The 56,706-nt window shown below is 71.2% G+C and carries 53 protein-coding genes (2 of these 53 running past the window's edge); 34 read left to right on the forward strand and 19 right to left on the reverse strand.

Annotation, left to right across the window (positions count from 1 at the left end):
- From CLV71_RS21530 to sbnA, 7 genes are all read left to right on the forward strand, one after another.
- Positions 1-2,845: the 3' portion of a non-ribosomal peptide synthetase gene (locus CLV71_RS21530; RefSeq protein ID WP_133904603.1), read on the forward strand. The gene continues 3,794 nt to the left of window position 1, outside the view; the window shows 2,845 of its 6,639 coding nt (coding positions 3,795-6,639); its start codon lies beyond the left edge, outside the window; it ends in the stop codon at positions 2,843-2,845.
- Positions 2,842-6,750, forward strand: a complete 3,909-nt coding sequence (locus CLV71_RS21535) for a non-ribosomal peptide synthetase (RefSeq protein ID WP_133904604.1) — start codon at positions 2,842-2,844, stop codon at positions 6,748-6,750. Before CLV71_RS21530 ends, CLV71_RS21535 begins: the two co-directional genes overlap by 4 nt.
- Positions 6,751-6,821: 71 nt before the next feature.
- Positions 6,822-7,310 (forward strand): cobalamin B12-binding domain-containing protein, encoded by a 489-nt coding sequence (locus tag CLV71_RS21540; RefSeq protein WP_208297660.1) that lies wholly within the window; start codon positions 6,822-6,824, stop codon positions 7,308-7,310.
- Positions 7,307-8,578, forward strand: coding sequence for a methylaspartate mutase (locus CLV71_RS21545; RefSeq protein WP_133904605.1), 1,272 nt, complete (start codon positions 7,307-7,309; stop codon positions 8,576-8,578). Before CLV71_RS21540 ends, CLV71_RS21545 begins: the two co-directional genes overlap by 4 nt.
- Positions 8,575-9,585, forward strand: a complete 1,011-nt coding sequence (locus CLV71_RS21550; protein WP_133904606.1) for an asparagine synthetase A — start codon at positions 8,575-8,577, stop codon at positions 9,583-9,585. The genes CLV71_RS21545 and CLV71_RS21550 overlap by 4 nt, the downstream gene beginning before the upstream one ends.
- Positions 9,582-10,832 (forward strand): glutamate synthase-related protein, encoded by a 1,251-nt coding sequence (locus CLV71_RS21555; RefSeq protein WP_133904607.1) that lies wholly within the window; start codon positions 9,582-9,584, stop codon positions 10,830-10,832. Before CLV71_RS21550 ends, CLV71_RS21555 begins: the two co-directional genes overlap by 4 nt.
- Positions 10,829-11,812, forward strand: coding sequence for a 2,3-diaminopropionate biosynthesis protein SbnA (sbnA, locus tag CLV71_RS21560; RefSeq protein ID WP_133904608.1), 984 nt, complete (start codon positions 10,829-10,831; stop codon positions 11,810-11,812). The genes CLV71_RS21555 and sbnA overlap by 4 nt, the downstream gene beginning before the upstream one ends.
- A 50-nt stretch (positions 11,813-11,862) precedes the next feature.
- Here sbnA and CLV71_RS21565 read toward each other — a convergent pair whose 3' ends face one another.
- Together CLV71_RS21565 and CLV71_RS21570 are read right to left on the reverse strand one after the other, a co-directional pair.
- Positions 11,863-12,867: a helix-turn-helix domain-containing protein gene (locus tag CLV71_RS21565; RefSeq protein WP_208297661.1), complete on the reverse strand. Its 1,005-nt coding sequence runs from the start codon at positions 12,865-12,867 to the stop codon at positions 11,863-11,865.
- Positions 12,851-14,158: an MFS transporter gene (locus CLV71_RS21570; RefSeq protein ID WP_133904609.1), complete on the reverse strand. Its 1,308-nt coding sequence runs from the start codon at positions 14,156-14,158 to the stop codon at positions 12,851-12,853. Before CLV71_RS21570 ends, CLV71_RS21565 begins: the two co-directional genes overlap by 17 nt.
- Positions 14,159-14,354: 196 nt before the next feature.
- On the opposite strand from CLV71_RS21570, the gene sbnB reads away from it, so the two are divergent.
- Both sbnB and CLV71_RS21580 read left to right on the forward strand, forming a co-directional pair.
- Positions 14,355-15,356 carry a 2,3-diaminopropionate biosynthesis protein SbnB gene (sbnB, locus tag CLV71_RS21575; RefSeq protein ID WP_133904610.1) on the forward strand — a complete coding sequence of 334 codons (1,002 nt, stop codon included), beginning with the start codon at positions 14,355-14,357 and terminating at the stop codon, positions 15,354-15,356.
- 89 nt (positions 15,357-15,445) lie between these two features.
- Positions 15,446-15,796, forward strand: coding sequence for a VOC family protein (locus CLV71_RS21580; protein ID WP_133904611.1), 351 nt, complete (start codon positions 15,446-15,448; stop codon positions 15,794-15,796).
- A gap of 52 nt (positions 15,797-15,848) precedes the next feature.
- On the opposite strand, the gene CLV71_RS21585 is transcribed toward CLV71_RS21580, so the two are convergent.
- Positions 15,849-16,727 (reverse strand): helix-turn-helix transcriptional regulator, encoded by an 879-nt coding sequence (locus CLV71_RS21585; RefSeq protein WP_133904612.1) that lies wholly within the window; start codon positions 16,725-16,727, stop codon positions 15,849-15,851.
- 417 nt (positions 16,728-17,144) lie between these two features.
- Here CLV71_RS21585 and CLV71_RS21590 point away from each other — a divergent pair, with 417 nt between their 5' ends.
- From CLV71_RS21590 to CLV71_RS21600, 3 genes are all read left to right on the forward strand, one after another.
- Entirely contained in the window at positions 17,145-18,032 is an 888-nt protein-coding gene (locus tag CLV71_RS21590) for an aldo/keto reductase (RefSeq protein ID WP_133904613.1), read from the forward strand.
- A 73-nt stretch (positions 18,033-18,105) separates the two neighbouring features.
- Positions 18,106-18,681, forward strand: a complete 576-nt coding sequence (locus tag CLV71_RS21595; protein WP_243866621.1) for a flavodoxin — start codon at positions 18,106-18,108, stop codon at positions 18,679-18,681.
- An 11-nt stretch (positions 18,682-18,692) separates the two neighbouring features.
- Entirely contained in the window at positions 18,693-19,547 is an 855-nt protein-coding gene (locus CLV71_RS21600) for an oxidoreductase (protein WP_208297662.1), read from the forward strand.
- A 30-nt stretch (positions 19,548-19,577) separates the two neighbouring features.
- On the opposite strand, the gene CLV71_RS47840 is transcribed toward CLV71_RS21600, so the two are convergent.
- The 3 genes from CLV71_RS47840 to CLV71_RS21615 all read right to left on the reverse strand — a co-directional run bounded on the left by CLV71_RS47840 (position 19,578) and on the right by CLV71_RS21615 (position 21,986).
- Positions 19,578-19,751 carry a hypothetical protein gene (locus tag CLV71_RS47840; protein WP_166664193.1) on the reverse strand — a complete coding sequence of 58 codons (174 nt, stop codon included), beginning with the start codon at positions 19,749-19,751 and terminating at the stop codon, positions 19,578-19,580.
- A 64-nt stretch (positions 19,752-19,815) separates the two neighbouring features.
- Positions 19,816-21,633 carry an ATP-binding cassette domain-containing protein gene (locus CLV71_RS21610; protein WP_133904615.1) on the reverse strand — a complete coding sequence of 606 codons (1,818 nt, stop codon included), beginning with the start codon at positions 21,631-21,633 and terminating at the stop codon, positions 19,816-19,818.
- Positions 21,633-21,986, reverse strand: a complete 354-nt coding sequence (locus CLV71_RS21615) for a winged helix-turn-helix transcriptional regulator (protein ID WP_133904616.1) — start codon at positions 21,984-21,986, stop codon at positions 21,633-21,635. The genes CLV71_RS21610 and CLV71_RS21615 overlap by 1 nt, the downstream gene beginning before the upstream one ends.
- 294 nt (positions 21,987-22,280) lie before the next feature.
- Between CLV71_RS21615 and CLV71_RS21620 the strand changes: the two genes are divergently transcribed.
- From CLV71_RS21620 to CLV71_RS21645, 6 genes are all read left to right on the forward strand, one after another.
- Complete coding sequence (locus tag CLV71_RS21620) at positions 22,281-22,478, forward strand: hypothetical protein (RefSeq protein WP_133904617.1); 198 nt, start codon at positions 22,281-22,283, stop codon at positions 22,476-22,478.
- Between the two features lie 66 nt (positions 22,479-22,544).
- Positions 22,545-22,919 (forward strand): hypothetical protein, encoded by a 375-nt coding sequence (locus tag CLV71_RS21625; protein WP_133904618.1) that lies wholly within the window; start codon positions 22,545-22,547, stop codon positions 22,917-22,919.
- Entirely contained in the window at positions 22,916-24,454 is a 1,539-nt protein-coding gene (locus CLV71_RS21630; protein WP_133904619.1) for a hypothetical protein, read from the forward strand. Before CLV71_RS21625 ends, CLV71_RS21630 begins: the two co-directional genes overlap by 4 nt.
- Positions 24,451-24,675, forward strand: coding sequence for an actinodefensin-associated protein B (gene adfB, locus CLV71_RS21635; protein WP_133904620.1), 225 nt, complete (start codon positions 24,451-24,453; stop codon positions 24,673-24,675). The genes CLV71_RS21630 and adfB overlap by 4 nt, the downstream gene beginning before the upstream one ends.
- Positions 24,672-25,445, forward strand: a complete 774-nt coding sequence (locus tag CLV71_RS21640) for a hypothetical protein (RefSeq protein ID WP_133904621.1) — start codon at positions 24,672-24,674, stop codon at positions 25,443-25,445. Before adfB ends, CLV71_RS21640 begins: the two co-directional genes overlap by 4 nt.
- A complete protein-coding gene (locus CLV71_RS21645; RefSeq protein WP_133904622.1) occupies positions 25,442-27,358 on the forward strand; it encodes an alpha/beta hydrolase family protein in 1,917 nt (638 codons plus the stop codon). The genes CLV71_RS21640 and CLV71_RS21645 overlap by 4 nt, the downstream gene beginning before the upstream one ends.
- 195 nt (positions 27,359-27,553) lie before the next feature.
- Here CLV71_RS21645 and CLV71_RS21650 read toward each other — a convergent pair whose 3' ends face one another.
- On the reverse strand, positions 27,554-27,868 hold the full coding sequence (locus CLV71_RS21650) for a helix-turn-helix transcriptional regulator (protein ID WP_133904623.1): 315 nt from the start codon (positions 27,866-27,868) through the stop codon (positions 27,554-27,556).
- A gap of 654 nt (positions 27,869-28,522) precedes the next feature.
- Between CLV71_RS21650 and CLV71_RS21655 the strand changes: the two genes are divergently transcribed.
- Together CLV71_RS21655 and CLV71_RS21660 are read left to right on the forward strand one after the other, a co-directional pair.
- Positions 28,523-30,130: an NAD(P)/FAD-dependent oxidoreductase gene (locus CLV71_RS21655; RefSeq protein WP_133904624.1), complete on the forward strand. Its 1,608-nt coding sequence runs from the start codon at positions 28,523-28,525 to the stop codon at positions 30,128-30,130.
- Positions 30,127-31,458 (forward strand): hypothetical protein, encoded by a 1,332-nt coding sequence (locus CLV71_RS21660; RefSeq protein WP_133904625.1) that lies wholly within the window; start codon positions 30,127-30,129, stop codon positions 31,456-31,458. Before CLV71_RS21655 ends, CLV71_RS21660 begins: the two co-directional genes overlap by 4 nt.
- A 224-nt stretch (positions 31,459-31,682) precedes the next feature.
- Here the strand turns inward: CLV71_RS21660 and CLV71_RS50445 are convergent, their stop codons facing one another.
- A complete protein-coding gene (locus CLV71_RS50445) occupies positions 31,683-32,246 on the reverse strand; it encodes a helix-turn-helix transcriptional regulator (RefSeq protein WP_341771650.1) in 564 nt (187 codons plus the stop codon).
- Here CLV71_RS50445 and CLV71_RS49380 point away from each other — a divergent pair.
- The 4 genes from CLV71_RS49380 to CLV71_RS21680 all read left to right on the forward strand — a co-directional run bounded on the left by CLV71_RS49380 (position 32,213) and on the right by CLV71_RS21680 (position 35,410).
- Complete coding sequence (locus CLV71_RS49380; RefSeq protein WP_243866622.1) at positions 32,213-32,371, forward strand: hypothetical protein; 159 nt, start codon at positions 32,213-32,215, stop codon at positions 32,369-32,371. The genes CLV71_RS50445 and CLV71_RS49380 overlap by 34 nt on opposite strands.
- A 14-nt stretch (positions 32,372-32,385) precedes the next feature.
- Positions 32,386-33,042, forward strand: a complete 657-nt coding sequence (locus CLV71_RS21670) for a transposase domain-containing protein (protein ID WP_166664194.1) — start codon at positions 32,386-32,388, stop codon at positions 33,040-33,042.
- A 41-nt stretch (positions 33,043-33,083) separates the two neighbouring features.
- Positions 33,084-33,848 (forward strand): transposase, encoded by a 765-nt coding sequence (locus tag CLV71_RS21675; RefSeq protein WP_133904627.1) that lies wholly within the window; start codon positions 33,084-33,086, stop codon positions 33,846-33,848.
- Positions 33,849-34,024: 176 nt separating this feature from the next.
- On the forward strand, positions 34,025-35,410 hold the full coding sequence (locus CLV71_RS21680; protein ID WP_166664195.1) for an FAD-dependent oxidoreductase: 1,386 nt from the start codon (positions 34,025-34,027) through the stop codon (positions 35,408-35,410).
- A 209-nt stretch (positions 35,411-35,619) separates the two neighbouring features.
- On the opposite strand, the gene CLV71_RS21685 is transcribed toward CLV71_RS21680, so the two are convergent.
- The gene (locus tag CLV71_RS21685; protein ID WP_133904629.1) at positions 35,620-36,318 is read right to left on the reverse strand and encodes a hypothetical protein; all 699 of its coding nucleotides are present in this window, start codon (positions 36,316-36,318) and stop codon (positions 35,620-35,622) included.
- Between the two features lies 1 nt (position 36,319).
- Positions 36,320-37,207, reverse strand: a complete 888-nt coding sequence (locus tag CLV71_RS21690; protein WP_133904630.1) for a hypothetical protein — start codon at positions 37,205-37,207, stop codon at positions 36,320-36,322.
- 383 nt (positions 37,208-37,590) lie between these two features.
- Here CLV71_RS21690 and CLV71_RS21695 point away from each other — a divergent pair, with 383 nt between their 5' ends.
- Entirely contained in the window at positions 37,591-38,130 is a 540-nt protein-coding gene (locus CLV71_RS21695) for an iron chelate uptake ABC transporter family permease subunit (protein WP_133904631.1), read from the forward strand.
- A 217-nt stretch (positions 38,131-38,347) separates the two neighbouring features.
- Here CLV71_RS21695 and CLV71_RS21705 read toward each other — a convergent pair whose 3' ends face one another.
- The 4 genes from CLV71_RS21705 to CLV71_RS21720 all read right to left on the reverse strand — a co-directional run bounded on the left by CLV71_RS21705 (position 38,348) and on the right by CLV71_RS21720 (position 42,196).
- Positions 38,348-38,569 (reverse strand): hypothetical protein, encoded by a 222-nt coding sequence (locus CLV71_RS21705; protein ID WP_133904632.1) that lies wholly within the window; start codon positions 38,567-38,569, stop codon positions 38,348-38,350.
- Positions 38,566-39,345 (reverse strand): COG4280 domain-containing protein, encoded by a 780-nt coding sequence (locus tag CLV71_RS21710; RefSeq protein ID WP_133904633.1) that lies wholly within the window; start codon positions 39,343-39,345, stop codon positions 38,566-38,568. Before CLV71_RS21710 ends, CLV71_RS21705 begins: the two co-directional genes overlap by 4 nt.
- 77 nt (positions 39,346-39,422) lie before the next feature.
- Positions 39,423-40,742 carry a metallopeptidase TldD-related protein gene (locus CLV71_RS21715; protein WP_133904634.1) on the reverse strand — a complete coding sequence of 440 codons (1,320 nt, stop codon included), beginning with the start codon at positions 40,740-40,742 and terminating at the stop codon, positions 39,423-39,425.
- Positions 40,739-42,196, reverse strand: coding sequence for a TldD/PmbA family protein (locus CLV71_RS21720; RefSeq protein WP_166664196.1), 1,458 nt, complete (start codon positions 42,194-42,196; stop codon positions 40,739-40,741). Before CLV71_RS21720 ends, CLV71_RS21715 begins: the two co-directional genes overlap by 4 nt.
- Before the next feature lie 442 nt (positions 42,197-42,638).
- On the opposite strand from CLV71_RS21720, the gene CLV71_RS21725 reads away from it, so the two are divergent.
- From CLV71_RS21725 to CLV71_RS21740, 4 genes are read left to right on the forward strand one after another with little or no spacing between them, the layout of a single operon-like run.
- Entirely contained in the window at positions 42,639-43,655 is a 1,017-nt protein-coding gene (locus CLV71_RS21725) for an ABC transporter substrate-binding protein (RefSeq protein WP_133904636.1), read from the forward strand.
- Positions 43,652-44,707 (forward strand): FecCD family ABC transporter permease, encoded by a 1,056-nt coding sequence (locus CLV71_RS21730; RefSeq protein WP_133904637.1) that lies wholly within the window; start codon positions 43,652-43,654, stop codon positions 44,705-44,707. Before CLV71_RS21725 ends, CLV71_RS21730 begins: the two co-directional genes overlap by 4 nt.
- The gene (locus tag CLV71_RS21735; RefSeq protein WP_133904638.1) at positions 44,704-45,735 is read left to right on the forward strand and encodes a FecCD family ABC transporter permease; all 1,032 of its coding nucleotides are present in this window, start codon (positions 44,704-44,706) and stop codon (positions 45,733-45,735) included. The genes CLV71_RS21730 and CLV71_RS21735 overlap by 4 nt, the downstream gene beginning before the upstream one ends.
- An 11-nt stretch (positions 45,736-45,746) precedes the next feature.
- Positions 45,747-46,574, forward strand: a complete 828-nt coding sequence (locus tag CLV71_RS21740) for an ABC transporter ATP-binding protein (protein ID WP_133904639.1) — start codon at positions 45,747-45,749, stop codon at positions 46,572-46,574.
- Between the two features lie 5 nt (positions 46,575-46,579).
- Here the strand turns inward: CLV71_RS21740 and CLV71_RS21745 are convergent, their stop codons facing one another.
- The 3 genes from CLV71_RS21745 to CLV71_RS21755 all read right to left on the reverse strand — a co-directional run bounded on the left by CLV71_RS21745 (position 46,580) and on the right by CLV71_RS21755 (position 50,029).
- A complete protein-coding gene (locus CLV71_RS21745; protein ID WP_133904640.1) occupies positions 46,580-47,515 on the reverse strand; it encodes a MurR/RpiR family transcriptional regulator in 936 nt (311 codons plus the stop codon).
- Positions 47,516-47,585: 70 nt separating this feature from the next.
- Positions 47,586-49,313, reverse strand: a complete 1,728-nt coding sequence (locus CLV71_RS21750; protein ID WP_133904641.1) for an FAD-binding protein — start codon at positions 49,311-49,313, stop codon at positions 47,586-47,588.
- Entirely contained in the window at positions 49,310-50,029 is a 720-nt protein-coding gene (locus CLV71_RS21755) for a VIT1/CCC1 transporter family protein (RefSeq protein WP_133904642.1), read from the reverse strand. Before CLV71_RS21755 ends, CLV71_RS21750 begins: the two co-directional genes overlap by 4 nt.
- A gap of 71 nt (positions 50,030-50,100) precedes the next feature.
- Between CLV71_RS21755 and CLV71_RS21760 the strand changes: the two genes are divergently transcribed.
- Positions 50,101-51,156: a GDSL-type esterase/lipase family protein gene (locus CLV71_RS21760; protein ID WP_208297663.1), complete on the forward strand. Its 1,056-nt coding sequence runs from the start codon at positions 50,101-50,103 to the stop codon at positions 51,154-51,156.
- Positions 51,157-51,168: 12 nt separating this feature from the next.
- Here CLV71_RS21760 and CLV71_RS21765 read toward each other — a convergent pair whose 3' ends face one another.
- A complete protein-coding gene (locus CLV71_RS21765; RefSeq protein WP_166664197.1) occupies positions 51,169-52,044 on the reverse strand; it encodes a MurR/RpiR family transcriptional regulator in 876 nt (291 codons plus the stop codon).
- An 84-nt stretch (positions 52,045-52,128) separates the two neighbouring features.
- On the reverse strand, positions 52,129-53,049 hold the full coding sequence (locus CLV71_RS21770; protein ID WP_133904644.1) for a MurR/RpiR family transcriptional regulator: 921 nt from the start codon (positions 53,047-53,049) through the stop codon (positions 52,129-52,131).
- A 125-nt stretch (positions 53,050-53,174) separates the two neighbouring features.
- Here CLV71_RS21770 and CLV71_RS21775 point away from each other — a divergent pair, with 125 nt between their 5' ends.
- The 4 genes in view from CLV71_RS21775 to CLV71_RS21795 are tightly spaced (at most 32 nt apart) and all read left to right on the forward strand, a layout consistent with a single transcriptional unit that may run on beyond the window.
- A complete protein-coding gene (locus tag CLV71_RS21775; protein WP_133904645.1) occupies positions 53,175-54,281 on the forward strand; it encodes an isocitrate/isopropylmalate dehydrogenase family protein in 1,107 nt (368 codons plus the stop codon).
- A gap of 11 nt (positions 54,282-54,292) precedes the next feature.
- A complete protein-coding gene (locus CLV71_RS21780) occupies positions 54,293-55,663 on the forward strand; it encodes an NAD-dependent succinate-semialdehyde dehydrogenase (protein WP_133904646.1) in 1,371 nt (456 codons plus the stop codon).
- Complete coding sequence (locus tag CLV71_RS48535) at positions 55,660-56,382, forward strand: cupin domain-containing protein (RefSeq protein ID WP_208297664.1); 723 nt, start codon at positions 55,660-55,662, stop codon at positions 56,380-56,382. Before CLV71_RS21780 ends, CLV71_RS48535 begins: the two co-directional genes overlap by 4 nt.
- Before the next feature lie 32 nt (positions 56,383-56,414).
- Positions 56,415-56,706, forward strand: the 5' portion of a protein-coding gene (locus CLV71_RS21795; RefSeq protein WP_133904647.1) for a PHB depolymerase family esterase. The gene runs 545 nt beyond the window's last position; only the first 292 of its 837 coding nucleotides appear in the window; its start codon is at positions 56,415-56,417; its stop codon lies beyond the right edge, outside the window.

A 56,706-nucleotide genomic window follows, 5' to 3' on the forward strand; every position in this document is an offset into this window, starting at 1 on the left:
CGAGCTGTCCGGCGTGGCGCCGCTGCGGCTGCCCACCGACCGGCCACGCCTGGCGAACCGGTCCCCGCGGGGTGACGTCGTCGGCTTCACCGTCCCGGCGGCGACCGTCACGGCCCTGCGGGAGATCGCCACCGGGAGCCGCGCGAGCCTGTTCATGGCTCTGCTGGCCGGTTTCCAGGTGATGCTGTCGCGCTACAGCGGGCAGGACGACATCGCGGTCGGCACCCCGATCGCGGGCCGCGGGCAGGCCGAGACGGAGAACCTCATCGGCTTCTTCGTGAACAGCCTGGTGCTGCGCACGGACCTGTCCGGCGACCCGACCTACGCCGAGCTGCTCGACCGGGTGCGGGACACCGCCCTCGCCGCCTACGACCACCAGGAGCTGCCGTTCGAGCGGATCGTCGAGGAGCTGGCACCGAGGCGCGAGGTCGCCAGGAACCCGTTGTTCCAGGCCATGCTCGTGCTGCGCACCAGCGGCGAGGCCCAGGCGTGGGAGCTGCCCGGCGTGGACGTCACCCCGGTGCCGGTCGACGGCGGACTCGGCAAGTTCGACCTGAACCTGACCCTCCACGAGACCGACGACGGCGGGCTCACCGCGCAGCTCGACTACCCCGCCGACCTGTTCGACCGCGCGACGGTCGAGCGGATGGGCACCCACTTCGCGACGCTCCTCGGCCACCTCGTCACCGACCCGGCCGCGCCCCTGTCGGCCATCCCCATGCTCACGGCCGCCGAACAGGAGACGCTCACGGCGTGGGAGGTCGCCGCGGGTGCGCGGGTGCTCGACGCCGCCGGACGGCCGGTGCCCGTCGGGGTGCCCGGCGAGCTGGTCCGCGACGGGGCACGCACCGGCGACCTGGTGACGTGGTCGCCCGCCGGTGAGCCGCGGTTCGTCTGCCGGGTCGAGCACGTGGTGACGGTCCACGGCGAGCGGGTCGGGCTCAGCGACGTCGACGCCGCGCTGGCCGCCCACCCGGCGGTGACCGCCGCCGCCACCGCCGTCCACGACGGTGAGCTGGCCGGCTACGTGACCGGTACACCGGACATCGACGACCTGCGCCGGTTCCTCGGCGACCGCCTGCCCGCGGTGATGGTGCCCTCGGCGTTCGTCACCCTGCCGGATCTGCCCCGCACGAGCACCGGCACGGTCGACCGCGCCGCGCTACCCGCCCCGACGGCGGAACCCACGCACGCGGAGCCGCCGCACAGCGCCACCGAGAAGGTCATCGCCGACATCTGGCGCGAGCTGCTCGACGTGCCCGAGGTCCTGGTGACCGACAACTTCTTCGCACTCGGCGGCGACTCGATCATCAGCCTGCAGGTCATCGCGAGGGCCAGGAAGTTCGGCATCCAGCTGACCCCGAGGATGTTCTTCCAGCACCAGACCGTCGCCGCGATCGCCGCGAACGCGCGCTCCACCGGCTCCGTCCTCGCCGACCAGACCAAGATCGTCGGCGACGTGCCGCTCACCCCGATCCAGCACTGGTTCTTCGCGCTGGGCATGGCCGAACCCGCCCACTTCAACCAGGTCGAACTGCTCGAGACCGACGGTCTCGACGGCGAGGTCCTGGCACGTGCGCTGGCGGCACTGGCAGACCACCACGACGCGCTGCGCCTGCGGGTGGTCCGCGGTGACGACGGCCGGTGGCGCCAGCACCTCGCCGAGGACCCCGGCCCCGCCGTCCTGACCTGCCACGACCTCTCGGGGCTGGCGGAGGACGCCGTGTGGCCCGAGATGAAGCGGATCGCCGACGACACCCAGCGCGGCATGAACCTCCTGGACGGGCCGGTCATCCGCGCCGCCCTGTTCGACCTGGGCGGCCACGGGCAGCGGCTGCTGATCGGCGTGCACCACCTGGCGGTCGACGGCGTCTCGTGGCGCATCCTCCTGGAGGACCTGGGCACGGCCTACGGCCAGGCGGCGCGGGGCCGGTCAGTGCTGCTGCCCGCCAAGACCACGTCCGTGCGCACGTGGGCGGAGAAGCTCGTCCGCTACGCACGGTCGCCCGGCGCGCTCGCGGAGCTGGGGTACTGGACCGCGCAGGCCGCGGGCCGACCGCTGCCGAGAGACCACGACGGCGCGAACACCGAACGCTCGGCCGCCACCGTGCGCGTCGAGCTGACCGAGGACGAGACGACCGCGCTGCTGCGGGACGTGCCCCGGGCGTTCCACACGCAGATCAACGACGCGCTGCTCACGGCCGTCGGCACGGCGGTGCACGCCTGGACCGGCGACGACGCCGTCGCCATCGGCCTGGAGGGCCACGGCCGAGAGGACCTGTTCCCCGACGTCGACACCTCCCGCACGGTCGGCTGGTTCACGAGCGTCTTCCCCGTCGCCCTGACCGGCCTCGCGGAGGACGACCCGGCGATCCGGCTCAAGGACGTCAGCGAACAGCTGCGCGCGATCCCGCACCGGGGCATCGGCTACGGCGTCCTGCGCTACCTCGGTGACACGCCGACGCGCCACGCACTCACCCACCCGGCCCCCGAGGTCAACGTCAACTACCTCGGGCAGCTGGGCGCGGACGTGCCGGGCATCGGCCGCCACGCCGCCGCGGGTGAGCCGAGGGGCCGGTCGTTCAGCGACGCGGGCACCCGAAGGCACCTGCTGGACATCCTGTCGGCCGTCGAGCGCGGCCGGCTCGGGATCGACATCTCGTACTCCACCGAGATCCACGACCAGGCGACCGTCAGCCGGTTCGCCGACCACATCACCGGGAGCCTGCGCGCACTGCTCGACATCGTCACCCAGCGGAACGACGGCGCGGGCACGGCACAGGTGCCGCTCGCGGAGCTGGAGGCGGACGAGCTGGCCGCGATCATGAGGAGGTTCGGCGCATGAGCGCGAACGTGGAAGACGTCTACGGCCTGTCGCCGATGCAGTTCGGCATGCTCTTCGACTCGCTGCGCGACGGGGAGGGCATCAGCCCGTACCAGGTGCAGATGGTCGAGGAGATCACCGGCCCGCTGGACGACCTGGCCTTCCTGGACGCCTGGCAGGCCCTGGTCGACCGGCACTCCGTCCTGCGCAGCGCGTTCCTGTGGGAGGAGGTGTCCACCCCGGTCCAGGTCGTGCAGCGCACCGCCGACCTGCCACGGGAGGCGCTGGACTGGCGCGAGCACGACGCCGGGACCCAGGACACGATGCTGCGCCGGCTTCTGACCGACGACTGGCAGGAGGGTTTCGACCTGGCACGGCCGCCGCTGCTGCGGGTGCGGCTGGTCCGCACGGCCGACGAGGCACGCACGGTCGTGTGGTCGTTCCACCACCTCCTGCTCGACGGCTGGAGCATCCAGGTGCTCAAGAAGGAGCTGTTCGAGATCTACGAGGCCGCGCTGCGCGGCCGGGAACCGGGGCTCGCGCCCGCGACCCCGTACGTCCGGTACGCGACGTGGCTGCACGAGCAGCCCGCCGAGCCTGCCCGCGAGTTCTGGCGCGGGTACCTGCGCGGCATGAGCGAGCCGTCCGAGCTGCCGGTCCGGCACAGCGCACGACGCGGTGTGGACGAGCACGTGCTGGTCCTCGACCCCGAGCAGTCCCAGCGCGTGCGCGGGTTCGCCCGCGAGCAGCGGGTCACGGTCAACACGGTCGTGCAGGGGGTGTGGTCGGCACTGCTGTCGCGCTACACCGGCCGAGAGGACGTCCTCTACGGCGCCACGACGTCCGGGCGGTCCATCGAGCTGGCCGGGGTCGACGCGATGGTCGGGCTGTTCATCAACACCCTGCCCGTGCGGTCCCGTGTGGACGGCCGGGCGAGGGTCGCGGACTGGCTGCGGGACCTGCAGGTCGAGCAGATCGAGCTGCGGCAGTGGGAACACACGAGCCTCGTCGAGGTGCGGGAGTGCGCCGAGATCCCGCACAGCAAGCCGCTGTTCCAGTCGATCCTCGTGTTCGAGAACTACCCGGACCTGGCCGGTGCCGACACCCTGGCGCTGCGGACCGTCGGGTGCGTCGAGCGCACCGGGTACCCGCTCACGGTCGTCGTGTCCGCCGGCGAGGTGGTGGACGTCAGGTTCGCCTACGACCGCGCGCTGTTCGACGCGGACACGATCTCGCGGCTGGCCGGGCACTTCGCCGCACTGCTGGCCGGTTTCGTGGCCGCCCCGGACGCGGCGCTGGCGGACGTGCCGATGCTGGGCGAGGACGAGCTGTCGCGGATGGTCGTCGAGTGGAACGACACCGCGGGGGAGTTCCCGAGTGGACGGACGATCCACGGTCTGCTCGCGGAGCAGGCATCGGATCGTCCCGCGGTGATCTGCGGCGACGTGGTGCTGTCCGGTGTGGAGCTGGAGGCACGGGCCTGCCGCATGGCCCACCACCTGCGTGAGCGCGGGGTCGGGCCGGACGTGCTGGTCGCGGTGTTCCTGGACCGGTCGCCGGACCTGGTCGTCACACTGCTGGCGATCATGAAGGCCGGTGGCGCGTGGGTGCCGATGGATCCCGACTACCCGGCCGACCGCCTCGCCTACCTGGTCGAGGACACGGCCGCGCCACTGGTGGTCACGCAGCAGAGCCTCGCCGACCGCCTGCCCGCGGGAGCCGCGAAGGTCCTCGTCGACGAGGAGTGGCCCGCCATCGCGGCGCACCCCGCCACCGAGCCCGAGCCACTCGCCGGGCCGCACGACCTCGCATACGTGATCTACACGTCCGGTTCGACCGGCAAACCGAAGGGCGTGATGATCGAGCACGAGGGTGTCGTCAACTATCTCCACTGGTGCGCCCGGAACTACCCGCCTTCGGGGAAGATCGGCACGCTGCTGTACTCGCCGGTCGCGTTCGACCTGACCGTCACGGCGCTGTTCCTGCCGCTGCTGCAGGGACTGCCGATCGTGATCCCCGTGCCGCAACCGGGGGAGTCGGCGTTCAGCGCCGCCACCGAGGTGCTGCTGTCCGGTGCACACGTGAGCTTCCTCAAGCTCACGCCGTCACACGCCGAGCTGCTCGTCACCTCCGCCGAAGCCGCCGACGTCACCCTCGACGTGCGGACGATGGTCCTGGGCGGGGAAGAGCTGACGGCCGACCTCGCCCGCCGGATCCTCGCGGTGTGCGAGCAGGAAACGGTGATCTACAACGAGTACGGCGCGACCGAGTGCTCGGTCGCGAACGTCATGTCCGCCACCAGCCAGGTCGCCGACGGCGCCACCGGTGGGGTGGATGTCGGCGGCCCCATCACGAACACGACCGCCTACATCGTGGACGGGCACAACCGGCCGGTGCCGGTCGGTGTGGCGGGGGAGGCGTTGCTGGGTGGGATCTGTGTGGCCCGCGGTTACCTCAACCGGGAGGAGCTGACGGCGACACGGTTCGTGGAGCTGGACCTGGGTGACGGTCCACAAAGGCTGTACCGCACGGGTGACCTGTGTCGTTGGCTGCCCGGCGGCGAGATGGAGTTCATCGGCCGCATCGACAACCAGGTCAAGCTGCGGGGCTACCGCATCGAACTGGGCGAGATCGAGGCGACGTTCATCGACCACCCCGCCATCACGGCCGCCGCGGTCGTGGTGCGTGAGGACACCCCGGGCGTGAAACGCCTGGTCGCCTACCTCGTCGGCACGGGTATCCCCGACGTGGACGAGCTGAAGGCCCACGCGGCACGCACGCTGCCCGCCTACATGGTGCCCAACGCGTTCGTCACCCTCGGCACGCTTCCGTTGACCCCCAACGGAAAGGTCGACCGCGCCGCACTGCCCGCGCCGGCAACCGAGGTGACGCACACCCCGCCGAGCACCCCCACCGAACAGGTCGTCGCCTGCGCCTGGCAGGACCTCCTCGGCCTGCCCACGGTCGGCGTCCACGACAACTTCTTCGACCTGGGCGGCCATTCCCTGCTCGCGATCAAGCTCGTGACGCGCCTCGGCCGCGCGGGCCGACCCACGACGCTGCGGCAGGTCATGGCAAACCCGACCATCCACGAACTCGCCGCCGCCCTCGACCGGACCGGCGACGAGCACGGCGGCCTGGTGACCGAGGTACGACCGACCCGGCCCACCGACGCCGAACCGCCCACGTTGTTCTGCGTCCACCCCGGCGGCGGCCAGGTCCACTCGTACCAGAAACTCGCCGACGCGCTGCGTGGCCGCTACCGCCTCCTGGGCGTGCAGGCCGCCGGACTCGCCGAGGGAGAGCAGGCCATCGACGACGTGCGTGCCATGGCCGAGCGCTACTGGAAGGAGATCGCGAACGTCGCGCCCGTGGGGCCCTACCGGCTGCTCGGCTGGTCCGCGGGCGCGGTCATCCTCCACGAGATGGCCGCCATGCACCCCGACCAGGTCGAGGCCGCCTACCTGCTCGAGCCCGCCGTCACCGGACCCGACCGCGAGGCCCGGTTCGAGGCCCTCGTGGCGACGTTCGGCCGGGCCGAGTCGCTGTGGCGGCGCGGCCAGACCGAGACAGGCACGGCACGCGCCACCACCGAACGGGAGCTGAGATCACTCGCCGGCCCGATGAACATCCCCGTCGAGTCGGTGAACCTCGACGAATGGCTGCCGTTCACGGTGCTGCGCGCGGAATCCCGAGCCCTGGGCACCTATCGCGCGCCGGTGTCGACGGCACCGGCGACGCTGGTCGTGAGCGACGAGATCCACCGCGACGGGCAGGAACTCCTGCCCTCCGGTGACCGCGGCGAGTACCTCGCCCACTGGCACGGTCTCTACCCCGGAGGACTGCGGATCGTCGAGATGCCCGGCGGGCACTACGACATGATCGGCACCACCGGTGTGTCCACAGTGGCCAGTGCCATCGAGTGATGGCGGAAATGACCGGCGACCGGTGGTCAGAAATCCCTGCCGGGCAACCGTTCCACCGCCGCATGCTGAACATGACCAATGAGCAGGCAGAAAGGCCGGAGAAAATGGCGCACGGCTTAGTGGAGAAACGACCGAAGCCCTGTGCGGTCCTCGCGGGCACACCGTCGGACTCCCACACCTGGAACCTGCTGTTCGTCCAGCTGCTGCTGGAGGAGAACGGCTGGGACGTACACAACCTCGGCGCGTGCGTGCAGCCCACGATGCTCGTGGACGAGTCACTGCGCGCGAAACCGGACCTCGTCGTGATCAGCACGGTCAACGGGCACGGCGCCCAGGACGCCCGCCAGGTGATCGCGGCACTACGTGCCGAGCCCGCGCTGGCGCAGGTGCCGGTCTCACTCGGCGGCAAGCTGTGCGTCAGCGAGGACCGGGCCCGCGACGCGGTACCCGGCCTGCTGGCCGCCGGCTTCGACGCCGTGCTCGTCGGCGACACCGCCGTCCCCGACTTCCAGGAGCTGCTCGCCCGCGTGGCGGCAGCCCGGTACGCGAGGCGGCCATGAACACCGACGGCACCTTCCACACCTTCATGGCCAGGGCCGCGCGGGCGGGAGAGCTGGTCGTCCAGCCCCGCATGGGCTTCGGCACCGTCGGCCGGATGCGTGCCGGGCTCCTCGCCACCAGGGACGCGGGCCCACGCACCATCGGCACCCTCACCCTCGACAGCTACACCCGGATCGGCGACTTCGCCGCCGCTGCCCGCGCCATCCACGCGGGCGACGAGCTGAACGGCTACCCGATCGTGAACCTGGGCCCCCAGGTCACGAAGGAGATGCTCGACGGAGTGCGAACCCCCGCCTTCCCCGTGCAGGTGCGCCACGGCTCCGCCACACCCGGCCCGATCATCGACGCGCTCGTGGCCGCGGGCCTCGACGCCACCGAGGGCGGCCCCATCTCCTACTGCCTGCCCTACGGCCGCACCCCCGTGAACCGGTCGGTCGCGGCGTGGCGGGAGGCAACGCGGCGGTTCGCCGAGCTGGCCTCCACCGGAGCCACACCGCACCTGGAGAGCTTCGGCGGGTGCATGCTGGGCCAGCTGTGCCCGCCGTCGCTGCTGGTCGCGATCTCCGTCCTCGAGGGGATGTTCTTCGCCCAGAACGGCATCACGAGCGTCTCATTGAGCTACGCACAGCAGACGCACCCCGGCCAGGACGAGGAGGCCGTGCGCGCACTGCACGACATCGCCGCCGACCTGCTGCCGGGCATCTCCTGGCACGTCGTGATCTACGCGTACATGGGCCTCTACCCGGCCACACGCCGCGGCTCGCTGGAGCTGCTGGCCGCGGCCGCCCGGCTCGCCAGGCGCGGCGGCGCGACCCGCCTGATCGTGAAGACCCCGGCGGAGTCCAGCCAGATCCCGTCCATCGAGGACAACGTGACCGCCCTGCGCGTCGCCGCGGCCGCCGCGGCCGCCGTCACGCGCTCCGCGACCGAGCCCGAGTGCACGGGCATCGAGGCCGAGGCCCGCCAGATCATCACCAGGGTCCTCGACCTGCACGACGACATCGGCCGCGCCCTGACCGCCGCGTGCGCACTCGGCTTCCTCGACGTGCCGTACTGCCTGCACCCCGACAACGGCGGCCGGACCAGGAGCTACATCGCCGGCGACGGCCACCTGCGGTGGGCCGCGACCGGCACCCTGCCCGTCCTGGAACCAACCGGCCGGACCGGCTCGCACCGGATGACCTCCGCCGAACTGCTGCGGTCCCTGTCCTACGTCAGGAACCGCTACGACGCCACAGCCGGACGACAGAAGGAACCGCTCTCATGACCACACAACTGATCCGACCCGAGACCACCGGTTCGTCCACGGCCACCGTGGTGCCGGGCCCGCGCGAACACCTGATGTCGCCCAGGACCCAGGCCGTCCTGAGGATCCAGCAGGCACTGGTGGCAGGCGCACGCGAGCTGATGGCCACCGAGGGCGCCGTCGAGCTGTTCCAGCCGCTGATCGGCCCGGTCACCGACCCGGGCGCACGCGGCGCGAAGCAGGTCGACGTCGACTACTACGGGCACAAGTACAAGCTGATGGCGAGCGCCATCCTGTACAAGCAGGCCTCGCTCGTCGCGTTCGACAAGATCTTCCTCATCGCGCCGAACGTGCGCCTCGAGCCGCTCGAGACCAGCGCGACCCACCGCCACCTCACCGAGTTCCACCAGATCGACGTGGAGCTGGCCGGCGCGTCCCGCGAGGACGCGATCGCGCTCGTGGAACGCCTGGTGCGGCACATGGTGCGCAAGGCAGTCGAGACACAGGGCGACGCACTGCGCTCGATCGGCCGCGACACCGACGTGCTGTCGTCGTTCGTCGAGCAGCCGTTCGACGTCCTCACCCACGGCGAGGTCCTCGGCCGTCTCGGCCACGCGCACCCCGGCACGGAGATCGAGTGGGAGGCCGAGGAGCACATCTCCGGCCAGGCCTCGCGGCCGTTCTTCATCGTGGACTACCCGAAGGGCTCCCGCGGCTTCTACGACAAGGAGGACCCGGCGCGGCCCTCGACCCTGATGAGCTTCGACCTCATCGCACCCGAGTCCTGCGGTGAGATCTGCAGCGGCGGCGAGCGGGAGGCCGACTACGCGCGGATCGTCACCCGCATGCGGGAGACCGGCGAGAACCCGGCCAAGTACCGCTGGTACCTCGACGTGGTGCGCCAGGGCATCCCGGGCAGTGCCGGCTTCGGCATCGGCCTGGAGCGGCTGACCCGCTGGGTCGCGGGCCTCGACTCGGTGTGGCAGGCCAACGCCTTCCCGAAGCTGCCGGGGGTGGTGTCACCATGAACCCACTGAAGGCACACGGTTTCCCGGAAGCCGACGTGCGGCGGCGAGCACGCGAGGGTGCGGCGGCGATCTTCCCGGACCTGTCGGAGTACGGCTCCGCCGTGTTCGGGGCCGAGGGCTCCGCACCCTGCGACGGGATCGACGCGCTGCGCCTGGTGCCGCCGGTGTTCATGCCGAGGCGCCTGGAGAAGCTGATCGAGCTGGGCCGGGAACCGCTGTACGAGGACGTCTCGTTGGCAACGTCCGTCGGCGGCTTCGACTCGCCGATGCCGCTGTACCTGTCCGCGCTCGGCTCGACGAGCGTGGCCGCCGCGGGCACCGCGCTCGCGGCACAGGCGGGCAGGCTCGGCCTGCCGATGGTGATCGGCGAGAACGTGGCGCCGGTCAACGGGTTCCGCGCGGGCGGCGAGCACCGCGCGCTGCTGGCCCGCATCACCGCCTACGCCGACGCGAACACCACGGGCACCGGCGGTGTCGTGGTCCAGCAGAGCACGGAGGACGCCAACGCGGAGGTGTGGAACAACGTCTACACCGACCCCGCGGTCCGCGACCTGATGGAGTCCGGGCGGCTGGCGTTCGAGCTGAAGGTCGGCCAGGGCGCCAAACCGGGTCTCGGCGGCCTGACGATGGTGGACGAGCACACCGCGGCACGGCTGGAGGAGCAGTACGCGCTGCAGCGCATGGGCGACGGGCAGGTGCTGCGTGCGAGCAGCCCCGGCACGTTCATCGGCGAGATCCTGCGCCAGCAGGTGCACCTCATGCGCAACAACTACCCACGCGCGAAGTGCTGGGTGAAGCTGCCGCCCGCCCGCGACGTCGCCGAGGCCGCCGAGATCGCGTGGGAGGCGGGCGCCGACGCGGTGACCGTCGACGGCGCGGAGGGCGGCACCGGCTGGGCGCCGACCGTGTTCGTCGACCAGGTCGGGCTGCCGCTGTCCGAGTGCCTGCGCCGCATCGGCAGGCCCGAGGGCACGCTCCTGGCGAGCGGCCGCGTCCACGACGGTGCCCGCGCGGTGAAGGTGCTCGCACTGGGCGCACGCGCGGTCGGCATCGGCCGCGCCGCCCTGATCTCGGTCGACGAGGACCCCGAGCAGGGCCTGGTCCGGTTCGCCGAGTCGCTCGCGTGCGAGATGCGGATGCTGGTCAGCGCCCTGGGCAAGTACGCGGCGGACGAACCGGGCCCCGAGGACCTGTGGGACCCGGCCGAGGCCGTCGCCGTCCACACCGAGGGAAAGGTCCTCGCGTGATCCACGCCAACGCCATGGACGTCGTCACCGACGACGTGTTCGTCGCACTGCCGTACCTGTCCCGGCACGCCGACGTCTTCCTCAAGGTCGAGGGGCTCAACCCGGCGGGCTCGATCAAGCTGAAGACGGCGGTCGGGCTCGTCGAGGACGCCGAGCGCCGAGGTGTGCTGTCCGTCGGCGTGCCGCTCATCGAGTCGTCGTCGGGCAACCTCGGGGTCGCGCTGAGCTGCATCTGCGCGGCCAAGGGGTACGACTTCACCTGTGTGGTCGACCCCAACACCTCCGAGTCGTCCATCGCACACATGCGTGCCCTGGGCACGGAGGTCGTGGTGGTGCGCAAGCCCGACACCAACGGCGGCTACCTCAACACCCGCATCGACTACATCAGGGAGCAGCTGCGCCGCAGACCGGAGATGGTGTGGCTCAACCAGTACGCCAACCCGGCCAACCCAGCCGCCCACCACGACCGGACGGCGAGGAGCCTGCTCGACGGGTTGCAGCACATCGACCACCTCTTCGTCGGCGCGGGCTCGACCGGCACGTTCGTCGGCTGCGCCACCTACCTGCGGGAACACTCGCCCCACACCCGGATCATCGCGGTGGACTCGGTGGGCTCGGTGACGTTCGGCACCGCGTCCGGTCCCCGCCGCATCCCGGGCCTCGGCGCGAGCCGCCGCCCGGAGCTGTGCAGGCCCGCGCTCGCGCACGAGGTCGTGCACGTGGCCGAACGCGACGCGATCCGTGAATGCCGCCGCATCGCCCGCAACACGGGCCTGCTGGTCGGCGGCTCGACCGGTTCGGTCCTGGCGGCGATCACCGCCTACGAGGACCGCTTCCGCGGCGGAAGGCCCCGCGTGGCGGCCATTTCCCCGGACCTGGGCGACCGCTACCTGCGCACCGTCTACGACGACAACTGGGTGCGCGCCCACTTCGGTGAGATCGGGACCGAGGACCCCCTGGTCGCCACCGCCGAGCGGTGACGCCTCTCGCCGTGCCCCGAGTCCCCGGGGCACGGCGAGAGGCACCGGGCTCAGAGGATCTCGGCCGGGTCGATGAGGTTCCGGGTGATCGCGACAGCGCCGAGCTGGAAGCGGCTGCGGGTGCCGAGGCGTTCGGTGAGGCGGTCCGACAGGCGCCGCACGGTGCGCAGCGACACGGCCATCCGCCGGGCCGCGGACGCGTCGGTGTGGCCCTGCGCCCACAGCTTCAGCACGTGCACCTCCTGCGGCGACAACGCGTCACCCCGCCGCGCCCTCGGACCCACCCCCAGCGGCTCGGCCTCGGCCCACAACTTCGCGAACAACGTGACGTACGAGCCGACCACCGCGTCACAGCTGACGACCAGCTCACCGGCGACCCCGGTGAGGTTGTCGACCGAGACGACCGCGTGCCGCTGGTCGAAGATCCGCACGTGCGCGGGCAGCGTCGGCAGCGTGCGGATCTCCGCACCCGCCTGCGCCTCCCGTGACAGCGCGGCCATGGTCTGCCTGTCGTTGCGGGCACTGTCCAGCACGACCGAGCGCACGCTGACCCCGCGGGCGGACAGGTCCTCGTCGACAGTGCGGGGGCTCGTGGCCGGCCGCATGGACAGGCACTCCTCGACGCACCCGGCGGCCAGCTCGGCCGTGCGGGCCCGCACCGTGGGGCCGCCGACGACCCACTCGACGCCGACGGTGTCGTGCCGCCGCCCGACGCGTGCGAGCAGCCGTGCCACGGTCAGCCTGCTGTCCTCGACCTGCTGCTGGTGACGCGCCAGCTCACCCTGCTGCCGCGCCAGCAAAGCGGCCAGGCCGACCTCCGGTTCGATGGCCGTCAGGTCCTCACCCCCGTTCACCCGCGTGACCAGCCCCAGGCTCGCGAGGTGCTCCACGGCGAACCGCACGGTGACCTCGCTCTGCGCCATCAGCTCGGCGAGCGTGCCCGCGCTGATCTCGGGGTGCTCGAGCACCGTCTGGTACACGGACTCGGTGGTCGCGTCGAGCGCGAAGCCGCTCTCCGTCCCGGGTAACGCCATCAGATCAGGCAGTACGGACATGCTCGACGCCCTTCTCCTCGTTCTCGGTGCGTGCCGGCTCGCTCGTCGGCCGGTCGGTCCGGCGCATCTGCGACCACTCGGGCCGCATGCCGGGCAGGACGATCGCGGCGAGGTACAGCCCGCCGACGATCAACAGCGAGCCGGTGAGGCCCGACGTGGTGAGCAGCAGGGCCGCGAACGGCCCGCCGAACGGGATGCCGGCCCAGGCCAGCGCATTGCTGAGCGTCCGAACGCGGCCCAGGAGCCGATCCGGGATGCGCTCGTAGGTCACGGCACCGACGATCGGGTTGATGAACCCCGACCCCAGCCCGCCGACCGCGAAAACGGCGAGCACCGCCCACAGCGGCAGGCCTGCGGCCATGGCGACGAACCGAGGCACGCCGCCGACGAGAAACCCGACCATGTAGACGATGCGGCGGGGGAGCCTGCCGCCGATCGCGGCGGCGACCAGCGCGGCGAGGATCGACGTGCCCGCGAAGACACTCACGACCAACCCGACCGTCTCCGGCCCGTGCCCGGACTCGCGCGCCCACACCGGCAACAACACCGCGATGAACGCCTGGTCGAGCAGGTTCGTCACGACGACCATGCCGGTGATGGCCCGCAGCAACCCGTCCTGACGGAGGAACGCGGCACCCTCCCGCAGCTGGGCGACGTACCCGCCGACCTCGGTGGTCCTCGGCCGCTCCGGGTCGAGGTCGTCGGTGAGCGCGAACGCGACGATCACGGCGGCGAACCCGAACAGACCGGCGGCGAGCCACAGCGCCTGCGCGTTGCCGAGCACGGCGACGACGAACCCCCCCGCTGCCGGTCCCGCGACGGTGGCGGTCCGCTCGATCGCGGTCGACAGCCCGGTGCCGCGCTCGAGCGGCACGCCGGCGGCGCGCGTGGCGGAGGGGATGAAAACGGACTTGGCGGACCGTGCCGGACCCTCGGCCGCACCCGCCACGGCCATCAGCGCCATCAGCGCCCAGATGTGCAGCCCGCCGGTCGCGTGCAGCAGACCGACGACGACCATCACGCCCGTCGAGACCACGTCACCGGCGACGGCGATGCGCCGCGGCCCGATGCGGTCGATGAGCGGGCCCGCGAGTGCCTGCGCCAGCACGAACGGCGTGATCTGACAGAACGCGACCAGACCGGTCTGGGCGGCGCTCCCGGTGGAGGAGAGCACGAACCACGGCACCGCGACGAGCAGCAGACGGTTGGCGGTGAGCGAGACGAGGTCGGCGCCGAGCACGCCCACCAGCCCGCGTGCGGAGCGAGGGGGGTCGACTGCCGGGTTGTTCATGTGGTGCCTCCCTGGTCGAGCCGGTCGTTTCTGCCGGCCAGAACTGACACTGCCCGCAGGGACCGGCCGTCCCCAGGGAAGGAACCGCACGGTCGGCTGCCGGTTCTGCTGCAGGTTCTTCTCTCCCGCACGGCGGTGTGGCTCGGTCACGCTGACCGAGCCACCACATCCGGCGGCCGGAACGGAGAGGCGACAGATGTTGGTCCTGGGCAACGCGGACGTGCGGCAGGTACTGGACGGCGAGGAGGAGGCGGTGCTGGCCGCGGTGCGCGGGGCGTACGTCGAGCACGAGCGCGGGCGCACCACCGTGCCGGAGTCGTTGTTCCTGCGCTTCCCGGACACCGGCAACCGAATAATCGCGCTGCCCTCCTATCTCGGCGGTGCCAAGCCGGTCGCGGGCATGAAGTGGATAGCGTCGTTCCCCGACAACGTCGCCGAGGGCATGGAACGCGCGTCGGCGGTGGTGGTGCTGAACTCCACGGCCACGGGCAGGCCGCTGTGCGTGATGGAAGGCTCGGTGATCTCCGCCAGACGAACGGCCGCGAGCGCGGCACTGGCCTCGGCGACCCTGCCGGGCGCCACCGCGGTGACGGCGGTGACGGTAGTCGGCTGCGGCGTGATCAACACCGAGATCCTGCGGTTCCTCAGGTCGGTGCACCCGTCGCTGAGCGCGGTGACGATCGTCGACCTGTCCGCGAAACGGGCGGCGGCATTCGCGCACCGGTGCGAGTCGGAGCTGGGCCTGTCGACGTCGGTGGCACGAGACCTGGACACCGCACTGGCGGCGAACCACCTGGTCAGCATCGCGACCACGGCGAGCACCCCCTACACGGACCTGACCGCGGCCCGCCCCGGCACGCTGGTACTACACGTGTCACTACGTGACGTGACAGTGGAAGGCGTACGCACCGCGGTGAACGTGGTGGACGACCGCGACCACGCCTGCCGGGCGGCGACGTCGGTACACCTGACGGAACAGGCGGTGGGACACCGCGACTTCATCGAGTCGACGATCGGAGAACTGTTGCTGAAGGGCGAGGCGCACCAGCGCAGTACCGAGCGGGTGACGCTGTTCAGCCCGTTCGGGCTGGGTGCCCTGGACCTGGCCGTGGCAGAGTTCGTACACGGCCGGGCCCGTGCCCATGGCCTGGGCACCGACCTCCCGGACTTCCTCCCGGAGCAGACCCTCTCGGCGTGAGGTGTGGACCAGGCCGCGCATGTGGTGCCGTAACGAGGATCCACACCGGACACCCGCCGGTCAGCCGGATCGTGGATTAGCGTGGCGTGATGGACACGCCCAGCTTCGTGCACGCCCGGGTCAACGTGACCGATCTTCGCGCGGCGATCACGTGGTACGAGTCGCTGTTCGGCGTACCCGCACAAGGCCACTGGCCGCCGCACGCGCCGACCTACGCTCACTTCACCCTCGGTGCCGCGCAGTTCGCGCTGGGCCGCTACGACCCGGTACCGGCCGCAGGCGCACGGTTCAACTTCGAAGTCGACGACGTCGATGCCTGGTGGGCCCGACTGGGACCATCAGCCGACGTCGTCGAACCGCTCCACGACACCGCGTACGACACACGCAGGTTCACTATCCGCGACCCCGACGGCAACGAACTCGGCTTCGTCAACACCTAGGGCCGCACGTCGACGCCAACCTCGCAGACTACCCCGTCCGGAGGACGGTCCGTCAGCTCTTCGTTTCGGCTGAGGTACGTCCCTGCGTCGCGGCCCAGGTGGCGAGCAGTTCGAGGCCGTCGCCGGACGAGGTGCCGGGTTCGGCGGAGTAGGTGAGGACCGTGAGGCCGCCCCCGCCCACCGGCTCGAGTCCTTCGAACGCGAGTTCGAGTTCGCCGACGGCGGGGTGACGGAAGCGCTTGGTGCCGTGGCGGTGGACGTAGACGTCCTGCGCGGCCCACCAGCCGCGGAAGGGCTCGCTGCGCATGGACAGCTCGCCGATGAGGTTCATGAGCTGCTGGTCGTCTGGGTTCTGGGCGGACGCGATGCGCAGCGCGGCGGCAGCAGCGCGGGCGACCTGCGCCCAGTCCAGGTAGAACGCCTGGGCGTGCGGGTTCAGGAAGGTGAACCTCATGGAGTTGACCGGCAGTTCCACGTCCGCGGTGATCATGGGGGAGTAGAGAGCCATGCCGAGCGGGTTCGCGGCGAGGATGTCGAAGCGGTGGTTGCGCAGGAACGCGGGGACTCCGGTCATCGAGTCCAGCACCCGGCGGATCGCCGGCCGGATCTCCGGTGGCTTGTTCCGGCTGGCGCGGGCGCGAGCCGGCGCGGGGCCGGCGGCGCGGGCCAGATGGTGCAGGTGCGCGGTCTCGGTATCGTCGAGCCGCAGTGCGCGGGCGACGGCCTCCAGGACGCTGTCGGAGGCACCGGCGAGGTTGCCGCGTTCGAGGCGGGTGTAGTACTCGACGCTGACGCCTGCGAGGGCGGCGACCTCGCCGCGGCGCAGGCCTGCGACCCGGCGGTTGCCGTACGCGGGGAGCCCGACCTGTTCGGGGCCGACCCTCTCCCTGCGTGAGCTGAGGAACGCACGGACCTCGTCGCGGTTGTCCATACACCCAGGCTAGACATCACGCTCCGCGGGAGAGGGTCCCTGTTGTTACCCCCTTCGAGTGGTGACAGCCCACCAACCGGCGGGTATCCCCTGGAGTAGTGGTCACCCGACTCGCGCCCGACTACAACGCACCCGACCAGCACCACCGGTCATGGAGCAGGGCGACCACGAATGGGCGGGTGACCCCACCGATGGCGTGGACAAGGAGCCGACCGCGTGCATGAGCAGCTTCTCGCCATCCAGGGCCGGTGGCGCGAACCCGTGACGGGAGACCCTGGCAGTACCCCTCACAGCAGAGCCTCCCCGCACTCGCGGCGTCGATGTTGACTGACCTCCGACGGGGTATGCCCTTGGCGAGAGCGCACAGCCGCCGCGGCTCCGCTCCGCACCTCCCCAACCGAGAAGGAGCACGTGCTGATGTCCACCGTCCCGAACCTGACGCTCAACAACGGCGTCGAGATGCCCGCCATCGGTCTCGGTGTCTTCCAGACCCCGCCCGAGGAGACCCGCGCGGCCGTCGAGGCGGCCCTGTCGACGGGTTACCGGCACATCGACACCGCCGCCGCGTACGGCAACGAGCGTGAGGTCGGCGAGGCCATCGCCAGGTCCGGTGTGGACCGTGTCGAGGTGTTCGTCGAGACCAAGATCTGGATCAGTGACTACGGGTATGAGGAGACGCTGCACGGGTTCGAGAAGAGCGCTGGCAAGCTCGGTGTGGACCAGATCGACCTGTTGATCCTGCACCAGGCGCTGCCGTCGACCTTCGACAGGACCCTCGAGGCCTACCGCGCGCTCGAGACGCTGTTGGCCGACGGCAAGGTCCGCGCCATCGGCGTCAGCAACTTCATGGTCGACCACCTCACCGGGCTCCTCGAGAAGACGACGGTGGTGCCCGCGGTGAACCAGATCGAGGTGCACCCGTACTTCGCCCAGCGCGAGGTGCAGGAGTTCGGCGCCCAGCACGGCATCCTGTCCCAGGCGTGGTCGCCGATCGGCGGCATCACCTTCTACCGTGACGGCGAGCACACGAGTACCCTGCAGGACCCGGCGATCGGGGAGATCGCGGCGGCGCACGGCAAGAGCCCCGCACAGGTGATGCTGCGCTGGCACCTGCAGCAGGGCCGCTCGGTGATCCCGAAGTCCACCAAGCCGGCACGCATCGCCGAGAACTTCGACGTCTTCGACTTCGACCTCGGCACCGAGCAGCTCGCCGCGATCGACGCCCTGGACACCGGCAAACGCGGCGGTCCCGAGCCGACCGCCATCACGCTCGAGTCCTTCGGCCGGCCCATCCCCGAGGCATGACCACGTGAACCGGCGCGGATTTCTCCGTGGCGGGGCCGCGGCGGCCGTAGGAGCCCTGGGAGGTGCCTGGCTGGTGGGCTGTGCGAGCCCGGCGGAATCGGCGGCACGACCCGCCGATCCGGCGGACGGGCGTGTCCTGGTGGCGTACTTCTCGCGTGCCGGTGAGAACTACCACCACGGCGGCCGCAGGTTCCTGGATGTCGGCAACACCGAGGTCCTGGTGAGGCTGGTCCGCGACCGCGTCGCGTGCGACGTCCATCGCATCGAGGCGGCGGAACCGTACTCGGAGGACTATGACGACACGGTGGCCCGCAACGTGCGGGGGCAGGACGCCGACGCGCGGCCGGCCATCGCGAACCCGCTCCCGGACCTGGCCGGCTACGACGTCGTCCTGTTGGGCAGTGGTGTGTGGAACGTGAGCCCACCCATGATCATGCGGACGTTCGCCGAGAGTCTCGACTTCACGGGGAAGACCGTCCTCCCGGTGGTCACCTACGCCGTGAGCGGGATCGGCGGCGCACCCGACACCTACGACCAAGCCTGCCGAGGTGCGGCCGTCGGCGAAGGGCTCGCCGTGCGTGGCGAGGAAGTACGAGACGCGGGCGACGCCGTCACGTCGTGGCTGCGACGCGTGAACCTGACGACCTGACGAGGAGTGTGATGACGATGGCGACCTGGCTGATCACGGGATGTTCAACCGGCCTGGGGCGTGCGCTCGCCGAGGAGGTCCTCGGCGCCGGGTACAACGCGGTCGTGACGGCGCGGAACGCCACCGAGGTGCGGGACCTGGTCGACGCCCATCCCGCGACAGCCCTGGGCGTCGCACTGGACGTGACCGACCCCGCCCAGGTCACCGCGGCCGTGGCGCAGGCCGAGCAACGCTTCGGCCAGATCGACGTGCTGGTGAACAACGCCGGCTACGGCTACCGCGCCGCCGTCGAGGAGGGCGACGATGACGACGTCCGGCGACTGTTCGACACCAACCTGTTCGGCGTGGCCGCGATGGTCAAGGCCGTCCTGCCGGGCATGCGTGCGCGCCGCGCCGGGACGATCGTGAACATCTCCTCGATCGGCGCGCGGGCGTGCCCGCCGGGGTCGGGCTACTACGCCGCGTCCAAGGCGGCGTTGGAGGCGTTGACCAGTGCGCTGCGCAAGGAGGTCGGGCCACTCGGGATCACCGCGATGGCGGTCGAGCCGGGCGCGTTCCGCACCGACTTCGCGGGCCGCTCGCTCACCCAGTCCGCGACGGCCATCGCGGACTACGCCGACACGGCCGGCAAGCGCCGCAAGGAGAACGACACCGTCCATGGCACACAGCCCGGTGACCCCGCACGTGCTGCCGCCGCACTGGTTGACGTGGTCAACTCCGGCGAGGCACCAGCGCTACTCGTCCTCGGCACGGACGCCCTGGGCATGTTCCGGTCCGTCGTGGACGGACAGCACGCGGAGCTGGACGCGTGGGAACACCTCAGCACGAGCACGGACTTCGACACGAACGAACCCGCTCCACAATGAGTGACACACAGAACCAGGCCCGCGTCGCGGTCACCACCGGCGCCTCGTCAGGAATCGGCGCGGCAACCGCCGCGCGCCGGCCGCCGACGGACACCGCGTCGCGCTCCTCGCGCGTCGCACGAACCGGATCACCGCCCTGGCCGAGGAGTCGGACGACGGCTCCGTCGCGATCGAGGCCGACGTGACGAACCGTCCGGCGGTCACCGAGGTGTTCCTCGACCAACTGAGGGACGGCGCGGTGATGTAGTGATGTCGTGGCAACGGACTGCTACCCGGACACGCGACCTGGCCGGACCGGGTACGTAGGCACGTCCGAGTAGGCGGCGGCCTGGATGAGGTACAGCTCGGCGTAGTGCTTCCCGTGGGCCATCAGGTCGTCGTGGGTGCCCTGTTCGACCACCTCGCCGTCGTGCAGCACGATGATGTGGTCCGCGTCGCGGACGGTCAGCAGGCGGTGGGAGATCAGGAGGATCGTTCTTCCCGGGTACAGCTTCCTGATGCGGGAGAACAGGTCCGCCTCGGCGCGTGCGTCGAGCGCGGCGGTGGGTTCGTCGAGTACCACGAACCGGGAGTCGCGGAAGAACGCGCGGGCCAGGGCCACCCGCTGCCACTGTCCCAGGGACAGGTCCACCCCACCCGGCAGCTCCGGGCTCAGGGTCGTTCGGTAGCCCCGCGGCAGGTTCTCGAGGACGGCGGCGGCGCCGGCCAGCTCCGCGGCGGCCGCGATCGCCGTGTCGTCGGCTCCGTCCGCGTGGCCGAGACCGATGTTGTCGGCCGCGGTCATCTTGTAGCGCTGGAAGTCCTGGAAGACGATCGCCGACGCCGTCCGCAGCCGGGCCGGGTCGGTCACCGGTTCGCCGTTCCACGACACGGTGCCCGAGTCCGGCCGGTACAGTCCAGTGAGGACTTTCGCCAGGGTGGTCTTCCCGGAGCCGTTCTCGCCCACCAGCGCGACCACCTCGCCCGCGCGCAGCTCGACCGTCACCTCCCGCAGTGCGGGCCGGCCCGATCCCGGGTAGTGGAAGGAGATCCGGTCCGTGGACAGTGTCGTGAACTCCTCGGGGTCCGCCGCAGGTGCGGCCGGCGGCCCGCCCGTGAAGTCACGCAGGTCGGCCACGAACAACAGGGTGCCGCCCGCGGTCTCGCTCATCCGCATCGCCATGCGCAGCTGGGTGGACAGCAGGTAGGTGGCCGCCAGGGCGGCCAGCACCGTCGGGAGGGCCAGCCACCCGCGGGAGAGCATGACCAGCAGGACGACCACCGTGGTCGCCACGAACAGGTCGCCGAACAGACGCGCCACGAGCGCCCGCCGGGCGAAGTGGCGGACGAACACGGTCTCCTTGTCCACCGCCTCCCGGAAACGCCGCACGAGCCGGTCGCGGAGCGGCTCCGCCAGGTCGAACGCGCGCACCTCCTGTGCGGGCGCACGGCCGGTGAGCAGCCACAGGAGGTATCGCCGCATCCGGCGGTTCTCCGCGAGCTCGGCCCGCAGCCCGAAGTTGCGCCGCTGCCGGGCCACGGCGACGCGGACCGAGGGCAGCGCGGCGAGCAGCACCAGCGGGAAGAGCCACCAGGCGGTCAGCACGACGGCGACGGTCACCGCCACGATGCCGGTGATCGCACGCAGCACGCTCACACCGCTGGTCAGCAACGTGGTGGTGTGCTGCTCGGCGGTGCTCACCGCGCGCTCCACCCGGTCGTGGAAGTCCGGGTGCTCGTAGGCGGCCAACTCGACCGCACACGCCGCCGTGGCGACACGGTCCGTGGCGAGCGCCTCCGTCTTCAGCTTCAGCACCTGCTCCCACACACCGGTACACACCTGCGTCACGCTGCTGACCACACCGACGGCGCCGAGTACCACGAGCCCAGTCAGCGTCGCCGCGAGCCGGCCGCGGTCGTCGGACACCGCCGCGGAATGCGCCAGCACGTCCCGCAACGCAAGGAGCGCGACGCCCTGGCCGACCGCCATCACCACCTGTGTCGTCAGCAGTAGAGCGAGCCGGCGGCGGTCGGCCCGCCAGGCCAGGGCGAGCACGAACCGCACCGCCGCGGCCTTCTCGCGGAACCGGAGGGGCCGCGCCGCCATCAGCTCGCCGTCCGCGTCGGCCGCAGCGTGCTCCCCGGGTACCGCCGGTCCCTGGCCTCGGACCGGGTGCACGTCCGCCACTCGGTCGCAAGGCCCGCGACGGCGTGCAGGACGCCGCTGGCGTGCGCGGTGAGCCGGTAGTGGACGCGGAGCGGTACCGGGTGCACCTCCCGGACCACCAGATCGGCGTCCTGCAGCCTGCGCAGCGTCTTGTCGAGAGTCTTGTGGTCGACCTTCACCGCGCGGGCCAGCTCGTTGTGCCGCCTGGTGCCGCACGCCAGTTCCTCCAGCACGGACAGCACGCCCTTGCTGGAAAGCACCTTGATCGCCTGTTCCGCCAATTCGATGTCCATCGGTTCCCCCAACCTGGTTGACCTGCTGCTCGACGGAACGGCGCGACCAGGGATTTCCGCCAACTATCGCGAAACGGTCTCATGATCCCCCGACGAGTGCTGTTTCGAACATACGCGAAAAGGCGAGTGACCAAAAGTTGTCACAGTGGTTGCCGCTGGTCCAGCTAGGGGAGTCGATTCCCCTTGGTGTCACCGGGAAGGGCTTGCGGCCACTGTCGAAAACGGGATTCCATTCGGGTCCCGCCGGAGAGAAAGCCAGGAGCCGGCCGGGAATACCAGGAAAGGAGAGCCGCGATGACCGGTCTCGATTCGATGTGTGCTTCCTACAGCGGGCTCGAGTTGGTGGACTACCAGATCAGCCAGGAGACGATCTGCGCGAACATCATCCTCTGCTCGGACTTCCTCTGCAACGAGGTGTGCTCGGACCTGTGTTACCCCGTCGGCGGTGGCGGCACCTGCGACGGCACGACCTGCTGCTGTGACTGTCTCTGACCGCACGGAGGACACGGGCCGGCTCTGCCGGCACGTGTCCGCGACGGACTGGAGGAGGACGGCCCCATGAACCTGTTCCGGGTGGCCGTGCTGGTGCTGCGGTGCCGGACCCGCTCGACCGAGGAACTCTTCGGGCAGGCGGCGGCCACGCCCGTGGCGCGGCGGACACCGGCACAGCCCGCCGCGACGTCGGTGCGACGGGCTCGCGCGGTGCAGCGCCTGTTGTGCGGCTTCCACAACCCGTTGCGGGAGAACGCCGTGGTCGCGCTCGCACTGCGCGCGACAGGACACCCCGCGGATCTCGTGGTCGGCTGCGAACCGGTCCCGATCTCCGGTGGCAGGCGGTTGTTCTCCTGGCTCGAGGTGGCGGGCAGGACGGAAGGAACCACCCTGCCGGCGCCCGCGTTCTACCCGGAGCTCTGGAGGTTCCCGGCATCATGAGCACCGTCGCCAACCTCGCGCCCACGACGCCCGCGTGTGAGCACGGTGGTCGTCCCACCGGCTTCTCCGCCACCTTCGACCCGACGCGACCCGCGAGCGCGGTGACCGTCGGCTACTCCTGCGGCTGCCGGCGACCCGTCGACGCGCCGGTCACGATCTCGCCCTTCCGCTCGGCGTCACCGCTCACCACGACCACGTGCGACCCGGCACGGCGCACGGTCCGCCGCGGTCCACTCGCGACGGTGCCGGTCTTCTACACCCGCACCGACAACGGCGTGGTCCACGTCGGCACCGCGTTGTCGCGCCTGCACACGGACTCGGCGGTGTCGGTCGCCGCACTCGGCGCGGCCCTGGCCGGACAGCCGCTGCCCAGCCCGCTCACGCCGTCGACCGACGTCTTCCGCCTCGCCACGGGAGCCGCGCTGCGGTGCCTGGACAACGATCGTGGCGTGCGGCTGCACCTGGAGGAACTCGACTGGCGGGAACTGTTGCCTGCGGGCTTTCGCCGTGCCGAGCCGCGAGAGCTGCTCCGCACGGCGCTGGTCACCGCGCTGGCCGACTCGCAGGCCGACCTCGTCGCGGTCAGCGGTGGTCCCGCCTCCACCCTGCTCGCCGCGCTGGCCACGCCCCTCCCGGCCCGGCACGTCTCCGTGCGGATGCCGGTGCTCGACCGGCGAACGGTGGCGGTCGGCCGGTTCGCCGACGTCGGTCTGCCCGAGATCGACGTCGTGGACGGCACGGCGGACTGGGCGGCGGTGCGGGACGGGGACGTGCCGGTCCTGCCGGAACACTGCGACCCGTGGTTGGACCGGGTGGCCGGCGAGGCGACCGGGAGCGTGGTGAGCGGCTACGGTCTCGGGCTTCTCCTCGCCGCCGCGGGCCGTCGGGAGCGCCCCCGCCGTCGGGACCTGCTCACCGGCGAACAGGTCTCCCCGGAACTGTGGGGCAGGTCGTTCTTCCGCCGGGCACCGGCGGCCGGCGTGCACGACGTGCCACCCCACTGGTTCGGACCCGAGGCGTTGGCCGCGCTGCGCACCGCACAGGCCGCGGCGGCCACGAACCACCTCGTCCCCGAGGGGCGGGCCGACCGGTGGCTCGGACCGTTGCTGTCCCAGCTGACCGCGCTGCTGGACGGGTGCGGGCTCAGCCGGGTCGACCACACGGCCGGGGACCGTCCCGCACCGCTGCTGCCCGGCCTGCACCCGGCGGTCGTCGGGGCGGCCCTGGCGCTCGCCGCCCGGGGCCGTTCCCTCGCACCGGTCGATCTGCTGCCGGACGGGTGGCGCCCGGCCGACCCGCCCGTCGGTGGCCGGGACCGGCTCTTCGCGGCCGCCTACGTGTCCGAGCGCCTGGCCACGGCGTCGGCGCGCGCCGACCTCCTGCGGCGGCTCGGCGACGGCGGCTGGGTACGGGCCGACCGGCTCGCCGTCGTGCTGGCGGAGCCCGGAGCGCGGCTCGCGAACAGTTGGCCGCTGCACCGCCTGCACGTGCTGGCCACGACCCATCGCGACCTCATGACGGGAGCACGATCGTGAGAGCACGGCTCAACCCCGGGTTCGCGGTGCACGCCATGCCGTTCGGTGGCGCGGTGCTGGCGGACCGGGAACGGCTGGCGGTGGTCGAGGTGGACGAGGACGTCGCCCGCGTGGTCACCGGCGGGCTCGTGGTGGATGTCGACGGGTTGCCCGAGCGGTTGCGCCCGCGTCTGGTCGCGGGGATCGCGGAAGGCTGGCTGAGTGTGGAGGAACCGGCATGACTGGTGTGGTGCTGATGGGTTGGTCGCTCGCGGTAGCGGTGGTCGCGGCGAGCGTGCTGGCGAAGCTGGTCGACTGGACGGCCACCCGCGCGGCGTGGCCGGTCCGGTCCAGGAGGTGGCGATGGCTGCTGGGACCCGGGCAGGTGGTGTCCGGTGAGGTGGTGGTGGTCGCCCTGACGCTGTTGCCACTGCCCGGTCGGAGCCGCCTGCTCGTGCTGGCCGCGTTGTACGTCGGCTACGCGGTGGCCGGTCTGGTCCTCCGCGGCCGGCCGTGCGCGTGCTTCGGCACCACTCTCGCCACCCGGTTCGGGTGGCGGCACGCCGCGCTGTGCGCCGCCGTCGCGGCACTTCTCGGTGCGGGCGCCTTCGCGTCGCCGTCCACGGTGGACGCGAGTGTCGCGGCGGCCGCCGGGATCGTGGTCGGGGTGGTCGCGATGAGTGGCGTGTACCTGCGCCGCCGCGTGGCCCGGCAGCGGATCACCGACCCCGCCAAGCTCGCCCTGGTCGACCACGTCGTCGTCTACGGCTCCACCGGGTGCCCCGGTTGCCGGGGCGTGTGGGCGCAGCGTGACCAGCTCGCGGCGCTCGCGTCCTGCGACGTGGCCTTCGAGCTCGTGTCGGAGAAGGAGGCCATGGCGCGGGCCGGCGGCGCCATCCCCGCGGCCATCGGGTACGACCGCCACGGCGACCGCGTGTTCGGCCCGGCGGTCGGTCTGGCGGCCATCCGCGCGATGTTCACCGGCACCACCCGCGAGATGGCGCCTCGGTGAGGACACCCGAGGCGCTGCGCGGGTACGTCGAGGAGTTGCTCGGCCGGTCCGTGACGCCCCGGGTCGACGCGTCCCCGGACGGCGTGTGGGCGTGCGTCGGACCTGAGGACGCGGAGGTAACAGCGGGAACGGTGGCCGTGCACCGCGCTGCCGCGTCGGTCGAGGATGGGTGGGTGCTGCCCGAACTCGTCCCCGGCACGGTGGCGTGGGCGCCGACCGGGGCCGTGCTCGCAGGCTACGGAGAACGCGACGGCGTCCTGGTCCCGGGTGTGGCACGCCTGGAGGAACGGTCGGTGCGGTGGTTCGACGTGCCGGCCGGTCCGCTGCCGATGGCGTGGCTCGACTGCCACCGCCTGGTCGTCCCCGTGTCCGTCACCGAACCGTCCGCGCCGCCCGTGCCCGCCGTCTTCGAGGCCGACCGCTTCTCCCGGGTGCGGGTCCTCTGCGCGGATGTGCCACCACCGCGGCGATACACTCTGTCCACACTGGACATCCGCGACGGGACCGTCGGCGCGCTCTCCCTGCCCACCGCGTCCTACCACGCGCTGCACGCCTGTCCGTGCGGCGGTCACCTCGTCGCGGGCACGGCCGACGCCGTCGTCCTGGCCGATCTCCCGGCCGGGGTCGCGCGGCCGCTCGAGCCGAACCCCGTCGGCGTCGGCTGGTTCCGCGACGGCACCACGGAGTTCCTCGTTTCTCTCCTGTCCACCCGGCACGGCACGGAGATCCGCGCCCGCACGCCGGACGGCGCCGACCGGATCGTGGGCGTCGTCCCTGGCGCGCCGCTGTACCACTCGTTCGCGCCGCCGGCGCCACGCCTGTTGCTCGGCGACCCCGGCACCGGCACCGCGAGCCACCTCGTCCTCATCAGCCCGGGTGCCGACGGTCCGGCCGTCCGGTCGTGGCGGATCGACGGCAGGCCGTTGACGCACGCGCGTGTCGCGGCGGTCGACGAGTCCGCGGGAGTCCTGCGTGCGGCGGTCGTCGAAACGCGGCGGACCCGGTCCCTGGTGCGGCTCCTGACCGAGGACACCCCGGGCGGGGGCGTGGTGTGGACCGGCCGCCGGCATGCCGACGCGACCGGTCTCGGGCTGCTCGGCGTGGAAGACTGGGCCGGGGGAGCGGTCCGCCTGGCCGGTCCGGGACCGGACCCACCGCGTCGCGTCCGGCTCCGCGACACCCGGATCGTCGGCGAACCGGACGAACTGGCGGCGCGGGTGTTGCTGCACCCGCCGGCCGACGGACAGGCGCCGGTGGCGACCGCGGTGTCGTTGCTGCCGCGGCTCGCCGGTCCGCGCTCGCGGGCACCGGGCCTGCTCACCGAACACGTGCACTGGCTGACCCGGCTGGGTTTCGCCGTTGCGGCGGTCGACGTGCCGCTGCGCTGGTGGCCGGAGGTGCCGGACGAGAGGATCCGGGCAGAAGCCGTGTCGACGATCACCGCCGCGGTCACCTCGTCCGGCCTGACGGGTCGCCTCGTCGTCCACGGCCACAGCTTCGCGGCGACGCTGGCCCTGCAGGCACTCGCGGACACGGACCTCTTCGCGGCGGCCATGGTGTCGGGCGGCGGGTACTGCCGTTCGCTGACACCGCTCGGTTTCCAGTACGAGAAACGCGCGTTGTGGGCGGCGGAGCGGGTCTACCGGGACTTCGACGCCGTCCTGTCCGCACCCCGCATCCGCCGCCCGGTCCTGATCGTGCACGGGCAACGGGACCGCAACCCGGCCACCCCACCCGAGGCGGCTGTCCTGTTGTTCCAGTGCCTCACAGCTCTCGGCACGCCGAGCCGCCTGGTCCTCCTCCCCGATGACGGCCACCGCGTGCGCACCCGCGGCGGGCGCGCCACGCTGCTCAGCGAACAGGCCGCGTGGATGTACCGATGGGCCACCACTACCGCCGAGGAGTCGACATGACGGACTCCGGTGGGAAACTCGCCGCACCGGCACCACCCTCGGTGACCCGATCGAGCTGCAGGCACTGCTCGCGACCGGCGACACCGCCATCGGCGGACTGTCCGTCAAGGTCGTGCCAGCCGCGGACGGCAACGCCGAGTTCGAGGTCACCCGGGCGCCCGGCTGAGCCGGCGGGCGTGATCGCTGGAGTAACGGTCAGACCTCGGACTCGCGTTCTTGGAACTCGCGTGGGGAGAGGCCGTGGAGGCGGGTGAAGGCGGTGCTGAAGCTCGGTAGGTGGGCGTAGCCGACGCGGCGGGCGACGGCGCCGGGCCTGGCGCCGCCGACGAGCAGATCGCGGGCGATGCGCATGCGGGCGGCGTAGCGCCAGCGAGCGAAGGTCATGCCGGTCTCGTCGCGGAAGGCTCGGTGGACCTCGGCGGGGACGTCGAACGCGGCCGACTCGCGGGAGACGTCGATGTGGCGCAGGTAGTCCATCGCGGCCGCGCGGGCACGCGGATCGGTGGGCATCGGGACCGTCAGCGCTCGTTGCGTGGCGACCCCCCGTCATCGTTCGTGGCGGCGTTCGCCAAGGAGTTCGGCCACACCCCCGGACAACGTCGCGCAGTCGGACATTCCCCCGTCTGACCTGCGTACCGGGTCGGGCCGGTAGGCGTCGTTGACCTGCTTGAGCCGATCCAGAACCGCGAACGAGGTCCAGGTTCTCGTCGGCCCGCGCGACCGGCGCGGTGTCGTCACCGGCGGACCTGCCGCCCTCGCGCAACGCGGCCAGGCCGGTGGCGAAGACCGCGGCCTCGCGGACCCCGCTGGCGTGCGGCCGGCGAACGTCCTGGATGCCGACGGACGGCGACGCCGCGGCGAGCACCGACCTGGCCACCCCAGCCGGAATCACACCACGCCGGACGGCTCGCTACTCGTCACCGACGTCGGCGACCACCAGGTGTACTCGGTGGCCGACGGCGTACTGCACGTCCTCGCCGGGCTCGGCTGTACGGCACCAGAGTTCGCCCGGCCCGCACCAGGTACTCTCGGCACGACCCGGATGTCCAATGTGGACCAACAGGTTCACGCGACGCGGACGTCAGTGTTCTGTAAGGACTTTCTCCCTTCGATCGTGCCAGGCTTTGTCCGGTTGGCCGGTTCTGGTGGGAGGGGTTCTGGTTCATGCGTAACCTTGCGACCGGCGCGATCACAGGAGTTCTCTGTGCCGCGCCGATCATGGCCCTGCAGGGGATGGCCCATCCCTGGAGCGGTGTGTACGCCCTCGGCGCGGGCGTCGTCGTGGCGGCGGTGAGCGGGCGTGGACGGACGAACGCGGCGGTGGTCGCCTCGGGTGGCGTGCTCATCGGCGTGCTCGGCTGGTTGCTGGTCCCGCTCACGCTCGAACCCCTGCTGCGGGGCGACCTGCCGACGTGGTCCGCCGCAGCCGTTCTGCGGACCTATCCGGTGCTGGTCGCGGATGTCCTGCACGGCGGGCTGACCGGGTTCTTACTCGCACTGCTGCCCGCCGCCAACCGGGACCCACGGCCGGCTCGACCGGAGCGGGAACTCGCCAGGATCGTCATCGTGGGCGGCGGGTTCGCCGGCGTCAACGCGGCGAAGAGGTTCGAACGGCTCGCGGTCCGCGGGGTCCCGCTGGACGTCACGCTGATCAGCGACTCGAACTTCCTGTTGTTCACGCCGATGCTCGCGGAGGTGGCATCCGGCGCACTGGAACCGACCCACATCAGCGCACCGGTTCGACCGGCCGTGTCGCACACCCGCTTCCGAAACGGCCGGGTGCGCAAGTTCGACGCGGAGGCCCGCGTCGTCCACCTGGGTGACGAGCTGGTTCCCTACGACCACCTGGTGCTCGCGGTGGGATCCGTGCCCCATTCCTTCAACCTGCCAGGTGTGTCCGACCACGCGTGGACCCTGAAGAACCTCACCGACGCCACACGGCTGCGCAACCACGTCGTCAGGCAGCTGGAGACGGCCGACAACGAACCGAATCCCACACAACGCAGGCGGCTGCTGACGTTCGTGGTGGCCGGGGCGGGCTTCGCGGGAACCGAGACGATCGCGGAGCTCTTCGATCTCGTGCACCGGGTCGCGCACTACTTTCCCGGAATCGGCCCCGACGAGCCGCTCTTCGTCCTAGTTCATTCCGGCGACAGGATCCTTCCCGAGATGTCCCCCGAGTTGGCCGGCTACGCACTGGAACGGCTGCGCGCCAGGGGAATCCGCTGCCAGCTCGACACGCGGGTCACGGCCGCGACCGCGGACGGAGTCACACTGAACGACGGTTCCTCGGTCACCACGAACACCTTCGTATGGACTGCCGGCAACCGGCCGAGTCCGCTCGTGGGACACGATGCGCTCGACACGGACTCATGCCTGCGTGCCGTTGGAATGGAAAACGTCTGGGCAGTGGGTGACTGCGCCCGGATTCCCGATCCGGACGGTACGCACTACCCGCCGACCGCCCAGCACGCGCTGCGACAGGGGCGCGCGGTCGCGGACAACATCGCGGCCGTGCTCCGCGGACGTGATCCGGTCGAGTTCCGGTTCCGGACACTCGGCATGCTGGTCGCCTTGGGGCATCGGACGGCCATCGCGGACATCCGGGGCCGCCGGTTCTCCGGCCTCGCCGCATGGCTGCTGTGGCGCGGGATCTACCTCGCGAAGCTGCCGGGCCTCGACAAACGGATCAGAGTGCTGATCGACTGGCTACTGGATCTGGTGTTCCCCCGGGACATCGTCGTCACCAGCCCGGACGGGGTGAAGAGATGAAAGAGCTCTACCGGGGCGCGATCGCGGGATTCTTCGGCGGCTTGGTGTTCGGCGCGGCGATGGCGGTGTACGGCACGCTGCCGACCGTCGCGGGGATAGTCAGAACGGACTCGGCCGTCGTGGGATTCGCCGTGCACATGGTGTTCGCGGTGATCATCGGGGCGGGGTTCGGGCTGATCGCGGCACGCCAGCGACAGTTGGTCCTGTGGGGCCTGCTGTACGGCGCGTCCTGGTGGTTCCTCGGACCCCTGACCCTGCTGCCGCTGTTGCGCGGAGAGCTGGTGAACTGGGACCTGTCCACGGCACGGGCGTTGGTGCCCAGCCTCATCGGCCACCTCTGCTACGGCATGGCGGTCGCGTTCGCCTACCTGGTCCTGCGTGGTGACCAGATACCGGCACGACCGGCAGGCAAGGTGGTGCTGCGTGGCGGCGTGGCCGGCGCGATCGCCGGGATACTGTGCCTGCTGGGCTCCGGGTTCCTGATCGGCGTAGCCGCGGGCCTGCTGTACCCGTACCTGTTCCGCACACGGGAGAACACCGGCCCCGCGCTCGTCCGCGGCACCGTCTACGGGTTCATGTGGTGGGTCCTGTTCGCGCTGACGGCAGAGCCGTTGCTGCTCGACGTCGAGCTCGACTGGGCGCGGCCCCCGATCGACCAACTGCCGGGCTACGTGCTGCTGGGCAGCCTGACCGCGGTACTGTACACGTGGCTGGGTGCGTTGGCGCGCAGGCTCTTCGTCGACGACGTACGACAGTTCACGGTCGAGTCACCCGGAACCCGAGGGCTGCGCGCGGTCGGGTACGGCGCCGCGGCAGGTCTGGTCGGCGGCGCGCTGTTCACCGTCGTCATGGTCGTCGTGGGAGTACTGCCGACGGTCGCGAGCATGGTCGGCTCGTCGGATCCCGTCGTCGGCCTCGTCGTGCACCTGGTCATCTCCCAGATAATCGGCGTGTCCTATGCGGTGTTGTTCCGACGCCAGAGCTTCAGCGTCGCCTCGGGCATCGGCTGGGGCGTCTGTTACGGCCTGTTCTGGTGGGTACTGGGGAACCTCACGCTGCTGCCCGCGTTCACCGGGAACCCGGTGCGGTGGGATCCCGCGGCCCTGTCCGCAGGCTTTCCGTCGCTGGCGGGACATCTGGCGTACGGCGCCGCGCTGGGTGCCGTCTACTACTGGCTCGAGACCCGGACGAACCCGTGGTGGATGACCCGCAACGCCGTGGAGGAGGCAAGGCTGGAGGGCCGACGGGCGCAGTACCTGGGTTCGGCGCCCGCGTTGTGGACCTTGACGGTCTTCATCGCCATCAGCGTGCCGGTACTGATCCCCTGACCGTGACCAAGGGCTGCATTCCTGGTCGCGGCTGACCGTCAGAACGGCCAGGCGCAGGCTGCCGGCCTTGGACCACAGGCTGGCGACGTGCGTCCTCACTGTCGCGATGCCGAGGTGCGGACGTCGTGCACTGTCCGCGTTGCCGAATGGGCTGCTCGACGACGCTTCGACGACGTTCGGCCAGGAGGATGGACGTGCTTGTGCTCGTAGTGGTCTCCCCGCTGTCAATCGTCGCCCTCCCGCCCCGAGCGGCGTGAGTGACAGCCATGGCGGCGGGCCGCGCTGCCAGAGAGGGCGCAGACGAGCCGGCAGAGTTGCGTTCGGCGGGTGACGCCGAGTTTGGTGAACGCTTTGTGCAGGTGATAGCCGACGGTCCGGTGGCTGAGGTGGATGCGGTCACCGATCTCGCGGTTGCTGAGGCCGACCGCCGCGAGCTGGACGACGCGGAGTTCCTGTTGCGTCAGGGTGTTGGCATCGCTCGCTGCGCGGCCGGTGCGTTGCTGGCCGCAGGCACGCAGTTCGCCGATCGCGAGATCGGTCCACGGGTCTGCGGCGAGGTCGGTGAACAGGCTCGCGGCCAGGTGCAGTGGTTCGGCGACCTCGGTGATGCGGCGTGCGCGGCGCAGCCACTGCCCGTGCAGCAGTGCGGTGCGTGCGCGTTCGAACGGGGACTGCGGTTCGGCGCCGGCGAGCAGGTATGCCTTGTCGGGTCCGCGAGCTTGTCGAGCAGGGCGTTGCCGCGGAGGAGCAGTCCGTGGGCCCAGGCAGGTCCGTGTTCGCCGGTCCAGTCGTGCAGGGCGGCCAGTTGTGTGACGGCCTGTTCGTCGGCGCCGGATCGCACGGCTGCCTCGACGATGTCGCCGGTGGCCTGCAGGCTGACGTGCCGGTGGTGGGCGAGAAGACCGCTGGTTGACTCGGACGTTCCCGGTGGAGTTGGTGGATCGGGTTATTGATCAGTACTGGCGTCGGGAGCAGCGGACGCGGGCGTTGCCGGCCAGGTTGGTGTTCTATTCCACGCTGGCGTTGTGTCTGTTTCCGGCGGAGTCGTATCAGTCCGCGATGAAGATCCTGATGTCGGTGTTCGGTCGTGGTGGGCAGGGTTGTCGGGTGCCCACGACCGGGTCGATCGGAATGGCTCGGAGCCGGTTGGGGTCCGGTCCGATGGAGACAGCGGTCCGTGCGGTAACGGCGCCGCGGGCGAGACTGGATACCCGGGGTGGGTGGTATCGGGATTGGTTGTTGACCGCGGTGGACGGGACCACGTTCACCGTGCCGGATACCGACGACAACGAGCGTGAGTTCGGGCGTCCTGGTTCGGCCCGTGGCGAGAAGAGGGCGGCGTATCCGCAGATTCATGCGGCCTGTTTGATCGAGGTGGGCACGCATGCGGTCTTCGATGCCCGGATGGATGGCTGCGGGGTCGCGGAGACGGTGTTGATCGAGGAGATGTTCTCCGCGTTACGGCCGGGCATGTTGGTATTGGCAGACCGGAGCATCTATTCGAGTCGCTGTTTGATGGTTCCTATATCGCGGAGGTCGTCCCACCCAGGAAGGCCGGTCGGGCGTCGTTTCGGCTGCGGGTGATCGAATACCGGTTGCCCGGGTCGGATGAGGTCTATCGGCTGGTGACCACGATCATGGACCCGGTGGCGGCTCCCGCGAAGGAATTGGCGGCCCTGTATCACGAGCGCTGGGACATCGAGGGGTTCCTCAAGCAGATCAAGAGTGTTCGGCTCAACAAGGAGAAGATCTTTCGGTCGAAGTCGCCGGACGGGGTGCGGCAGGAGTTCTGGGCGCATCTGGCGGTGCACTACGCCACGATGTGTGTGCAGGTGGACGCCGCTGATCAAGCGAAGTTGGTCCCGATCGGATCTCACACAAGAACACCGTCCGTGTCCTGCGATCCCGCGTGTGGATACCGGACGTTTTTCCCCCTCGCCCACAATGATGATCACTATCGGGTGCTGCTTGCCGAGGTCGGCAGCGTGCTCAATCCCGAACGCCGGGACCGGAGTTACCCACGGGTGGTCAAGCGAAAGACGAGCAACTTCCCGCTCAAACGGGCACAACGTCGACAACGACGCCGAGCCCGCCCCACTCAGCCATCGCCATCACTCCACCCAGCAAGACCGGACCTCGCCGCCGACCGGCCAACACCACCCAAACGACCGGCATTGCACCTAGAAAGGGTGTTCCCCGTGCCGCACCCTCCGCATTGTCAACGACGGGCGGGCCATGCGATATTCCTGGCGGGCGTCATACCCGGTGGTTCAGCTTCGGCGCTGACATCATCCATCCTCACGAACACAACACGCCGCACATGGCGGTCACGACTCCGCCCACACCTCATTCCTGCCCGCGCGTCGCCCTGCCGACCGCCGCACGCCTGATCCTTCACTCCACCGAGGCGTCTTCTCACCCGTCCTCGTGGCGATCACGCTCAAGAACACAGGTCGAAGTTGAGGATCCGGTTCGCCGCGCCCTCGACCGGGTGAATCCCGGTGACTGGCCGCACGGGATTGGTTCCATTAGCTGGGAAAGTCGGCGCTCATCAGGGACGAGTGACATGGTCAACAAATTCGAACCACGCTGGGATCAAGCGTTGGTCATCGGCAGCAGTATCGCCGGCCTGGCCGTGGCCCGGGTACTGGCTGACCATTTCCACCGCGTCGTGCTCGTCGAACGCGACTCAGCGACCGTCGAGGCCACCGGCCGCGGCGGGGTTCCGCAGAGCCGGCATGTGCACGGTTTGCTGGCTGCGGGTGGCGGCATGCTCGAAGAACTCTTTCCCGGGCTGCGCGCGGAACTGGCCGACGCGGGCGCACCGGTCTACGATTTCGGTGAGGCGACCGCCATGTTCATCGACAACGGTCGCCTACCACTCACCACGACCGGGCTGATGCTGCAGTCCTTCAGCCGCGGCCTGCTGGAGTCACGACTGCGCCGCCGCGTCGCCGAACTGCCGCAGGTCCGGATCGAAGCCGGCGCCACGGTGACCGGGCTGCTGACCGACCACCCCAATGGGCCCGTCACTGGCATCACCGTAGCCCGCCACAGTGACGCTACGGACACGGAAGGCGGGACCGACGAGCGATACCGCGCGGATCTCGTCGTCGACTGCTCCGGCCGTTTCACCAAGCTGCCGCAGTGGCTCACCGCCATCGGCTACCCCCGTCCCGCCGAGACGATCGTCGACGCCGGACTCGCCTACGCCTCCCGGATGTACGACGGTCCACCCCGAAGCTGGAACGCGCTGCTGCACCCGGTGCAGGCCCACACCCACCCCTGCGGCGCCTACGCCGCCCGGATCGAGGGCAACCGCTGGATGGTCAGCCTTCTCGGTGTCACCCCGCACCACCCGCCGACCGACGACGCCGAATACGCCGCCTTCGCCGCAGGCCTGAACAACCCGGAACTGTCCGGCCTGCTCGCCGAATCCCGTCCGATCACCCCGATCCACCGATTCACCCGCATAGAGAACCGACGTTTCGAACTCGCCCGAATGCGCCGATGGCCCGACCGGCTGCTCGTCATGGGCGACGCCCACTGCGCCTTCAACCCCGTTTACGGCCAGGGAATGACCGTCGCCATCGCGAGCGCCCTGGCGCTCCGCGAGCAGCTACGGCAACGCCGTGGCAGCGCCCACGACCTGACCGGCCTCGCCCCCCGGGTCCACCGACGCCTACGCCGCGTCACCTTCTACCCGTGGATGATGTCCACGAACGAGGACGCCATCTGGTCCGCCGCCCGAACCGACACCCGCGCCGGTCGCATCCCCAGTGCCGCCCACTGGTTCCAGAACAGACTCTTCCGCAGCATGATGCACCACGAACCATCTCTGATCGCGTTCCAACGAGTGTTCAACTCCGTCAAGCCCCCCACGCACCTACTCACCCCCCACATCCTGGTCCGAGCACTCACGCCCGCACGTTCGGACACTCCGACCAGGTAACCTGAGCCGTCCCGAGGCAAGATACTCCTGGGCGCCGACCTCCGCCCGCCGCCGACGACACGAGGCTTCACGACGGCGCCGTTCGCGTCCGCTTGACGCGGCTTCGCACTTCTCCGCCGCGGCATCGCCTTGATCCACATGGCGGAACGTCCCCCGTCGTCACCACGACCGGGAACCGGTGAGGCCGTGGCGACGACGTCGCGGCGGGGTCAGCCGAACTTTCCGCAGTGGAACACCTCGAAGCCGGCGTCGGTGATCTTGCCGGCGATGGTGTACCGGCCGGTGGGGATGTCCTCGGCGTGGTCGATGTCCAATGCCTCGAGCACCTCACGGATCATGATCTCGTAGGTACCCTGCTGCTTGCTGTAGCCGACCTGGGCGGCAGCGGCGTTCATCACGCTGAACTCGATCAGCTTGTCGAGCCCCCCGAAGTCGCGGCTCAGCCTGTTGAACATGCGTTCCCCGCCGTGCTTTCGCCAAGCCCCGGTGAGAGCCAGGTCTCCTCGCGCCTCGACGAAGTCCTTGAACGCAGCGGCCTGGGTGCGGGCCTGTTCCTCCCGCTGCTCGTCGAGCAGCTTGTTGTCCTTCGCGAAGCGCTTGGCCCGTGCCTCCTTCCTCGCCTCGTCGGGGTCGAGCTTCGCCTCCACCGGCTTCACCTCGTCGAGCTTGCGTTTGGGCTTGCGCTCTTCCTGCTGGGCCTGCGCGACCTGCACCTGCACCTGCTGCGGCGGGAGCGCGGCCAGCACCGCGACCTGTTGGGGGTTGTCCTGGGCCCACCGCTGGGCCGCCTGCCGCATCTGCTCGGCGACATCGTTGAGGGCGTCGTCGGTGGCTGCCTCGGTGGCCGGGTTGTCGGTGGTCTCGCCGTCGTTCTCGAGGGTGAGCTCCTCGCCACTGGCACTCGACATGTCAGCTTCCCGCCTTCCCGATCGTCTCGGCGACTATCTGTGCCACTTCCTCGTCGGACAGGGACTCCGCGCCCGGCACCGCCCGCATGGACGCGAGCAGGTCGGCCATCGCCGACCCCGCCGCGGAGGGGTCCGCAGGAACGCTGAGGGTGCCGGCGGTGATGAGGTCGTTCAGCCATGCGCTCTTGTGCTCGGCCGGATGGGCCTGCCAGTCCTGACCCCATCGCTGGTCAAGGTCCGCCGTCACCGCGGATGGCCACTGGTCGGCCCACAGCGCGGCGAGATGTGCGCGCTGCTCCTCGGTGACCCAGGCGAACGGGTCTTGGTCGGCGGCCTGGTCCACGTCCGTGCGTGCCCCGGTACCGCTGAGGGTGCCCGCCGCGATGAGGTCGTCCAGCCAGGCGACCTTGTGCTCGGCGGGATGGGCCTGCCACCCCTCACCCCACCGCTGGTCGAGATCAGTCCCGAGGTACTCCTGCCACGCCGATGCCCACAGCTGCTCCACGTGGGTGCGCTGGGCGTCGGTCACCCACCCGAACGGCCCTTCCTCCGCCTCAGCACCGACCTCGTTGGCGCCCTGCCGCGCGTCACGCAACCCGGTCAGTACGACCGGTAGCTGGTCGTCCAGCTCGAGCACGGACTCCACCGCGGTGAACCCGCCCGCGTTCGCCGCCGTCGCCACGAACTCGGCCACCGCCACGGAGTCGAAGTTCTGCTCCAGGGCGAGGTCGCCGACCCGGGACTCGAACGCGCTCCAGTCGCCGTCGGCGCTCTCCCCGGCGGCACGCAGCACCTCGGCCCACCTCGGCGCGTCGTAGGCGTCCGCGACCGGGATCGCCAGCACCACCCACGCCGTCGTGTCGTCCACCCATGTCACTGGACCGCTCATGTGGTCCACCCTCCAGTCGCGGACAAACCGTCCCCTCGACCTTGGTCTCGCCGCGCTCGTGAGACCGCAGCCCACAGGGTGCATGAACGGGCAGACTTTCCCTCCCCGGAAGACTTCGACCGTGTCGCGCGGCGAGCACAGAACCAACCGCAGGTTCTTGACGTGCCGCGCTTTCACCACAGGCCACAGGCCACAGGCCACAGGATGCGATGCGCGCGATCCCTATGGACGTCCACGACGAACTGTCGCACGTGGACGGACGTGCGGGCCTTGTGTCCATACTCGACCTCGGTGGTCCATGTGGAGTGGCCCCACGACCGCGCCTCCGTGAACTTAGGGAAGCCTTACCATAACAGGCGGTTCGAGCAGGTCTGGAGACGAGGATGAGCGTGGCCGCACGGGCACGGCCCGTGACCGCCGCCCGCGGCAGCGGTCTGGTGACCACGAACGCCCGCCGGACGTCGTGCGTGCTGCTGCTCGCCGTGCTGCTCCTGGTCGTCGCGGTGTGCAGCCTCATGGTCGGCACCCGGGTGATCCCGCCGCGTGAGGTGCTCGCCGCGTTGTTCTCCCCGGACTCCTCGCAGGCCGCGCTCGTGGTCACCGACCAGCGGGTGCCACGCACGGTCCTCGGTGTCGCCGTCGGCGCGGCGCTCGCGGTCGCCGGCGCGCTGATCATGGCGCTGACCCGCAACCCGCTCGCCGACCCCGGCCTGCTCGGCGTGAACGCGGGCGCGAGCTACATCAGGCCCATCGCCGGTGCGGCACTGGCCATGGCCGACGTCGAACTCACCGGCCAGCACTACGCGTCGAGGGTGACCGGCCGAGTGGCCGTCACCGCGGAGACCGAGCCCGTGACCGGCCAATTCGACGACAGGGTGCTCGACGCCATCGCCGAGGTCGCTGTCTTGGTACCCCGACGGTAGGCCCGCCGCTCAGCCAAGGCCGTGGCCGCACGGCGACACCGGACTGCTCGGCCCCGACCCGGGTACCGGCCGGCCTCGCCGGCGGCGTGCACGCCGCCTGGATCGCCTTCGCCAGCAACGGAAACCCGGGTTGGGCACCCTACGACCCGCGGCGACCGGTGACGCACCCCCGGCGGTTGACCTCGGACGACAGGATGGGCGCGGAGGGAGCGAGTGGTCAGTCCGAGGACGGCGGCCGGACGTCGATGGCGAGGCTGACGGTGAACGCGACCACGATCGCCAGCCCGCCGAACACGGCGACGCCGAGGTCGCCGAAGACGCCCAGTGACAGCACCAGCAGGGTCGCCGCCAACGCCAGTACCACGGCCACCGCGATCTTCCAGTCGTCGCCGATGATGAAGTCGTACCAGAACCGGCCGAAGGACTTCAGGAACGTCATGACGGGACCTCTTCCGTGATGGCGGGCGCGGGGGAGCGGAGCGCCGCGATGAACACCCTGCTGAGCAGGAACCAGACCACCAGCAGGCCGAGGATCGCCAGGTCGGCGCCCGGCCACTCGACGCTCTCCCGGCCCTCTCGGAAGATGCCGAGGCCCTCGACGGCCCAGAACGTGCCGAACGACGCGAGCAGCAGGCCGACGCCGTACTTGAGCAGGTTCTCGTTGATCATCGACAGTGGGCGCTTCATGGCCACCGCCAGCCCGAGCACGACCACCACGGCCGCGACGGCGCCGACGCTCGCGGCGGGCACGTCGTGTGCGTTGAGGCCGAAGGTGATCACGATGAAGACCACCTCCATGCCTTCCAGGAACACGCCCTTGAACGAGACCATGAACGAGAACATGTCGATGCCGCCGGTGCTCTGCCCGGCGGCCTTCGCGGCGGCGACCTCGTCGCGGTAGATCGCGTCCTCGTCGTGCACGGCCTTGCGGCCCGACGAACGCAGGATCGCCTTGCGCAGCCACTGCAGGCCGAAGATCAGCAGCAGGCCGCCGATCACGAGCTGCAGCGCCGACTCCGGCAGCCAGGTGTTCAGCGCGTAGCCGGCCGCCAGGGTGACCACGGCCAGCGCGCCGAGTGCGGCCGCCGTGCCGTACAGGGTCGATCGCCAGCTCCGGGTGAAGCCCATCGCCATCACGATCGTGGTCGCCTCGACCATCTCGACGAAGCAGGCGACGAACGTGGCGACGACGAGGCCCCAGGTTGTGGCTGTCATGACACTCCCTTCGGGACGAACAGGTGAAACAGGTCGTGTTGTTGCAAAGCTCCGACGTTGTCGACGACCAGGCGGGCTCAGAGGCGCAACGGGCCCGCGTCGACGAGTACGGCGGGCGCGGTGACGCTCTCCATGAAGGTCTGGTCGCCGCGTTCACGGGCGTCGCCGACGGCGAGGACCGCGTTCAGGACCTCGTCCATGCGGAAGGTGAACCGGACCGGCGGGTGCCAGGAGACGATCTTCCCGTCCTCGACCCAGTACGTCGCGTCGCGCGTGGTCCCGGTGACCAGCGTGTCCTTCGGGTGCAGCACGCGCAGGTAGTCGAGCCGGCTGATCACCAGGCCGTTCCCGACCCCGCTCAGCAGCTCCTCCTCCGACGCGTCCCCCGCCGCCATGAACAGGTGCGACGGCGACGGGTCGGCGCCGAACCGCCACCCGAACGGCACCCCGTGCCCGGTGGACACACCGCCGGTGACGTCGGCGTGTTCCACGTTGGACACCACCCCGGTGACCACACCGTCGGTGACGAGCGGCGTGCGCAGCCGGGGGCTGCCCTCGACGTCGAACCCGCTCGGCAGGCCGTCCGGGTCGGTGCCGTCGTCGACGATGGTCACGGTGGTGCTCGCGACGGGCTCGCCGAGCCGGCCGGCCACCGCGGTGCGGCCCTGGGCGTACCCGGCGGCGCCGAGCGTCGTGTATCCGTAGGTGGCGAGGAGGGTCCCGGTCGCCTGTGGCCGGAGCACGACGCGGCAGGTGCCCGAGATCCGCTCCCGTCCCGGAATCGGGGCCAGTTGGTCGAGCAGCCGGTCGGCGATGCCGTCGACCGCGACCTGTCCGGCGTCACGGTGCACGACCTTCACGCTGGCCGAGCGGCCGTCGCGGTCCGCGACCGCCTGCACGGACGCCGTGGTGAGGGTCTCCTGCCGGTAGAGGCCGGTGTCGTCGGTGACGACCCGGTCGACCACCTCGTGCCGGATCGAGCCCCCCAACCCGGTGCCCTCACCCAGTCCTGTGCGGATGGTGTCGAACCACGCGTACCGTTGCGCCGCGTCCGCCGTCCGGGACATCTCGCTCACCTCGCGCGGCGTGGGCCCGCCCCCGTGCGCCCGACCGCCCCGGGGACCGGTGGGACGGACGGGGAGCGCTGTGATCGCCTCGTCGAGCCAGGCGGCCATCGCACGCACCGCGTCGGGTTCGAGCGTCTCCACCGAGCCGACGGCGACCCTGCCGTCACGCTCCAGCCGGACGCGCACGCGGAGCCGGTTCTCGCTGTGCTGTGCCGTGACGCGGGAGTGCGCGAACCGGAGGAGGCCGACCTGTTCCGCCGACACCTCGAGCCGTGCCCCGGACCCGAAGGTCGCCAGTGCCGCCCGCACCTGGGTGTCGTCGATGGTCATCTCGTCCCCATCCGCACGTCGCGGAAGCGGGCCGGCACGGTGCCGTGCCCGATGTGGGCAACCTGCAGCGGTTCGCCCTTGTTGCACGACGGGATGCCGTGGACCCGCCACTCGTCGCGGCCACCCAGCGCGTCGCACCCGGCCCAGAACTGGGGCGTCACGCCGGTGTAGGTGCAGTTCTTGAGCAGTCTGCCGAGCTTGCCGTCCCGGATCTCGTAGCCCACCTCGGTGCCGAGCCGGAAGTTGAGGCGCATGTCGTCGATCGAGACGCTCTTGGTCATGTCGACGAACACGCCGCGGTCGGTGCCGGCGACCATCTCCTCCAACGAGGAGTCGCCGGGTTCGAGGCAGAGGTTGGTCATGCGCACCAGCGGCAACCGCTGCCAGCCGTCCGCGCGTGCGGCGCCGCTCGACCGCTCGCCGAGTACGGCGGCGGACTCGCGCCCGGACAGGTAACCCCGGAAGACACCGTCGGTGACGAGTTCGGTGCGCTGGGCGGGCACGCCCTCGTCGTCGTAGCCGAACGAGCCGAGCGCGCCCGGGATCGTGGCGTCGGCGAACACGTTCACGATGGGGGAGCCGTACCGGAACGACCCGCGTCGCTCGGGTGAGGCGTAGGTGCCGCCGGCGAGACTGACCTCGGTGCCCAGCGCGCGGTCGGCCTCCAGGGGATGCCCGGCGCACTCGTGCAGCAGCAGGGCCATGTTGGCGCCGGACACGATCAGGGTGGTCGTCTCGTCAGGACACCGAGGCGCGGACAGCAGCGCCACCGCGTCCGCACCGACACGTGCGGCCTCCTCGACGAGCCGCAGCGACTCGACGTGCTCGTAGCCCGCCGTCGCGAAGTCGCCGCGCTGACCTCGGATCGTCCTGGGCACGGCCTGCGGCCACGACCGGCGCTGGATGTCGTCGCCGTCGCCGGCGAAGACGACCAGCCCGGCCCCGCTCTCGGTGAGCGTCTGCTCGATCAGTGCGCCCTCGGTGTTGGCGAACACCTTGTCGTCGCGGAAGAAGTCCATCGACGCCTCGACCTTGCGCACCAGCGGGCCCGCGGTCTCGGCTTCCCGGACCGCGGCGTCGAGCAGGTCGAGCTTCTTCGAGACCGGCACCGTGAACGGGTCGACGGCCATGGGGGAGCGCCACCGGGCCTGCGTGGTGACCGGCTCGCCCAGGTCGACGCGTGGACCGGGGCCTGCGGCGCGGGCCTGCGCGACAGCCCGCCCGACGACCTCGGTGAGGCCGTCGCGGGTGAGCCGGTGCGTGGCGGCGAAGCCCCACTGGCCGTCCACGACGACCCGGACACCCACGCCGGTGGACTCCTCGTGCGCCAGGTCGCCAGGGCCGTGGTGCTCGGCGAGGACCACTTCGTGGGTGCGGTGCAGCACGCGGACGTCACCGTAGGTCACGGCGGCGGGCAGCAGGCCGAGGACGGCTTCCGCGATGTCGCGCATCATCGGCCCCGAGGGGCGGGGCTGAGCGGTGTCTGCAACGGATACCTCCCGGGAGAGTGGTGACCGTCCGCGAGTGCGACGCGGACCACCTCTCACTGTAGCAAGTGCTACAGACATGCTCAACATGTGTTGTGACTACTACATGGGCTCGACCTGCGGTTCCAGGTAATTTTGTAGTGACCGCTACGAACCGGCCGATCGGGAAAGTGCCTGTGCGGCAGGCGTTCGGGCCGTCGTCGCGTCGTCTCTGCGACATCTATTGACGAATGCTGTAATAGATCCTACAGTACCGTAATCCAGTGAGACGGACGGCACATCGACAGGTTCACCAGCCGGAAGAGATGCCGACACGTCAGTTCCCGTGGCACCGGCAGAGCGGGATCTCCCGACCTTCTTCCCCGGCCACCGAGCGCCGGGCCGCTTCAGTTCACTCGAGGAGCTCGAGATGTCACTCATTCCCAAGCCGCGCTGGGCGTTGTCCCTCGTGGGCATCGTCATCACCTCGGCGGCGCTGGCGGGCTGTGGCTCCGCGGGCGGCGCGACCGCGGGCGGGCCCCAGACGAGCGGCAGCGCCGCGGCGAAGGACGTGGGCGCGGACGCCAACACCGAGCAGTGCGGGAAGACATCGCGCACCATCAAGCACGACCTGGGCACCACCACCGTCCGAGGTACACCGAGCCGGGTCGTCGTGCTCGAGTTCTCCTTCGTCGACGCGGTGGTGAACCTCGGGGTGAAGCCGGTCGGCATCGCGGACGACAACGACCCCGACCGGCTCATCCCGGCGCTGAAGGACAAGGTCGGCAAGTACACCCCGCTCGGTCTGCGGGCGTCACCCAACCTGCAGGTCATCACCTCGCTGAAGCCCGACCTCATCCTCGCCGACTCCCAGGACAACGCCGGCATCTACGCACAGCTGTCGAAGATCGCGCCCACCATCGCGGTCGCCAGCGAGGCGGCCGGCTACCAGGACACGATCAACAGCGAGAAGGTCGTCGCCCAGGCGATGGGCAAGTGCGAGCAGATGGACACGGTGCTGGCCCACCACGAGAAGGTCATGCAGGGCTTCAAGAACCGGGTGCCCAAGGGTGAGGCGCGCAAGGTCCTGTTCGCCATCAGCACCGACACCGGGGTCAGCGGCTACACCGAGGGCGGCTTCGCACCCGGGGTGCTCGCCGCGCTCGGCCTGCGGTCGCCGCTGCCGGACACGGGTGGCGACGCACAGGTCGCGATGAGCCTCGAAACCATGGTCTCGACCAGGCCCGACGTGCTCTTCGTGGCGCCGCACCCCGGCAAGCTGCTGCTGGACCAGTGGGCCACGACGAGTCTGTGGGACTCGATCCCGGCCGTGGCGCACGACAAGGTGTACAAGATGAACCAGAACCTCTGGTCGCGTGCGCGTGGGCTCACCGCGGCCGAGGAGATCGCCGAGCAGGCCGTGGACAAGCTCTACGGAGCCTCATGACCGCGCAGGTGGAGCGGCAGGCGGTCGGGCGCGTCGGCGGGGAGCGTCCCCGTCGGCGCGCCAACCGCGTGCGGATGACCGTGGTCGCGGTGGTGTCGCTCGCGGTGCTGCTCGCCGGGGTGGTGTGGGCGCTGTCGATCGGCAGCCAGCCGATTCCACTGTCGACGGTGCTGCGCTCGGTGTTCGGCGGCGACAGTCCCGACGAGACGATCGTCCAGATCGTCCGTCTGCCCCGGGTGGTGCTCGCCGTGGTCGTCGGCGCCAACCTCGCCGTGTCGGGTGCGTTGATGCAGGGGATCACCGCCAACCCGCTGGCGTCGCCGGACATCATGGGGGTCAACGCGGGTGCCGCGGTGTGCGTGGTGCTCGCCGTGACCACGATCCCGGTGCTGGTCGGCACCCCGTCGGTGCTGCTGGCCTTCGTCGGCGCCGCCGCGGCCGGGATCACGGTGATGGTGCTCGCCGGCATGGGCGGCGGCCGGGTCAGCCCGGTCCGACTGACCCTGGCGGGGGTCACGGCGAGCACCCTGCTGATCTCGCTGACGCAGGTGCTGGTGATCTTCCACGAGAACGACGCGCAACGGGTGTTGTTCTGGTTGGTCGGCGGCGTCAACTCCGCGAACTGGGACTCCGTGGGGACGGTCCTGCCGTGGACGGTCGCCGGGCTCGCGGCGGCGATGGCGTTGGCCAGGGCGATGAACCTGCTGGCGCTGGGGGAGGACATGGCCCGAGGGCTCGGGCAGAACGTGGAACGCACCAGGGCGCTCGGCGCCGCGGTCGTCATCGTGCTCTGCGGCGCGTCGGTCGCTGTCGCCGGACCGATCGCGTTCATCGGCCTGATCGTGCCCCACATCGCGCGGCGGCTCGTGGGCACGAGCTACGCGGCGGTGCTGCCCGTGTGCGTGGTGGTCGGTGCGGCGCTGACCGTGTACGCGGACATCGCCTCCCGGTTCGTGAACCCGCCCTTCGAGGTGCCGAGCGGTGTCGTCTCGGCGTTGATCGGCGCGCCGATCTTCATCTACCTCGCCCGACGGCAGAAGGCGACGACATGACGGTCACGGCCAACCTCGCTCCCGCGCCGGCCCGCGCCACGTCGGTGGCCCGGCGCGACCCCCGCGTCGTCATCGGCGGCATGGCCGTGCTCGCGGTGGTGGCCAGCGTCGCGAGCCTCGCCATCGGCGCCACCCCGATCCCGCTGTCCGACGTGTTGTCCGCACTCGTCGGCGACACCAGCACCGACGCCGCCCGCATCGTCGTCGACTTCCAGCTGCCCAGGGTACTGCTGTGCTGGCTGGTCGGGATCGGGCTCGCGGTGTCGGGCGGCATCATGCAGGGCGTCGTCCGCAACCCGCTCGCGGCCCCGGACATCATCGGGGTCACCAAGGGCGCCGGCGTCGCCGGGATGCTGCTGACACTGCTGGTCCCGACGGCCTCCGCGGCGCTCGTCCCGCCGGTGGCCTTCGCCGGCGGGCTGCTGGGCGCCGCCCTCGTGTACGTGTTCGCCTACCGGCAGGGCGCGTCCCCGGTCCGGCTCGCGCTCGTGGGGATCGCGGTCAGCGCCGTGTTCGAGGCGGTGATCCGGTTCCTGCTCACCAAGTACCCCCTCGACGTCAACTCGTCGCTGATCTGGCTCACCGGCAGCCTCTTCGGCCGGGGCATGACCTCCGTCGCGCTGGCCGCGCCGTGGATCCTCGTGCTCGTGCCGGTGGTGCTCGTGGTGGCGCGCCGCATCGACGTGCTCGGTCTCGGCGACGACATGGCGGCGGGCCTCGGCGAACCGGTCGAGCGGTCGAGGAGGCTTCTCCTGCTGCTCGGGGTCGCGCTCGCCAGCGCCTGTGTCGCGGTGTCGGGGACGGTCGGTTTCGTCGGTCTCATCGCCCCGCACATCGCGCGCCGGCTCGTCGGCGGGAAGAACCTGACCTCGCTGTGCGCCGCGGGCATGGTCGGGGTGTTGCTGATGCTCGTCGCGGACACGATCGGCCGAGGGCTCGCGGCCCCGCTGGAGATCCCCGCCGGACTCGTCACCGCCGTGATCGGCGGGCCGTACTTCCTGTACCTGCTCGTGAAGCTCGGAAAGTAGGAGGACTCGAGATGAGGCTCGAGACGCAGGGGGTCGACCTGGCCTATGCGGACATCACGATCGCGCGGGACCTGTCGCTGCGGATCCCGGACGGGCAGGTGAGCGTCCTCATCGGACCGAACGGCTGCGGGAAGAGCACCGCCATGCGCGCGCTCGCCCGGCTGCTGCCGCCCAGGAAGGGCCAGGTGGTGCTGGACGGCAGGTCGATCCAGCGCATCCCCACCAAGGAGGTGGCGCGCAAGCTCGCGATCCTGCCGCAGGTGCTCACCGCGCCGGAGGGCATCACGATCGAGGACCTCGTGTGGTTCGGCCGCCATCCCCATCGGACCTCGCTGAAGGTGCCGACGCAGTCCGACCGCGACGCCGTCGAGTGGGCGCTGTCCATCACCGGCGTCGCGGACATGCGCACCGCGCACGTCGACCAGCTCTCCGGCGGACAGCGCCAGCGCGTGTGGATCGCGGTGTGCCTCGCGCAGGAGACCGACATCCTGCTGCTCGACGAGCCGACCACCTACCTCGACGTGGCCTACCAGCTCGAGGTGCTCGACCTGCTCGCGAACCTCAACCAGGACCACGGCACCACGGTCGCCATGGTGTTGCACGACTTCAACATGGCCGCGGAGTACGCCGACCACGTGTTCGTGATGAAGCACGGCGAACTTGTCACCCAGGGCGCGCCCCGCGAGGTGTTCACCCCCGGGCTCATCCTCGACGTGTTCGGGGTGGACTCCTACGTGATGGACCACCCGGTGAGCGGCAAGCCGATGTGCATCCCGATCCGCGCCGACCGCCCGTCGCGCCCGGCACCAGGCAGGGCGGTGCTCCCGAACGCCCGCTGACGTCCTCAGGCGCGGCGCGACCCGTTGCGGCGCCGGGATGTCCGGGTGTCGTCGGCGGGCAGCGGATCCCCGCGCAGCTCGCCACGCAGCCGGTTCATCAGCGTCAACGCGAGCAGTGCGGGTTCGCGGTCCTGGACGGCGATCGCGAGGATCAGCGCGTCGAACACGGCCAGCGTGGCGGCCTGGAGGCTGAACAGCTGGGAGTTCCCGGCCGGCGCCGACAGCGTCACCGAGACCCGGTCGCCCAGTGCCTCCGCGAGCATGTCGGTCACGAGGATCACCTTGGCCCGCACGTCGTGCGCGTGCCTGAGCGCGACGTCGATCTCCGTGGGGACGATCTGGTGCGCGACCACGACGAGCACGTCGTCCTCGGTGAGCGGGAGCAGTTCGTCGGCGAGCAGGAAGCCCGACGTCACCGCGGATCGGGCGCGCAGCCGCAGGCGCGACAGCCGAAGCGCGAGGTAGGTGCCGAGCATGCCGAGGCCGCCGTAGCCGAGCACGACGATCTCCCTGGCCCCCACCAGCATCGAGACCGCGGCGGCGAAGCTGTCGGGGCGGATGGTGCCGCGTGCCCGCTCCAGCAGGTCGATGCTCTCCGTGAGGACCCGCGAGAGCACCTGGTCCGGGTCGTCACCCAGGTCGTCGAGGTCCTTGCCGAACCGCCCGGCGGGCGTGAGCCGCTCGCGCACCGTGCCCTGCAGGATCTTCTTGAGCGCCGGCAGTCCGGAGTAGCCGAGTGCCTTGACCGTGCGGATCACGGTGGCGTCGCTGGTCTCCGTGGCGCGGCCGAGCGTCTCCGCCGAGGAGAACGCTACCTCGTCGGGGTGGTCGGCGAGGTAGCGGGCGACCTTGCGCTCGGCGGCGCTGAGCGACTCCTGCCGGGCGACCACCCGCTCCTCGATGGACGCCGGGGTGTCGTCCGGCCGTTTCGTAGCGGGCATACCGGATCGCGCCCCCTTTCGCAGCGACGGCTACCGGGAGAAGGCTAGCGTAGCCGGGGCGCGAGCCAGGTCACCGCGCGGCGGCGTGCCGCAGTTCCGTGACCAGCGCCGGCACGACCTCGCGCCAGTCGCCCACGATGCCGACGTCGCTCGCCGCGAAGACCGGTGCGTCCGGGTCGGTGTTGATGGCCAGGATGGTGCCTGCCCGCCCGGCGCCGGCGAGGTGGTTCATGTTGCCCGCGAGACCGATGGCCACGTAGAGGTCGGGTGCGATGTTCCGCGCGGTGATGCCGATCTGCCGGGAGTGCGGCAGCCAGCCCGCGTCGGTGACCTTGCGGGTCGCGGCCATCTCCGCGCCGAGCAGTGCGGCGAGGGGCTCGAGTCGGCCGTACTCGGCGGGGTCGACGCCGCGGCCGACGGCGATCACCGCCGTCGCGCGGTCGAGCGCGTCGTAGTCGTCCTCGACGACCTGTCCTCCTCGCTCGATCGCCGGGTCGGCGGGCACCACGAGTTCCCGTCGCGGCACGGTTCCCGGGGGCCGGTCCGCTCGCGGTTCGAGGTTCCCGGTGCGCAGTGTCGCGATCCGGGTGGCGCCGAGCCCGGTGATCTCGGCGAGACCGCCGTCGCCGACCGGTTTCAGCCCGGTCAGGGTGCCGTTCGCGGACTCGACGGCGAGCAGGTCGGACATGATGCCGGCGTCGAGGCGGACCGCGAGCCGCGCGAGGGTCTCCCGTTCCCACGAGCCGGACCCGCCCAGGACCGCCCAGGGCGGTCCACTGTGCCGGAAGGACTCGGCGAGCGCGGCGGCGACCGGTCTCGGCTCGTGCGCCGTGAGGTCGAGGATCTCGTCCGCGCCCCACCGCCCGGCGTCGGCGCTGCCGATGCCGGGGCACACCAGGACGACCGGCCCGGCCGCCAGTGCGGCCGCCTCACCGAGCAGCGCGCGTGTCGCCGACCGGTCGTGCCCGCTACTGACCACCAGCACGGCGTCGTCGCCGGCCGTGAGCCGATGCGCGGCGGGGACCGGCAGGGCGACCGTGGGGGGTCGGTCGGTGACGGCGAGGGCCTCGAGTGCCTTCTTGGCCTGTTCGGCCGGGTCGCCGTGCAGCACCAGCCGCTGCCTGGTGCGGGTCACCGGCCGGACGCCGGTGACCGCTGTCGGGCTCTGCCGGCCCGTCGGCAGCGCCGGGTCCAGGTCGTCCATGGTCCACCGGGTCACCGTGTCCTCGGCGGGCCAGGTGTCCTGGCCGGCCTTGGCGGGCTCGCACGAGCGTTCCGCGACGGCGACGACGGCGGGCAGGGTGATCGTCACGTCCTCGGTCCGGCCGTCGTGCTGCAGCGTGGCGGACAGCCGCCGTCCGTCGAGGTCCAGCGTGAGTGCCGGACCGGTGAAGGGGAGGCCGAGCAGTTCGGCGACCATCGCGCCGACCGCGCCGGTGCTGCCGTCGATCGAGCTGCGCCCGACGAGGACGAGGTCGGCCGGGCCGAGGCGCGTGACGGCGGCGGCCAGTGCCCTGGCCGTGACGAGGCAGTCGGCGCCGGCGAGCCGGGGGTCGCAGAGGTGGACGGTCTCCTCGACCCCGCAGGCCGCCGCCTCCAGCGCCACGTCCACCGCGGAGGGCGGCCCCATCGTGATCACCGCGGCCCGGCCGAACCGGACGGCGACGGTGACCGCGCGCCGGCACCACGGGTTCATCTCGGCGACGAGGCCGTCGCGGGCGAGTCGCCCGTCGGCGCCCAGCGCCAGATCGCCCCGGGGGACCTGTTTGACGAGCGCGATGGTGCGCAGGGCGGTCATGAGAGCCCGACCCCGACGAGCAGCCCGACACCGTAGGTCACGGCGGCCGACAGCCCACCGAGCACGAGCTGGCGGGAGCCGCCGTACCACAGTGGACGGCTGGTGAGCCGCGCGGTCAGCGCGCCGGTCCCCACCAGGGCGATCGCGCCGACCGCCAGTGCGGGCAGCACGCTCGCGGCCCCGAGGAGGAAGGGCAGCAGCGGGATGAGTGCCCCGACGGCGAAGGCGACGAACGACGATCCGGCGGCGACCCGGGGCGAGGGCAGGTCGTCCGGGTCGACACCGAGCTCCTCGCGCACGTGCACCCGCCAGACGACCTCGTCGTCGGCGGACAGGTCGCGGGCGACCTTGGCGGCCAGCTCGGGACGCACCCCCCTCGCCTCGAACGTCCGCGTGAGCTCCGCCAGCTCCTCCTGAGGGTGGACCTCGAGCTCGCGGCGTTCGACCGCGATCTCCTTCTGGGTCAGCTCGTTCTGCGAGGACACCGACGTGAACTCGCCGGTGGCCATCGAGCACGCCCCTGCGACGAGGCCCGCGAGCCCGGTGACCACCACGGTGTGGCCCCCGGCGCCCCCACCGACCACGCCGGCCACGAGCGCGAGGTTCGACACGAGCCCGTCCATCACCCCGAACGTCGCCGGGCGCAGCCAGCCGCCGGTGACATCGCGGTGCGCGTGGTGCATCTCGGGTGGGCTGGTCTCGGCGGATGTCGTCATGAGCTTCCCGTCTTGTTGTAGATGCTACGATCATAGTCGACAGTTGTCGTCGACGCTACCGAGGTGAGGATGTGCTGACCGAGCTGGCGCCGGGCGACCCCCGGCTGGGACTGACCGGACACGCCGAGCTGGTCCCGGGAAAGGTGGGAGAGCTGCCCTGGCGGTTGCCGGTGCGGAGAACGCGCGGGCTGATCCAGCCCCGGCTGCTCGAGCGGGCCATGATGGCGGCCGGGGTCCGGCTGGACCTGGAGACCGACGCCACCGCGTTCGCATGGGACGTCGCCGTGGCCGCCGCGGTCAGCGACGCCCGTCCGTCCCGCCCGTCCAACGCCCGCCCGCCGGCGCCGTTCGACGTCGTGGTGGACGGGTCCCTCGTGGCGCGCAGGCGGATCGAGGGACGGGGGGTGCTCGCCGTCGAGGGGTTGGCGAACACGCCCAAACGAGTCCAGATCTGGTTGCCCCAGCTCGGGTACACCGAGCTGGGGCAGCTTCGGCTGCCGCCCGGCGCCCAGGTCGAGGCGGCGGTCCCGCGACCGAGGTGGATTGGCTACGGCAGCTCGATCACGCACTGCACCGGGGCGGATGGGCCGACCGAGACGTGGCCCGCGCTGGTCGCCGCCGCCCACGACTGGGACCTGCGTTGTCTTGGCTTCGGCGGCGAGTGCCATCTCGACCAGGTCGTGGCCCGGTTCATCCGCGACTGCCCCGCCGACCTGATCAGCCTGTGTCTCGGGGCGAACGTCTACGGCCGCACCACGTTCTCGGCACGCTCGTTCGTCCCGGCCGTGACCGGCTTCGTGCAGACGATCCGGGACGGGCACCCCGATGTGCCGCTGGTGGTGCAGACTCCGATCCACTACGACAGGGGTGAGGACGTGCCGAACGCGGTCGGGGTCACGGTCGCGGACCTCCGCGAGCTGCTGGCCGAGGCGGTCGACGCGTTGCGGGACAGCGGTTACGGCGACATCCACCTGATCGACGGCCGCGCCGCGTTCGGCCCGGCGGACGCGGCACTGCTCGCCGACGGGTTGCACCCGAACCCCGAGGGCTACCGGTTGATGGCCACCAGGCTGGCGCCGCTGCTGGGCGACGTGGCGACCCGGACGGTCGATCGCGTGGCAGGTTGAGGCGTGCGCCCGTCACCGGCCGCGTTCCTCCCGCAGGTCGTCCCGCAGCCGGTTCATCAACGTGAGCGAGCGCAGTGCCGGCTCGGACTCGGTGACGGCGATGGCGAGGACCAGCGCCTCGAACACGGCGAGGGTCGTGGCCTGCATCCGGTACAGCTGCGCGGTGCCGGTCGGCGTGGTCAGCACGACCGCCACCCGGTCGCGCAGCGCCTCGCCGAGGTTGTTCGTCACCAGGACCACGGTCGCGCCGACCTCCTTGGCGTGGTCGAGGGCCACCTCGACCTCGACGGTGATCTGCTCGTGCAACACCAGCACGACCACGTCCCGCTCGGTCAGTCGGATCAGGTCGTCGGCGAGCAGGAACCCCGACGGCAGGGCGACCTGGGCCCGGTAGCCGAGCCGCGTGAGCCGCAGTGCCAGGTACCGGCCGAGCATGGCGAGCGGGCCGGTGCCCATCACGACGATCTCCCGTGCCCCACGCAGCGCGGTGACGGCCGCGGTGAACTGGGCGGGCCGGATCGTGCTCCTGGCCTCCTCGAGCAGGCTGATGCTCTCACCCAGCACGTCCGACAGCAGCGAGTCCGGGTCTGAGCCGACGAGGTCGACCCGGCGACCCAACCGACCGGCCGGGGTGAGCCGCTCCCGCACGGCCTCCTGCAGGGTCTTCTTGAGCGCCGGCAGCCCGGGGTAGCCGAGTGCCTTGACCGTGCGGATGACGGTGGCGTCGCTGGTGTCGGTGGCGCGGCCGAGTGCCTCCGCGGAGGAGAACGCCGCCTCGTCGGGGTGGCGGGCGAGGTAGCGCGCGACCCTCAGCTCGGTCGTGGTCAGCGAGTCCAGCCGGGCGGCGACCCGTTCGGCGAGCGACCCCGTCTCGTCGGCAGCGCGCACAACCGCCACCTCCCTGGACCCCGGCGTGCCTGTAGTGAACACTACCCACTATATCGATCAGTGCAGTGAATGCCACTGTCGGAGTCACCTCGGGGCCTGGCCACCACGGCGTGGGCGGCGGGCGGGTGTCTCGTTCCGGGTGGACTGGGTCAACGCGGCACGCAGCGAGTTGAGCAGTTCGGACGTGGCGGTGGCACGTTCTCGTTCCCTGGTCGCGATGCCGAGCGCGAGGCAGTCGGTGAGCAGCAGCGCGCTGAGCCCCTCGCCGGTGAAGCCCGAACCGGAGTGCACCGCGGCGAGGGTGAGCGTCACCCGGTCGGCGAGGACGGGGAGCAGCGCGTCGGAGACCAGGATGATCGGTGCGCCGACCGTCCGCGCGTGGTCGAGCACGACGTGCACGTCGTTGATCAGCCGGCCGGGCACGTAGAGGACCACGACATCGGACCCACGCAGGCCCAGCAGGTCGTCGGCGAGCCGGAAGCCGGTCGCGGTGATCTGGCGGGTCTGCCTGCCGAGCCTGCGCAGCCGCAGGGTGAGGTACTGCGCGCTCAGCTCCGAAGGACCGAGCCCGAAGCTCACGACCTCACGGGCGGCCATGAGCAGGTCCACGGCGGCGACGAAGTCCTCGTCCGTGATCAGCCTGCGGGTCTCGTCGAGCCGTTCCGTCGCCTCGGCGAACACGTGGTCCAGCAGAGTCGAGGTCTCGTGGCCCGCCTTGTCGATGCGGCTGCGCAGGCGTGCCGAGGGCCGGACGCCGCCGAGTGCGCGCCGGCCGGCCTCCCGCTTCAGCTCGGGCAGGCCCGAGTAACCCAGTGCCTTGGCGGTGCGGATGACGGTCGCGTCACTGGTGTCGGTCGCCTCGGCGATCTCGTCGGCCGTCGCGAAGACGATCTCCAGGACGTGGTCGCGCAGGTACTCGGCGACCCGGCGCTCCGCGGGGGACAGCTCCGCGAGCTTGGCCGTGACCCGGTCGCGCAGTGGTCCGTCGGCGGACGGTGTGTTCACGGCGGCGGTTGACTTTCTCGTCGTGGTGGCAGAATATCGTAGTAGATACTACAGCTTTGGCGATCCAGTCGTAGGGTCAACTACATCCACCGACGGTACCAGGGAGCGAGGGGACCACCGCACCCATGAAAGTGCTCGTGCTGCCCGGAGACGGCATCGGCCCGGAGATCGTCACCCCGACCGTGGCGGTGCTCGACGCGGCCGACCGCGCCTATGGCCTCGGCTTCGCGCTGGAGTTCGCAGACATCGGTCTCGCGAGCCTCGCCACGCACGGCACCACCCTGCCGGCGGCGGTGCTCGACCGGATCCCGGAGGTCGACGGCGTGGTCCTGGGGCCGGTGTCGCACTACGACTACCCGTCGCGGGACCAGGGCGGGATCAACCCGTCGGCGGAGCTGCGCGTGCGGTTCGAGCTGTTCGCCGGCGTCCGGCCGTGCCGGTCGCTTGCGGGCCTGTCCGTCCCGCGTGGACCGATGGACCTGGTGATCGTGCGGGAGAACACCGAGGGCTTCTACTCCGACCGCAACATGTTCGCGGGCAGCGGCGAGTTCATGCCGGACCAGGACAACGCCTTCAGCATCAGGAAGATCAGCGCCCGGGGGTGCGAACGCGTGGCGCGTGCCGCGTTCGAGCTGGCCGCCCGCCGCCGCGGCAGGGTGACGGCGGTGCACAAGGCGAACGTGCTCAGGCTGTCCGACGGGCTCTTCCTCCGCGAGGTCCGTGCGGTGGCGGCGGACTTCCCGGGCGTCGCGCTCGACGAGCTGATCGTCGACGCCGCCGCGGCGGCGCTGATCCGGCGCCCCGACACGTTCGACGTCATCGTCACCACGAACATGTTCGGCGACATCCTGTCCGACGAGGCGGCGGAGCTGTCCGGCAGCCTCGGGCTCGGCGGTTCCCTCAACGTGGGCCACGACCTCGCGGTCGCGCAGGCACAGCACGGCTCCGCGCCGGACATCGCCGGCCAGGGCGTGGCCAATCCGACCTCGCTGATCCTCTCCTCGGCCATGCTGCTCGACTGGTGGGGGCGACGCGCGGGCGACGAGGCGATGACGGCCGCCGCGGCCGGCATCCGGTCCGCGGTGGAGCAGGTCCTCGGCGACCCGGCGACCCGCACCCGCGACCTCGGCGGTGGTCTGGGCACCGAGGACTTCGCCGCCCACGTCGTGGCGGCGGTGTCCGAGCGGCGCCGGCTCGCCACCCACGCCGGCGCAGTCCCACCGAGACAGTGAGAGGAGCCGGCATGCCGGTGTCCGTCAACCCGGCCACCGAGGCGTGGCTCGCGGAGTACGACTCGCACAAGCCAGAACAGGTCGCCGACATCGTCGCGGCCGCCGCGGCGGCCCAGCGGGGCTGGCGTGCGACTCCGCTGGAACGGCGACTGGCCCTGCTGACCGCGATCGCCGCGGAACTGCGGTCCGACGTGGACCGGTTCGCGCGGCTGATCACCAGCGAGATGGGCAAGCCCGTCACCGAGGCCCGCGCCGAGATCGAGAAGTGCGCGTGGACACTCGACCACTACGCCGAGCACGGAACCCGCTACCTCGCAGCGGAACCGGTCGTCTCCGGCGCGGCACGCAGCGAGGTCGTCCTCGAACCCCTCGGCGTGCTGCTCGCGATCATGCCGTGGAACTTCCCGTTCTGGCAGTACTTCCGGTTCCTGGCCCCGGCACTCGCGGCCGGCAACGGGGCGATCCTCAAGCACGCCGCCAACGTCTCGGGCTGCGCGCTCGTGCTGGAGGAGGTGGTGCGGCGCGCCGGCGCCCCGGAAGGTCTGTGTGCCACCGTGCTGGTCGAGTCCACCGCGGTCGCCGACCTCATCGCCGACGACCGCGTCGCGGCCGTCACCTTCACCGGCTCCACCGAGGTGGGGGCGATCGTGGCCGCCCAGGCGGGCGCGGCGCTGAAGAAGCACGTCCTGGAGCTCGGCGGCTCCGACCCGTTCATCGTGCTGCGCGACGCCCCGCTGGCGCGGGCGGCCACCGCCGCGGTCCGCTCGCGGTTCACCAACTCCGGCCAGAGCTGCGTCAACGCCAAGCGCTTCCTCGTCGACGAGGCGGTCGCCGACGAGTTCGTCGACCTCGTGGTGCGCGAGGCGGGCGCGCTGGTGGTCGGCGACCCGCTCGACGAGACCACCGAGATCGGCCCCCTGGCCCGCCGCGACCTCCGGGACGTACTGCACGACCAGGTCCTGCGCAGTGTCGCCGACGGCGCGGTGCCGCGTCTGGGCGGCCACCCCGGCGACGGTCCGGGCTTCTTCTACCCGCCCACCGTGCTCGACCACGTCACGCCGCGCATGGCGGCCTTCGCGGAAGAGACGTTCGGGCCGGTCGCGAGCATCACGCGGGTGCGTGACGCCGAGGAGGCCGTGGCACTGGCCAACCGCACCGAGTACGGGCTCGGGGCGGCGTTGTGGACCGAGGACCCCGCGCTGGCGCGGCGGCTCGTCCCCCTCATCGACGCGGGCGCGGTCTTCGTCAACGGCGTGGTCGCCTCCGACCCGCGCCTGCCGTTCGGCGGCATCAAGAAGTCCGGCTACGGCCGCGAGCTGGGTGGCTACGGGCTGAAGGAGTTCGTCAACGTGAAGACGGTCTGGATCGGCGAGCTGTCGTGACCGGTGTGTCCGCCCGGATCCTGCGTCCGGACGAGCTGCCGGCGCGGGACCGGGGCGCGGGAGCACGCACGGTGCCGCTCGTGACCAGCGCCCGCGGCGCGACGTCGTTCCTCAACGGCGTCACCAGCTTCGAGCCGGGTGCGGCGATCGCCCACCACGTCCACAACGTCGCCGAGTCGGTGGTCGTCCTGCAGGGTGCGGCAGTCGTGGACATCGACGGCACGCGGACGCCGCTGCGCGCGTTCGACACGACCTTCGTGCCGGCCGGCATCCCGCACCACTTCGAGAACGCCTCGGCCGGCGAGCCGATGACGATCTTCTGGACCTATGCGGGCATCGAGGCGACGCGGACACTGGTCGCGTCGGGGGAGCGCGGCCGGATCGAGGCCGAGCAGCCCGACGGCGCCGAGCCGGTGGACATCGTCAGGGAGAGCGCCCGGATCACCGTGAAACCCGGGCGGGAGAACGCTTTCGAGGACGCGGTGGCGGCGGCGGCCACGCTGTTCCAGCGGGCGCACGGCGCGCGCACGTTCGTCCTGGAGCGCTCGCACGAGCACCCGCTGTCCTACCGGCTGACCGTCGGCTGGGAGTCGGTCGACGACCACCTGTCCGGCTTCCGGGGCTCGCCGGACTTCGCCCGGTGGCGGGCGCTCATCGGCGACTCGATCGAGGGACTGCCGGAGGTCGAACACTTCGAGCACGTCCTGACCGCGTTCTGACGCCCCCGACCGACAAGAGAGGCACGACGGCGATGGCGACCACCACCGAGCCCGACTCACAGGGCGCGCACCTCCTCGGCGCGACCCCGTTCTTCGCGTCACAGCACGACCAACGCCTGTCCTACGCGCTGTACGTGCCCAAGGACCACACGCCGGACGCGGCGCCGCTGCCCCTCGTGGTCGTCCAGCACGGCACCGGGCGGTCGGCCGAGGCGTACCGGAACCACTGGAAGCAGTTCGCGATCGAGCACCGGTGCGTCATCCTGACCCCGCTGTTCCCGGCCGGACTGGTCGAGCCGGGGGAGCTGCACAACTTCAAGTTCC

The organism is Actinophytocola oryzae, from assembly GCF_004364325.1.
GTDB lineage: Bacteria > Actinomycetota > Actinomycetes > Mycobacteriales > Pseudonocardiaceae > Actinophytocola > Actinophytocola oryzae.

Coding starts and splice junctions, on each gene's coding strand:
- CLV71_RS21735 (WP_133904638.1), top strand. CDS start 44,704: ATGACGGTCACGGCCAACCTCGCTCCCGCGCCGGCCCGCGCCACGTCG.
- CLV71_RS21610 (WP_133904615.1), bottom strand. CDS start 21,633: ATGGCGGCGCGGCCCCTCCGGTTCCGCGAGAAGGCCGCGGCGGTGCGG.
- CLV71_RS21655 (WP_133904624.1), top strand. CDS start 28,523: ATGCGTAACCTTGCGACCGGCGCGATCACAGGAGTTCTCTGTGCCGCG.
- CLV71_RS21625 (WP_133904618.1), top strand. CDS start 22,545: ATGAACCTGTTCCGGGTGGCCGTGCTGGTGCTGCGGTGCCGGACCCGC.
- CLV71_RS21680 (WP_166664195.1), top strand. CDS start 34,025: ATGGTCAACAAATTCGAACCACGCTGGGATCAAGCGTTGGTCATCGGC.
- CLV71_RS21715 (WP_133904634.1), bottom strand. CDS start 40,742: ATGACCATCGACGACACCCAGGTGCGGGCGGCACTGGCGACCTTCGGG.
- CLV71_RS21630 (WP_133904619.1), top strand. CDS start 22,916: ATGAGCACCGTCGCCAACCTCGCGCCCACGACGCCCGCGTGTGAGCAC.
- CLV71_RS21545 (WP_133904605.1), top strand. CDS start 7,307: ATGAACACCGACGGCACCTTCCACACCTTCATGGCCAGGGCCGCGCGG.
- CLV71_RS21540 (WP_208297660.1), top strand. CDS start 6,822: ATGACCAATGAGCAGGCAGAAAGGCCGGAGAAAATGGCGCACGGCTTA.
- CLV71_RS21730 (WP_133904637.1), top strand. CDS start 43,652: ATGACCGCGCAGGTGGAGCGGCAGGCGGTCGGGCGCGTCGGCGGGGAG.
- CLV71_RS21600 (WP_208297662.1), top strand. CDS start 18,693: ATGACGATGGCGACCTGGCTGATCACGGGATGTTCAACCGGCCTGGGG.
- CLV71_RS21685 (WP_133904629.1), bottom strand. CDS start 36,318: ATGTCGAGTGCCAGTGGCGAGGAGCTCACCCTCGAGAACGACGGCGAG.
- CLV71_RS21585 (WP_133904612.1), bottom strand. CDS start 16,727: ATGGACAACCGCGACGAGGTCCGTGCGTTCCTCAGCTCACGCAGGGAG.
- CLV71_RS21535 (WP_133904604.1), top strand. CDS start 2,842: ATGAGCGCGAACGTGGAAGACGTCTACGGCCTGTCGCCGATGCAGTTC.
- CLV71_RS21725 (WP_133904636.1), top strand. CDS start 42,639: ATGTCACTCATTCCCAAGCCGCGCTGGGCGTTGTCCCTCGTGGGCATC.
- CLV71_RS21570 (WP_133904609.1), bottom strand. CDS start 14,158: ATGAACAACCCGGCAGTCGACCCCCCTCGCTCCGCACGCGGGCTGGTG.
- CLV71_RS21565 (WP_208297661.1), bottom strand. CDS start 12,867: ATGTCCGTACTGCCTGATCTGATGGCGTTACCCGGGACGGAGAGCGGC.
- CLV71_RS21705 (WP_133904632.1), bottom strand. CDS start 38,569: ATGACGTTCCTGAAGTCCTTCGGCCGGTTCTGGTACGACTTCATCATC.
- CLV71_RS21660 (WP_133904625.1), top strand. CDS start 30,127: ATGAAAGAGCTCTACCGGGGCGCGATCGCGGGATTCTTCGGCGGCTTG.
- CLV71_RS21640 (WP_133904621.1), top strand. CDS start 24,672: ATGACTGGTGTGGTGCTGATGGGTTGGTCGCTCGCGGTAGCGGTGGTC.
- CLV71_RS21650 (WP_133904623.1), bottom strand. CDS start 27,868: ATGCCCACCGATCCGCGTGCCCGCGCGGCCGCGATGGACTACCTGCGC.
- CLV71_RS21615 (WP_133904616.1), bottom strand. CDS start 21,986: ATGGACATCGAATTGGCGGAACAGGCGATCAAGGTGCTTTCCAGCAAG.
- CLV71_RS21745 (WP_133904640.1), bottom strand. CDS start 47,515: ATGCCCGCTACGAAACGGCCGGACGACACCCCGGCGTCCATCGAGGAG.
- CLV71_RS21590 (WP_133904613.1), top strand. CDS start 17,145: ATGTCCACCGTCCCGAACCTGACGCTCAACAACGGCGTCGAGATGCCC.
- CLV71_RS21555 (WP_133904607.1), top strand. CDS start 9,582: ATGAACCCACTGAAGGCACACGGTTTCCCGGAAGCCGACGTGCGGCGG.
- CLV71_RS21755 (WP_133904642.1), bottom strand. CDS start 50,029: ATGACGACATCCGCCGAGACCAGCCCACCCGAGATGCACCACGCGCAC.
- CLV71_RS21750 (WP_133904641.1), bottom strand. CDS start 49,313: ATGACCGCCCTGCGCACCATCGCGCTCGTCAAACAGGTCCCCCGGGGC.
- CLV71_RS21775 (WP_133904645.1), top strand. CDS start 53,175: ATGAAAGTGCTCGTGCTGCCCGGAGACGGCATCGGCCCGGAGATCGTC.
- CLV71_RS21620 (WP_133904617.1), top strand. CDS start 22,281: ATGACCGGTCTCGATTCGATGTGTGCTTCCTACAGCGGGCTCGAGTTG.
- CLV71_RS21740 (WP_133904639.1), top strand. CDS start 45,747: ATGAGGCTCGAGACGCAGGGGGTCGACCTGGCCTATGCGGACATCACG.
- CLV71_RS21695 (WP_133904631.1), top strand. CDS start 37,591: ATGAGCGTGGCCGCACGGGCACGGCCCGTGACCGCCGCCCGCGGCAGC.
- sbnB (WP_133904610.1), top strand. CDS start 14,355: ATGTTGGTCCTGGGCAACGCGGACGTGCGGCAGGTACTGGACGGCGAG.
- CLV71_RS21710 (WP_133904633.1), bottom strand. CDS start 39,345: ATGACAGCCACAACCTGGGGCCTCGTCGTCGCCACGTTCGTCGCCTGC.
- CLV71_RS21720 (WP_166664196.1), bottom strand. CDS start 42,196: ATGATGCGCGACATCGCGGAAGCCGTCCTCGGCCTGCTGCCCGCCGCC.
- CLV71_RS21550 (WP_133904606.1), top strand. CDS start 8,575: ATGACCACACAACTGATCCGACCCGAGACCACCGGTTCGTCCACGGCC.
- CLV71_RS21690 (WP_133904630.1), bottom strand. CDS start 37,207: ATGAGCGGTCCAGTGACATGGGTGGACGACACGACGGCGTGGGTGGTG.
- CLV71_RS21780 (WP_133904646.1), top strand. CDS start 54,293: ATGCCGGTGTCCGTCAACCCGGCCACCGAGGCGTGGCTCGCGGAGTAC.
- CLV71_RS21580 (WP_133904611.1), top strand. CDS start 15,446: ATGGACACGCCCAGCTTCGTGCACGCCCGGGTCAACGTGACCGATCTT.